Source organism: Cobetia sp. SIMBA_158 (assembly GCF_046566945.1).
GTDB classification, from domain to species: Bacteria; Pseudomonadota; Gammaproteobacteria; order Pseudomonadales; family Halomonadaceae; genus Cobetia; species Cobetia amphilecti.
Genome location: NZ_JAWJYL010000016.1, coordinates 1 through 56927, shown reverse-complemented (window position 1 = coordinate 56927; position 56927 = coordinate 1). Strand labels below are relative to the sequence as shown.

At 64.5% G+C, this 56927-nt stretch carries 49 protein-coding genes, 1 tRNA gene and 1 pseudogene (1 of these 51 running past the window's edge); 24 read left to right on the top strand and 27 right to left on the bottom strand.

Annotated features, from left to right (window positions below):
* The 3 genes from rpoD to rpsU all read right to left on the bottom strand — a co-directional run.
* Positions 1 to 479, bottom strand: partial view of an RNA polymerase sigma factor RpoD gene (gene rpoD, locus R2R70_RS17350; RefSeq protein ID WP_043334650.1) — the start only. Its footprint begins 1360 nt before the window's first position; the window shows 479 of its 1839 coding nt (coding positions 1-479); it begins with the start codon at positions 477 to 479; its stop codon lies beyond the left edge, outside the window.
* A gap of 326 nt (positions 480 to 805) precedes the next feature.
* Positions 806 to 2902 (bottom strand): DNA primase, encoded by a 2097-nt coding sequence (gene dnaG, locus R2R70_RS17345; protein ID WP_410978598.1) that lies wholly within the window; start codon positions 2900 to 2902, stop codon positions 806 to 808.
* Between the two features lie 228 nt (positions 2903 to 3130).
* Complete coding sequence (gene rpsU / locus R2R70_RS17340; RefSeq protein ID WP_024951433.1) at positions 3131 to 3346, bottom strand: 30S ribosomal protein S21; 216 nt, start codon at positions 3344 to 3346, stop codon at positions 3131 to 3133.
* Positions 3347 to 3771: 425 nt separating this feature from the next.
* Between rpsU and tsaD the strand changes: the two genes are divergently transcribed.
* The gene (gene tsaD / locus R2R70_RS17335; protein ID WP_043334645.1) at positions 3772 to 4812 is read left to right on the top strand and encodes a tRNA (adenosine(37)-N6)-threonylcarbamoyltransferase complex transferase subunit TsaD; all 1041 of its coding nucleotides are present in this window, start codon (positions 3772 to 3774) and stop codon (positions 4810 to 4812) included.
* A gap of 192 nt (positions 4813 to 5004) precedes the next feature.
* On the opposite strand, the gene folK is transcribed toward tsaD, so the two are convergent.
* Together folK and folB are read right to left on the bottom strand one after the other, a co-directional pair.
* Complete coding sequence (gene folK / locus R2R70_RS17330; protein WP_043334642.1) at positions 5005 to 5544, bottom strand: 2-amino-4-hydroxy-6-hydroxymethyldihydropteridine diphosphokinase; 540 nt, start codon at positions 5542 to 5544, stop codon at positions 5005 to 5007.
* Entirely contained in the window at positions 5541 to 5918 is a 378-nt protein-coding gene (folB, locus tag R2R70_RS17325) for a dihydroneopterin aldolase (RefSeq protein ID WP_043334640.1), read from the bottom strand. The genes folK and folB overlap by 4 nt, the downstream gene beginning before the upstream one ends.
* Before the next feature lie 161 nt (positions 5919 to 6079).
* On the opposite strand from folB, the gene R2R70_RS17320 reads away from it, so the two are divergent.
* Positions 6080 to 6700 carry a glycerol-3-phosphate acyltransferase gene (locus tag R2R70_RS17320; RefSeq protein ID WP_153636562.1) on the top strand — a complete coding sequence of 207 codons (621 nt, stop codon included), beginning with the start codon at positions 6080 to 6082 and terminating at the stop codon, positions 6698 to 6700.
* A gap of 214 nt (positions 6701 to 6914) precedes the next feature.
* Here the strand turns inward: R2R70_RS17320 and R2R70_RS17315 are convergent, their stop codons facing one another.
* The 8 genes and pseudogenes from R2R70_RS17315 to R2R70_RS17280 all read right to left on the bottom strand — a co-directional run bounded on the left by R2R70_RS17315 (position 6915) and on the right by R2R70_RS17280 (position 15910).
* Positions 6915 to 8159: a polynucleotide adenylyltransferase gene (locus tag R2R70_RS17315; RefSeq protein WP_410978597.1), complete on the bottom strand. Its 1245-nt coding sequence runs from the start codon at positions 8157 to 8159 to the stop codon at positions 6915 to 6917.
* Between the two features lie 91 nt (positions 8160 to 8250).
* Positions 8251 to 8577, bottom strand: coding sequence for a thiosulfate sulfurtransferase GlpE (glpE, locus tag R2R70_RS17310; RefSeq protein ID WP_054557228.1), 327 nt, complete (start codon positions 8575 to 8577; stop codon positions 8251 to 8253).
* A gap of 78 nt (positions 8578 to 8655) precedes the next feature.
* Positions 8656 to 9495, bottom strand: a complete 840-nt coding sequence (locus R2R70_RS17305; protein WP_410978596.1) for a symmetrical bis(5'-nucleosyl)-tetraphosphatase — start codon at positions 9493 to 9495, stop codon at positions 8656 to 8658.
* Positions 9496 to 9566: 71 nt separating this feature from the next.
* Entirely contained in the window at positions 9567 to 9947 is a 381-nt protein-coding gene (gene apaG, locus R2R70_RS17300) for a Co2+/Mg2+ efflux protein ApaG (RefSeq protein ID WP_043334633.1), read from the bottom strand.
* 185 nt (positions 9948 to 10132) lie between these two features.
* Positions 10133 to 10921: pseudogene (gene rsmA / locus R2R70_RS17295) on the bottom strand (16S rRNA (adenine(1518)-N(6)/adenine(1519)-N(6))-dimethyltransferase RsmA); the annotation flags it as partial.
* A gap of 194 nt (positions 10922 to 11115) precedes the next feature.
* Positions 11116 to 12132 (bottom strand): 4-hydroxythreonine-4-phosphate dehydrogenase PdxA, encoded by a 1017-nt coding sequence (gene pdxA, locus R2R70_RS17290; RefSeq protein WP_410978595.1) that lies wholly within the window; start codon positions 12130 to 12132, stop codon positions 11116 to 11118.
* 27 nt (positions 12133 to 12159) lie between these two features.
* Positions 12160 to 13443 (bottom strand): peptidylprolyl isomerase, encoded by a 1284-nt coding sequence (locus R2R70_RS17285; protein WP_043334629.1) that lies wholly within the window; start codon positions 13441 to 13443, stop codon positions 12160 to 12162.
* An 82-nt stretch (positions 13444 to 13525) separates the two neighbouring features.
* Positions 13526 to 15910, bottom strand: a complete 2385-nt coding sequence (locus tag R2R70_RS17280) for an LPS-assembly protein LptD (protein ID WP_107336741.1) — start codon at positions 15908 to 15910, stop codon at positions 13526 to 13528.
* A 381-nt stretch (positions 15911 to 16291) separates the two neighbouring features.
* Here R2R70_RS17280 and R2R70_RS17275 point away from each other — a divergent pair, with 381 nt between their 5' ends.
* The 4 genes from R2R70_RS17275 (at position 16292) to speD (ending at position 20105) form a co-directional block, all read left to right on the top strand.
* Complete coding sequence (locus R2R70_RS17275; protein WP_410978594.1) at positions 16292 to 17542, top strand: aminoglycoside phosphotransferase family protein; 1251 nt, start codon at positions 16292 to 16294, stop codon at positions 17540 to 17542.
* Positions 17542 to 18393, top strand: coding sequence for an NDP-sugar synthase (locus tag R2R70_RS17270; RefSeq protein ID WP_410978593.1), 852 nt, complete (start codon positions 17542 to 17544; stop codon positions 18391 to 18393). The genes R2R70_RS17275 and R2R70_RS17270 overlap by 1 nt, the downstream gene beginning before the upstream one ends.
* Positions 18394 to 18571: 178 nt before the next feature.
* Positions 18572 to 18997 carry an OsmC family protein gene (locus R2R70_RS17265; RefSeq protein ID WP_054557233.1) on the top strand — a complete coding sequence of 142 codons (426 nt, stop codon included), beginning with the start codon at positions 18572 to 18574 and terminating at the stop codon, positions 18995 to 18997.
* A gap of 313 nt (positions 18998 to 19310) precedes the next feature.
* Positions 19311 to 20105, top strand: a complete 795-nt coding sequence (gene speD, locus R2R70_RS17260) for an adenosylmethionine decarboxylase (RefSeq protein ID WP_043334620.1) — start codon at positions 19311 to 19313, stop codon at positions 20103 to 20105.
* 125 nt (positions 20106 to 20230) lie between these two features.
* On the opposite strand, the gene R2R70_RS17255 is transcribed toward speD, so the two are convergent.
* The 4 genes from R2R70_RS17255 to R2R70_RS17240 form a co-directional block, all read right to left on the bottom strand.
* Entirely contained in the window at positions 20231 to 21115 is an 885-nt protein-coding gene (locus R2R70_RS17255; RefSeq protein ID WP_082388934.1) for an ion transporter, read from the bottom strand.
* A 141-nt stretch (positions 21116 to 21256) separates the two neighbouring features.
* Positions 21257 to 22024, bottom strand: a complete 768-nt coding sequence (locus R2R70_RS17250; RefSeq protein ID WP_410978592.1) for a hypothetical protein — start codon at positions 22022 to 22024, stop codon at positions 21257 to 21259.
* 79 nt (positions 22025 to 22103) lie between these two features.
* Complete coding sequence (gene glnE, locus R2R70_RS17245) at positions 22104 to 25193, bottom strand: bifunctional [glutamate--ammonia ligase]-adenylyl-L-tyrosine phosphorylase/[glutamate--ammonia-ligase] adenylyltransferase (RefSeq protein WP_410978591.1); 3090 nt, start codon at positions 25191 to 25193, stop codon at positions 22104 to 22106.
* A 101-nt stretch (positions 25194 to 25294) separates the two neighbouring features.
* Positions 25295 to 25666, bottom strand: a complete 372-nt coding sequence (locus R2R70_RS17240) for a diacylglycerol kinase (RefSeq protein ID WP_043334615.1) — start codon at positions 25664 to 25666, stop codon at positions 25295 to 25297.
* 287 nt (positions 25667 to 25953) lie between these two features.
* Here R2R70_RS17240 and nhaB point away from each other — a divergent pair, with 287 nt between their 5' ends.
* Together nhaB and R2R70_RS17230 are read left to right on the top strand one after the other, a co-directional pair.
* On the top strand, positions 25954 to 27486 hold the full coding sequence (nhaB, locus tag R2R70_RS17235) for a sodium/proton antiporter NhaB (protein ID WP_043334613.1): 1533 nt from the start codon (positions 25954 to 25956) through the stop codon (positions 27484 to 27486).
* 198 nt (positions 27487 to 27684) lie between these two features.
* Positions 27685 to 28662 carry an MDR family oxidoreductase gene (locus tag R2R70_RS17230; protein WP_248380573.1) on the top strand — a complete coding sequence of 326 codons (978 nt, stop codon included), beginning with the start codon at positions 27685 to 27687 and terminating at the stop codon, positions 28660 to 28662.
* A gap of 304 nt (positions 28663 to 28966) precedes the next feature.
* Here R2R70_RS17230 and dacB read toward each other — a convergent pair whose 3' ends face one another.
* The 3 genes from dacB to R2R70_RS17215 form a co-directional block, all read right to left on the bottom strand.
* Entirely contained in the window at positions 28967 to 30517 is a 1551-nt protein-coding gene (dacB, locus tag R2R70_RS17225; RefSeq protein WP_410978590.1) for a D-alanyl-D-alanine carboxypeptidase/D-alanyl-D-alanine-endopeptidase, read from the bottom strand.
* Positions 30518 to 30584: 67 nt separating this feature from the next.
* The gene (locus tag R2R70_RS17220) at positions 30585 to 30914 is read right to left on the bottom strand and encodes a DMT family transporter (protein ID WP_043334608.1); all 330 of its coding nucleotides are present in this window, start codon (positions 30912 to 30914) and stop codon (positions 30585 to 30587) included.
* 4 nt (positions 30915 to 30918) lie between these two features.
* Entirely contained in the window at positions 30919 to 31368 is a 450-nt protein-coding gene (locus R2R70_RS17215; RefSeq protein ID WP_054557236.1) for a PACE efflux transporter, read from the bottom strand.
* A 141-nt stretch (positions 31369 to 31509) separates the two neighbouring features.
* Between R2R70_RS17215 and R2R70_RS17210 the strand changes: the two genes are divergently transcribed.
* On the top strand, positions 31510 to 32436 hold the full coding sequence (locus R2R70_RS17210) for a LysR family transcriptional regulator (RefSeq protein WP_107335951.1): 927 nt from the start codon (positions 31510 to 31512) through the stop codon (positions 32434 to 32436).
* 6 nt (positions 32437 to 32442) lie between these two features.
* Here the strand turns inward: R2R70_RS17210 and trmB are convergent, their stop codons facing one another.
* Positions 32443 to 33132 (bottom strand): tRNA (guanine(46)-N(7))-methyltransferase TrmB, encoded by a 690-nt coding sequence (gene trmB / locus R2R70_RS17205; RefSeq protein WP_054557238.1) that lies wholly within the window; start codon positions 33130 to 33132, stop codon positions 32443 to 32445.
* 478 nt (positions 33133 to 33610) lie between these two features.
* On the opposite strand from trmB, the gene R2R70_RS17200 reads away from it, so the two are divergent.
* The 4 genes from R2R70_RS17200 to R2R70_RS17185 all read left to right on the top strand — a co-directional run bounded on the left by R2R70_RS17200 (position 33611) and on the right by R2R70_RS17185 (position 39947).
* Positions 33611 to 35485, top strand: a complete 1875-nt coding sequence (locus tag R2R70_RS17200; RefSeq protein ID WP_410978605.1) for a beta-ketoacyl synthase — start codon at positions 33611 to 33613, stop codon at positions 35483 to 35485.
* A 227-nt stretch (positions 35486 to 35712) separates the two neighbouring features.
* Positions 35713 to 36222 carry a pantetheine-phosphate adenylyltransferase gene (gene coaD, locus R2R70_RS17195; RefSeq protein WP_043334599.1) on the top strand — a complete coding sequence of 170 codons (510 nt, stop codon included), beginning with the start codon at positions 35713 to 35715 and terminating at the stop codon, positions 36220 to 36222.
* 10 nt (positions 36223 to 36232) lie between these two features.
* Entirely contained in the window at positions 36233 to 36490 is a 258-nt protein-coding gene (locus R2R70_RS17190) for a YfhL family 4Fe-4S dicluster ferredoxin (protein WP_043334597.1), read from the top strand.
* A 526-nt stretch (positions 36491 to 37016) separates the two neighbouring features.
* A complete protein-coding gene (locus tag R2R70_RS17185) occupies positions 37017 to 39947 on the top strand; it encodes an MASE3 domain-containing protein (protein ID WP_410978589.1) in 2931 nt (976 codons plus the stop codon).
* A gap of 107 nt (positions 39948 to 40054) precedes the next feature.
* Here the strand turns inward: R2R70_RS17185 and R2R70_RS17180 are convergent, their stop codons facing one another.
* On the bottom strand, positions 40055 to 40336 hold the full coding sequence (locus R2R70_RS17180; RefSeq protein WP_234368090.1) for a hypothetical protein: 282 nt from the start codon (positions 40334 to 40336) through the stop codon (positions 40055 to 40057).
* A gap of 273 nt (positions 40337 to 40609) precedes the next feature.
* On the opposite strand from R2R70_RS17180, the gene R2R70_RS17175 reads away from it, so the two are divergent.
* From R2R70_RS17175 to R2R70_RS17160, 4 genes are all read left to right on the top strand, one after another.
* Complete coding sequence (locus R2R70_RS17175; RefSeq protein ID WP_410978588.1) at positions 40610 to 41944, top strand: MATE family efflux transporter; 1335 nt, start codon at positions 40610 to 40612, stop codon at positions 41942 to 41944.
* Between the two features lie 168 nt (positions 41945 to 42112).
* A complete protein-coding gene (locus R2R70_RS17170; RefSeq protein WP_054556491.1) occupies positions 42113 to 43423 on the top strand; it encodes a short-chain fatty acid transporter in 1311 nt (436 codons plus the stop codon).
* A gap of 272 nt (positions 43424 to 43695) precedes the next feature.
* A complete protein-coding gene (locus R2R70_RS17165; protein WP_043332919.1) occupies positions 43696 to 44220 on the top strand; it encodes an acyl-CoA thioesterase in 525 nt (174 codons plus the stop codon).
* 114 nt (positions 44221 to 44334) lie between these two features.
* Entirely contained in the window at positions 44335 to 45666 is a 1332-nt protein-coding gene (locus tag R2R70_RS17160) for a bifunctional transcriptional activator/DNA repair enzyme AdaA (RefSeq protein WP_410978587.1), read from the top strand.
* Positions 45667 to 45679: 13 nt separating this feature from the next.
* Here R2R70_RS17160 and R2R70_RS17155 read toward each other — a convergent pair whose 3' ends face one another.
* Positions 45680 to 47128, bottom strand: coding sequence for a PLP-dependent aminotransferase family protein (locus R2R70_RS17155; RefSeq protein WP_303571071.1), 1449 nt, complete (start codon positions 47126 to 47128; stop codon positions 45680 to 45682).
* Positions 47129 to 47285: 157 nt separating this feature from the next.
* Between R2R70_RS17155 and R2R70_RS17150 the strand changes: the two genes are divergently transcribed.
* The 6 genes from R2R70_RS17150 to R2R70_RS17125 all read left to right on the top strand — a co-directional run bounded on the left by R2R70_RS17150 (position 47286) and on the right by R2R70_RS17125 (position 51396).
* Entirely contained in the window at positions 47286 to 47888 is a 603-nt protein-coding gene (locus tag R2R70_RS17150; RefSeq protein WP_043332923.1) for a LysE family translocator, read from the top strand.
* A 133-nt stretch (positions 47889 to 48021) separates the two neighbouring features.
* Positions 48022 to 48627: a glutathione S-transferase family protein gene (locus tag R2R70_RS17145; protein ID WP_410978586.1), complete on the top strand. Its 606-nt coding sequence runs from the start codon at positions 48022 to 48024 to the stop codon at positions 48625 to 48627.
* Between the two features lie 44 nt (positions 48628 to 48671).
* Positions 48672 to 49115, top strand: coding sequence for a GNAT family N-acetyltransferase (locus R2R70_RS17140; RefSeq protein WP_404325422.1), 444 nt, complete (start codon positions 48672 to 48674; stop codon positions 49113 to 49115).
* Between the two features lie 126 nt (positions 49116 to 49241).
* Positions 49242 to 49646, top strand: a complete 405-nt coding sequence (locus tag R2R70_RS17135; RefSeq protein ID WP_043332928.1) for a DoxX family protein — start codon at positions 49242 to 49244, stop codon at positions 49644 to 49646.
* Complete coding sequence (locus R2R70_RS17130) at positions 49646 to 50230, top strand: DNA-3-methyladenine glycosylase I (protein WP_410978585.1); 585 nt, start codon at positions 49646 to 49648, stop codon at positions 50228 to 50230. The genes R2R70_RS17135 and R2R70_RS17130 overlap by 1 nt, the downstream gene beginning before the upstream one ends.
* A gap of 50 nt (positions 50231 to 50280) precedes the next feature.
* Entirely contained in the window at positions 50281 to 51396 is a 1116-nt protein-coding gene (locus tag R2R70_RS17125) for a metal-dependent hydrolase (RefSeq protein WP_410978584.1), read from the top strand.
* An 85-nt stretch (positions 51397 to 51481) separates the two neighbouring features.
* Here the strand turns inward: R2R70_RS17125 and R2R70_RS17120 are convergent, their stop codons facing one another.
* The 3 genes from R2R70_RS17120 to R2R70_RS17110 all read right to left on the bottom strand — a co-directional run bounded on the left by R2R70_RS17120 (position 51482) and on the right by R2R70_RS17110 (position 55179).
* Complete coding sequence (locus tag R2R70_RS17120) at positions 51482 to 52801, bottom strand: sodium ion-translocating decarboxylase subunit beta (protein ID WP_410978583.1); 1320 nt, start codon at positions 52799 to 52801, stop codon at positions 51482 to 51484.
* 70 nt (positions 52802 to 52871) lie between these two features.
* Positions 52872 to 54707, bottom strand: a complete 1836-nt coding sequence (gene oadA, locus R2R70_RS17115) for a sodium-extruding oxaloacetate decarboxylase subunit alpha (protein ID WP_410978582.1) — start codon at positions 54705 to 54707, stop codon at positions 52872 to 52874.
* A 205-nt stretch (positions 54708 to 54912) separates the two neighbouring features.
* Positions 54913 to 55179 carry an OadG family protein gene (locus R2R70_RS17110; RefSeq protein WP_153636585.1) on the bottom strand — a complete coding sequence of 89 codons (267 nt, stop codon included), beginning with the start codon at positions 55177 to 55179 and terminating at the stop codon, positions 54913 to 54915.
* 256 nt (positions 55180 to 55435) lie between these two features.
* On the opposite strand from R2R70_RS17110, the gene R2R70_RS17105 reads away from it, so the two are divergent.
* Entirely contained in the window at positions 55436 to 56494 is a 1059-nt protein-coding gene (locus R2R70_RS17105; RefSeq protein ID WP_131433209.1) for a tRNA dihydrouridine synthase, read from the top strand.
* A 356-nt stretch (positions 56495 to 56850) separates the two neighbouring features.
* Here R2R70_RS17105 and R2R70_RS17100 read toward each other — a convergent pair.
* A tRNA-Arg gene (locus R2R70_RS17100) sits at positions 56851 to 56927 on the bottom strand.

Here is a 56927-nt window from a genome sequence, read left to right as displayed (position 1 = left end):
CGTCCGCCGTCTTCGCCCAGAGTGCCGTCGTAGGCTTCCAGGATGGAGTCGACTGCCCCCGGCAAGAATGCCAGCGACGACATCACCTCACGCGTGCCCTCCTCGATCCGCTTGGCGATCTTGATTTCGCCTTCGCGGGTCAGGAGTTCCACGGTGCCCATCTCACGCATGTACATGCGGACGGGGTCGGTGGTGCGTCCCACATCGCTTTCCACCGCGGCGAGGGCGGCAACGGCCTCTTCGGCGGCAGACTCGTCAGTGGAGGAATCAGACATCATCAAGGTATCGGCATCGGGCGCTTCTTCCGCGACCTTGATGCCCATATCGTTGATCATGCTGATGATGTCTTCCACCTGTTCGGGATCAGCGATATCCTCGGGCAGGTGATCGTTGACCTCGGCATAGGTCAGGTAACCCTGTTCCTTGCCGCGCGCGATCAACTCCTTGAGACGCGACTGCTGCTGCGCATTACCAGCCATAGAACCCCTATCTCGACGAAGAAGAATGAAGCACCTGGACGCGACGCGGCTCAGCGAGTGAGCATGGCGCCGGTATAGGGACGAAGAGAGCATCAAGCGCACCAGTATAGCGTGCCATCAGGAGATGCTGCCAGCGGCGTATTTGCCGGACCATCCAGGTGTGTTAGCGTTATCGGTTACGTTGCGGCAGTCCGCATCGGGAGCTACCTCATTAAATAGTGGGCATGAGTGCGTCTTTCAAGGCCATGGGGCGTATTTTCCTGCGCCATCGCCTCAGCTCTCACGGCATTTCCACCATTGTCGGCCTTCCTGGCACCGAGACTGCGTCAGCGCCGTGTTGCCAGCTCCATCAGCAGGGCCATCAGCCGCTGCTTCTCTTCTGCCGACAACTTCTCGCCACGCTTTTCCTTGGCCAGCAAGGCCTGATATTCCGCTTCCGGAGTGGTGCGCGCCTGCTGATGCTGGCAATGCTCCACCAGCCCCTTCAGCTCTTCGCTGCGCACGTCACGCGGAATCAGCAATTCACGGGCTGCCAGCTGCTCAAGCCTCGGTCCCTGTGCGGTACCGAGGAAGTGCGCCAACAGCACCTGTGGCGAACGATACTGCCCCGCCTTCAAGAGACGCACCACATCGTTCAACAGCTGCGCATCCTCGCTGTCGGCCGGCTCGCCCGCTCCTTCGATCCACTCATTGGAGTCAGGCAGCTCAGCGACCAGCTGCGGCTCGTGCACCAGAAGATGCAACAGGCGCGTCAGCATGCTGACCGAGGTGCGTTTCTGAGACCTGGCCGGCGTCGCACGCGCGGCTTGAGCGCCCTGGCCCGCAGGCATCTCGCCATGCGACTGCCAGTCATCCGGCTGCCAGCCATCGGGCTCGCTGTCGCCAAAACCGGCATCTGCCATCGCCTCCAGCGACGACCACTCGTCCTGCGCGTCACTCAGCGTCGCACCGTCCTGAGGACTGGCAGCGGGCGCTGAGCGCGGTGCCGAGTGTGTCGCGCCGGGCTGACGTTGTTGCGGTTGCGAACGCTGCTGTTGCTGAGGGTGCTGACGTAGCTGCTGGTGCTGACGCAGCCGTGCCTGCTGGGCTTCACGCGCCGCGGCGCGCTCCACCAGCATGGCGTCCAGCCGCTCACGCTCCAGACCACTGCGTCGCTCCAGCTCCTTGAGCAGCAGCGAGCGCAGCACCCCTTCGGGCACGCGCGAGATCCACTCCAGCGCCTGGGTCACGAACCGCTCGAGCTGCTCCATGCGCTTGAGGTCGCGTCCTTCCGCGGCCTGCTCGAACAGGAACTCGGAGAGCCCGGAGGCGCAGGTGACACGCTTCTCGAATGCCTCCTGGCCCTCACTGCGCACCAGGGAATCCGGGTCCTCGCCTTCCGGCAGGAACAGGAAGCGCGCCTGACGGCCATCGATCATGACCTCGAGCACGGTCTCCAGCGCGCGGCGCGCCGCCTGCCGACCGGCCTTGTCGCCGTCGAAGCAGAACACCACCTCATCGACCAGGCGATAGAGGCGCTTGAGGTGCTCCTCACTGGTCGCGGTGCCCAGGGTCGCGCAGGCATTGCGAATGCCATACTGCGCCAGCGCCACCACGTCCATGTAGCCTTCGACGATCAGCATGCGTTCCAGCTTGCGATTCGCCTCACGGGCTTCAAACAGACCGTAGAGCTCGCGTCCCTTGTGGAAGACGGGAGTCTCGGGAGAATTCAGGTATTTGGGCTTGGCGTCGCCCATCACGCGACCGCCGAAGGCGATGGTGCGGCCTTTCCAGTCACGGATCGGGAACATCACGCGATCGCGGAAGCGGTCATAGCGGCGACCGCTTTCCTCGTGATGGATCAGCAGGCCGTATTCGATCTGCACATCCTCGCTGACACCCAGCTTGCTCAGGTGATGCTTGAGGTGCTCCCAGCCTTCCGGCGCGAAGCCGATGCCGAAATCACGCATGACCTCACGCGACAGACCACGGCCTTCCAGATACTCACGTGCCGGCTGCGCGGCCGGTTCCGTCAGGCGCTGACGATAGAAGTCCGCGGCCGCCTCGAGCAGATTGGCGCCCTCTTCGCGGGCCTGCTCGCGACGCTGGCGCTCACGGCGCTCGTGCGGGCTCTGGTTGCCGCCTTCGCGCGGCACTTCAAGCGCCAGCCGCGAGGCCAGCTGCTCCACGGCCTCGGGGAACGGCAGGCGATCGAACTCCATCAGGAACTTGAGGGCACTGCCGCTCGCCCCGCACCCGAAGCAGTGATAGAACTGCTTGTCCGGGATGACGTTGAACGAGGGAGAGTTTTCCTGATGGAACGGACAGAGGCCGACATAGCTCTTGCCGGCCTTCTTCAGCTGGACGCGCTCACCCACCACCTCGACCACGTCGGTGCGGGCCAGCAGATCGTCAATGAAGCCTTGGGGGATGAGACCAGCCATGATTCGCCAGAAGTCGTGGAAAAACGGACTGACCGCAAGATAGTGTCGGCTCAGCAAAGTGAGCGGCTACCTTCGGGTCAGGCCATTCCTCGAGTTAGCGACATGCGCCAGGCAACGGCACACGGCTCGAGAACAAACGGACCACTAGAGACAAAAACAAGCGGCCACCGTGAGGCAGCCGCTTGGTGTCCTTCCAGAGAGCGGAATATCACTCCCCAAAAGTACGGATCAGTAGAGACGCTCGAAACGCTTGCGCTCACGCTGAACCTTCTTGGCGTGGCGCTTTACAGCGGCCGCCTGCTGACGCTTGCGAACAGCTGTCGGCTTCTCGTAGTGCTCACGACGACGCACTTCGGAAAGAACACCGGCTTTTTCGCAGGAGCGCTTGAAACGGCGCAGGGCGACGTCGAACGGCTCGTTGTCACGTACTTTAACTGAAGGCATTAAACACTCACCTACCTTGAGATCATGAGTTCGGTTTGAACGCACATCCGGTGCAGCCACTCCTCAGGAGCCACCAGCCAGCGACGGTAAACCGCCACCTGCAGGTCGATCCAGCATCAATCAGTCGCCTGCGACACCACCGGTGAGGGTAGCCGTCGCTGGCTGGAATCATGATTCGGGGAGCTTTTGCGGGGTGGTCGGATGCACGACCCAGTCTTGCAGAGTGCCATATTCTAGACACCCGCCCCCGGCTTTGCAAACGCGGAAACCGGAAATCCTCTCTGCCTCAACGCCAGCTGGCGCGACACCCGTGCTCACAGCCAGTAGAATATCGCGCATTCACGGCACACACGCCTCTCGGGCTCGCTCAGGCAGCCTCACTGGCCGTGCCGCCCTCTACTTCTGATATTTCCTGAGAGTCAGCCATGCGTGTGCTCGGCATCGAGACTTCCTGCGACGAGACCGGCGTCGCCATCTACGACACGGACCAGGGCCTGCTTGCAGATGCCCTCTACAGCCAGATCGCCATGCACGCCGAGTTCGGCGGCGTGGTGCCGGAACTGGCGTCGCGTGATCACACTCGCAAGCTGCTGCCGCTGATCCAGCAGGTAATGGATGAGGCGCAGCTGAAGGCCGCTGACATCGATGCCATCACCTATACCGCAGGCCCGGGCCTGGTCGGCGCGCTGATGGTCGGCGCGTCCACCGCACACGGGCTTGCCAAGGCATGGGGAGTGCCGGTGCTCGGCGTCCACCACATGGAAGGCCACCTGCTGGCGCCGATGCTGGAAGACGATGCACCGGAATTCCCCTTCGTGGCGCTGCTGGTCTCCGGCGGACACACCCAGCTGGTCGCGGTGCGCGGACTGGGCGAATACGAGCTGCTCGGCGAGTCCGTGGATGACGCCGCCGGCGAAGCCTTCGACAAGGCCGCCAAGATGCTGGAACTGCCCTACCCCGGTGGCCCGCAGGTCGCGAAGCTGGCCGAACAGGGCGATCCCAGGCGCTATCGCTTCCCGCGCCCGATGACAGACCGCCCGGGCCTCGACTTCAGCTTTTCCGGCCTCAAGACCCACACCATGGTCACGCTCAAGAAGGCCAAGGCCGCGGATGACCTGGACGAGCAGCACTGCGCCGATATCGCGCGCGCCTTCGAGGAAGCCGTGGTCGACACCCTGGTCATCAAGTGTCGTCGCGCACTGGACCAGACCGGCCTCAAGCGTCTGGTCGTCGCCGGTGGCGTGAGTGCCAACACCCGTCTGCGTGAGCGCCTGAGCCATGAGCTGACCAAGCGCAACGCCCGCGCCTACTACCCGCGCGGCCGCTTCTGCACCGACAACGGCGCGATGATCGCCTACGTGGGCGCGCAGCGCCTGAATGCCGGCGAGCAGGACACCGGCCCGATGAAGGCCGTGCCGCGCTGGCCGCTGGACAGCCTGGCGGCCCCGAGCACAGCGCAGGACTGAGCCCTGCCAGACGCCAGCGCCCTGCCAGACGCCAGCGCCCTGCCAGACGCCGGTACCCTACCAGACAACAACGCCCTGCCGATGAGAATCGGCAGGGCGTTGTTGTTGAGGGGCCAGTCATGCTCACCGCCGGACACTGACACCAGCGACGTGCTGCCTGATGGTGTCAGACCGAGACATCAGAGAGCAGCGTCAGACCGTGGCATCGGCGCGCGAGATCATGCGACAGCGCCAGCTGAAGTCCACCGGCCATAGCGGCTGCTGTTCGGCGCGCCCGGCGGCCACGAACGCCTTCCAAAGCGAGGCGTAATCCTCGCCGGTGACGGGGTGGCGCTCTTCGCCGAACGACTCGGCCAGCGGCAGCAGCACGAAGGCATTGCGATCGACCTCATCGCGCGGCAGCATCACGCCATCGACCTCTCCGGTCAGAGTACCGACAGTCAGCAGATCCAGATCCAGGGTACGCGGACTGAACTTGGCGCTGTTCTTGAGGCGACCATTGGCCAGCTCAAGCTGCTTGCACCAGGCCTGCAACTCGCCGACGCTCCAGTCACTCTCGAAACCTGCGACCAGATTGAGGAAGTTGCGCCCGTCGACGAAGCCCACCGGCTCGCTCTCGTAGACGGAGGACAGCGTCAGGTTGCCGAAGGTCGCCTCCAGCGCATCCAGGCAGACCCGCACATGATGCTCGCGCTCGATATTGCTACCGATGGAGATCAGTACCAGACTCATGCCGGCGCATCCGAGACGGTCTCGAGGCTGCCGCGCACGATGCGCACGCCAACGGCGGCGGCTTCCGGCACGGCGCCCGGCTTGCGCACCGTCATGGTCAGCCAGGGAATGCCGAACTCTTCACGCAGCAGCGCTGCCAGGCGCTCGGCGAAGGTTTCCACCAGCTCGAAGTGGCTCTCTTCGGCGAAGGTCTGGATGCGCGCGCTGATGGCGGCGTAGTCCAGGGTGTGCGTCAGGTCATCGTCGGCAGCTGCGGCACGAATATCCGTGGCCATTTCCAGATCCATCACCAGACGCTGGCGAATGGTACGCTCCCAGTCATAGACCCCAATCACGGTTTCCACGGCCAGAGCCTCGATCAGCACACGATCCACGGCGTTACCTCTATGCTTGTCGAATGAACGAATAAAAACGACGCCCAAGGCCCCGCCATCATGCGACTGATTCTACTGCACCCGGCCCCTGCTTGGCCAAGCTGCCTGCCCCTCTCTCCCTGCCTGTGTGCGACACCTCGGGCACGCAGCGAGTCGACATCATGCTGACGGGCCTGATCGAGTGGGCCGCGCAACTGGCCGCCTGGCAACAGTTGAGCCTGCTGATGGCCGTGGCCTATGCCAGCGGTTCGGTGCTGGGCGCGGTGTGGATCTGTCAGCGACTGGGACTGCCCGACCCACGCCTGGCGGGGTCCTTCAATCCGGGCTTCTCCAATGTGCTGCGATTGCATGGCGCACTGCCCGCCGCCCTGGTGCTGGTCTTCGATGCCGCCAAGGGCATGCCGGCACTCTGGCTGGGGCTGGCGCTCTCGCTGCCGCCCTGGGCGCTGGGATTGATCGGGCTGGCCGTGCTGATCGGCCACAGCCTGCCGCTGTGGCACCGTGGCCATCGCGGTGGCAAGGCCGTGGCCGCTGCCTTTGGCGTATTGCTGATGCTGGCGCCAGGCGTCGCCTTGAGCTGCGCCGCGCTGTGGGTCGGGCTGGCCTGGCGACTGCGCACGGCGGCCATCGCCTCGCTGGTAGCCGGACTGGCGGCGCCCCTGTTCAGCCTGTGGCTGGCGCCGCAGATGAGCGGCGTGATTCTGGTCTTCGCCAGCCTGATCGTGATTCGTCATGCGCTGAATCTGCGCCGCCTGAGCGATGGCAGCGAGCCGCGCCTGTAAGCATGCTTTGCTCACACGCAGCGCACTGCTCATGAAAAATACGCTCTGCTCACACGCTGCGTTTCGCTTATAAAAACACGCTCTCCCTCACAAAACCCTTCCTGCAACCAAGACGCAAAAGCCCCGGCGCAGGGCCGGGGCTTTCGGGTTCATATACTCGGATCATTTGCTCAGAGCAGGTGCTCAGGCCAGGTACTCAGCAGCGGTCAGGTGCTCAGTGACTGTGTCCGCAGCCGCAATGAGGCGCGTGCACTTCCGGCATGGCCTGCCATTCGCTCAGCGCCTGCTCGATGGCCTGCTGGCGCTGTTTACTGAGCGCACGCCCGATCTCCGCCCCCTTCAGGCCCTGTTCGACCAGAGACTGCGGCGACACCGCCGTCGCGGCTTGCCAGACGGCATTGCCCAGCCGCGCCAGGCCCTTGTCCTCGACGGCCAGCAGGGCCACCAGCACCGACTGGCGCTCGCCACGCCGCCAGGCATCGACACCATCCAGCCAGGCCTTGAGATCGGCTGCGCTCACGCCACCTTCCCGCCGCGAGGCCTCGTTCAATTCCCGGCACAGACGTGCCTGCTGGGCGGCGTCACGCACGGCGCTGGGCAGGCGCAAGTCCTGCGCCAGGGCATCGATCTCGTCGCGTGACAGGTGCTCCACCAGGCGCGCCATGCGCCAGCAGACCATCTCCGCCTCATCGACCAGCTGACGCGGCAGGCGGTCCAGACGCGCCAGCGCCGCTGCGAGCTGCTCGGCATCGCGGGTCAGCGGCGGCATCAGCACCGCCAGCGCCCCCAGCTCATCGAGCAGCTGGAAATAGGCTTCGGGACTGGCCTCGCCCAGCGCCTTCTCGGTCTCCTTCCAGACCCGCTCAGCCACCAGATGCGAGACTTCACCGCTCTCGACCATGGCGACCATCATCTGCCGGGTCTCCTCCGCGACCGTGAAGCCGAGCCCCTGATAGCGCGCCAGAAAGCGTGCCACGCGCAATACGCGCAGCGGGTCTTCGCTGAAGGCGCTCGAGACATGACGCAACACGCGCGCCTCGAGATCCGCCAAGCCACCGTAGGGGTCGATCACCTCGCCCTGCCCCGGCGTGCTGTCGAGCGGCTCGGCCATGGCATTGATGGTCAAGTCGCGACGAATGAGGTCCTCTTCCAGCGTCACATCGGGACTGGCATGCACGCTGAAGCCGACATACCCGTGGCCGGACTTGCGCTCGGTACGCGCCAGCGCGTACTCCTCCTGGGTCTGCGGATGCAGAAAGACCGGGAAGTCCCGCCCGACCGGCCGGAAGCCACGCGCCTGCATGTCTTCCACCGTCGCGCCCACCACCACGAAGTCGCACTCGTGCCACGGCCAACCCAGGCGCGCATCACGCACCGCGCCGCCCACGCGATAGACCTCAAGCCCGCTCAACAGGCGGTCACGCGAATCGGTCAGCGAAGAAGGCGTCGTCTGAGTCATGCGAATGTCCTTGCCCTGCGGCACGAGATACAAAGCTGAATGAGGAAAGCGAGGAAGTACGGCCAGTGATGGCAGTCACGTGCAGACGGCGTCAGCTACCGCTCTCGACGTCATCGCCATGCGTCAATTGGTACTGGGTAAAGCCACCATCGAGGGAATAGACCTTCTCGAAGCCCTGCCCCGCCAGCCAGGCGGCGGCCTGCTGACTGGAATGGCCGTGATAGCAGACCACCACCAGCGGCTTGTCGCGCGGGGTGTCTTCCAGAATGGCACCGGCACTGGCGTTGTCCAGATGACGGCTGCCCGGGATACGCCCCTGCGTGAAGCTGAGCGGATCGCGGATATCGAGTACCACGAGCGACGGGTCGCGTTGACGCCAGTCACTGAGGGTTGCGAGATCAAGATGTTCGAAACTCATGCGGACTCCGCTTGTTGAGTAAGGGAAAGGCATTCGCCAGCGACGGCAGACCTGCTGTCACTGGCGACGGGAGGGCGCTCAGCGCGAGGTCAGCGCCGGCTCGAAGACGCGCTCTTCCGTCTCGAGATTGAGCGCCGTCAGGCCACCGCCCCACACGCAGCCGGTGTCCAGCGCCTCGACATCCTGACGCGCCGCCGGTGTCTCGCCTTCCAGAGCAGCCCAGTGACCGAACAGCAGGCGCGGTGAGTCATCCCAAGCCCCTTCGGGACGCGGGTACTGGAACCAGGGACGGCTCCCCTCCGGCGCGCTGTCCAGTCCTTCCTTGGCCGCGAAATCCAGTCGGCCATCACTGTGCAGAAAGCGCATGCGCGTGAAGACATTGACGATGCAGCGCAGGCGCGGCGTGCCTTGGAGATCCTCCTGCCAGCGGTCCGGCGTATTGCTGTACATCTCGCCGAGAAAGCCTCGATAGTCGTCGCCTGCCAGCACGGCGTGCGCTTCGCGGGCATAACCGGCCGCCTGGTCCAGCGTCCAGCTCGGCAACACGCCGGCATGGCTCATCACCGTGCGGCGATTGCCGACCAGCGCATCCACCATCAGCGGCTGGCGACGCAGCCAGTCCAGCAGCTCCTCACGGTCCGGCGCCTCGAGAATCGGCGTCAGCGTATCGGAGCGCTTGTGACGGCTGAAGCCTTCGGCCACCGCCAGCAGGTGGAGGTCATGGTTGCCCAGCACCACCCGCGCATCATCGCCCAGCGACTTGACCAGACGCAGGCACTCCAGCGAGCCCGGCCCGCGATTGACCAGGTCTCCCGCCAGCCACAGCACATCGCGCCCCGGCGTGAAATCGAGGCGCTGCAACAGAAGTTCGAACTCTTGATGGCAGCCCTGCAAATCGCCAATCGCCCACTGCGTCATGCCCACTCCCTGACCGCCGTGGCGGCCTGACTTGCTGTCTTGAATACGAAACGCTGCGTCACGCGGCCACCCTAGTGAACCTGATGCGGACCGGCGAGACGGAACGGTGCGATGGCGACCTCGAAGGTGCGCGCGTGGGTCGCGTCACAGAAGGTATAGGCCCCCTGCATCACGCCGACCGGCATGTCGAGCACGGCGCGCGAGGTATAGCGAAAGCTCTCGCCGGGCGCGATCAGCGGCTGCTTGCCGACCACGCCCTTGCCACGCACTTCCTGCTCATCGCCGCTGCCCTGGGTGATCTTCCAGTAGCGCGCCAGCAGCTGCACGGTCTCATCCGTCCCGTTGTGCACGGTGATGGTGTAGCGGAACACGTGTCGGTTCTCGCTCGGACGACTCTCGTCGGCGCAGTACTCGGGTACGGCGTCGATACGGATGTCCGCCACGCTACTCATGCGTCGTGGTCGCTGGCGTTGCGGGCGTCGCCCTTGGCATCGCTCTCGGCATCGAGGCGCTCGCCACTGTCACTATTCCCATCACTACCACTGGCACTGTCGGCTGCCGGCGCACCGTGGCCGACATTGCTGCGCGGACGCTTCTTCGGAGCCTTGTCGGCCTTGTCCACCGTCATGCCCTGCTCACTGAGGTGGTTGCTGATCATCACCAGCTCAGCGACGGTCAGTGTCTGCGGACGACGCGAGGGATCGATGCCCAGCGCGGTCAGCTGGTCGGCATCGATGCGGCCCTTGAAGTTGTTGCGCAGCGTCTTGCGGCGCTGGGAGAAGGCTTCGCGCACGATGACGGCGAGCAGCTTCTCGTCCTTGGCCGGGTGCGGCAATTCACGGTGCGGCACCAGACGCACGATGGCGGAATCCACCTTCGGCGCCGGGAAGAAGGCGCTCGGCGGCACCAGGAACAGATTTTCCACCGCGCAGTAATACTGGGTCATCACCGACAGGCGGCCCCAGTCGGTGCCACCCGGCTCGGCGGCCAGACGCTCGACGACTTCCTTCTGCAGCATGAAGTGCATGTCGGAGATCGCACCGCGTGCTTCCAGCAGGTGGAAGATCAGCGGGGTGGAGATGTTGTACGGCAGGTTGCCGACCACGCGCAGTGCCGGGCCGTCACCGACCAGCTCCGGGAAATCGAAGCGCAGGGCATCGCCTTCGTGGATCACGAAGTCCGGGTAGTTGAAGAACTGCACGCGCAGGCCCGGGATGAGGTCACGGTCCAGCTCGATGACTTCCAGCTTGCCTGCCGCTTCCAGCAGCGGGCCGGTCAAGGCACCCTGCCCCGGACCGATCTCGACCAGGCGCTCGCCTTCCGCGGGACGAATGGCATTCACGATGCGAGAGATGACGCCAAGGTCCTGCAGAAAGTTCTGACCGAAACGCTTGCGAGCGCGATGCGCGGGGAAATGTTGGGACATGGGACTGACCTTCCTCCTGGGAATCCATCGGGATTCCCGACAACAAGACGCCGCCATGGCCTGCAGGGACACAGGCAGACCGGGGCGGCGAGACCATCCTCGATGGTCGAATGACTGGGGTAGCGAGACGCCACGCTGTGGCGCACGCCTGACGTGCCGCCATGCGGTCACGCCCGAGTGATGCGGGGATTATCTCAGGCTCGCGCGGCGGCTGCCATATCGATGGCGACACGCACGGCCTGCAACAGGCTGCCGACGTCGGCACGCCCGCTGCCGGCAAGGTCCAGCGCCGTGCCGTGATCCACGGAGGTACGCACGATCGGCAGGCCCAGCGTGATGTTGGCGGCTTCACCGAAGCCGGCATACTTGAGCACCGGCAGGCCCTGGTCGTGGTACATCGCCAGTACCGCATCCACGCCCTCCAGATGCCGCGGCGTGAACAGGGTATCAGCCGGCAGCGGGCCATCCAGCTGCATGCCGGTCGCGCGCAGGGCGTCGAGCGTCGGGGAGATCACCTCGATCTCCTCATGCCCCAGATGCCCGCCCTCGCCGGCATGCGGATTGAGCCCGCACACCGCAATGCGCGGCGCGGCACAGCCGAAGTAGCGCGTCAGGTCCTTGGCGAGGATCTTCATCACCCGCGTCAGGCCCTCGGGCGTGATGGCATCGGCCACCTCGCGCAGCGGCAGATGCGTGGTGGCCAGCGCCACCCGCAGCCCGGGGCACGCCAGCATCATGACCACTTCCTCGACCCCGCAGACATCGCGCAGGTATTCGGTGTGGCCGGTGAAGCCCGCATGCCCGGCCTCGATCACGGCGGCCTTGGACAGCGGCGCCGTCACCATCGCACTGGCATGACCCGCCTGGCAGGCGGCGATGGCGACATCCAGCATCGCCAGCACATGATCGCCATTGCGCGCATCGATCACGCCCGGCTCGCTGGGCACTGCCAGCGGCACCGGCCATACAGCCAGCTCACCATTGCGGGCCGGCGGCAGCGGGTCACCCGGCGCCAGCTCATGCACCACCAGCGGCAGTCCCAGCAGGCGGGCTCGACTGACCAGCAAGGCGGGGTCTGCCACCGCGACCAGCTGCGCGGGGAACGCTTCCGCCTGACCGGCCAGCATGACCAGCAGTTCCGGGCCGATACCCGCCGGCTCACCGGCGGTCAGGGCGATGATGTCGGGCGCAGTCTCTTCGCGACGATTCATGACGGTGTCTCGCTGCTCCACTCGGACTTACTGCTCATCGAGACGGTTGTCGACATAGGCCTCGGCACGCACCTGCTGCTGCCAGGCTTCGAGCTCATCATTGAGCTTGCGCTGGAACAGGGTCTTGCGCACCTTGTCACGCTGGCTGGAGTTGGTCACATCCTGCTGGCGACGCTCCTCGACTTCGATGATGTGGTAGCCGAAGCGGCTCTTGACCGGCTGGCTGATCTCGCCCACGTCCAGACCATTCATGGCCGTCTCGAAGGAGGAGACCGTCTGGCCTGGGCTGACCCAACCCAGCTCACCACCCTTGAGAGAACTGCCCTTGTCGTCGCTGAATTCCTGAGCCAGCGCGGCGAAGTCCTCGCCTCCCAGCAGACGGCGGCGAATGGACTCGGCACGCTCAAGCGCCTGCTGATCACTGAGGTTCGGGTTGGGCTGGATCAGGATGTGGCGTGCGCGCGTCTGGGAAATCAACGCCTTGCCCGCGCCACGCTTCTCGATCAGCTTGACGAGGTGATAGCCGCTGGCGCTGCGCAGCGGCTCGGAGACCTGACCGGCCTGCATGTTCGGAATGACATCGGCGAACACCGTCGGCAGCTCACCGCCGGAACGCCAGCCGAGATCACCGCCGCTCAGTGCCTGACTGCCGGCGGATTCGGCGGCAGCCAGCTGGGCGAAATCGGTGCCCTGCTCGATCTGCTGGCGCAGGCTGTCGGCCTTGGCGCGCGCGGCCTTGACCTGGTCCGGCGTCGGCTCCTGGGGCAGTGCCACCAGCAGGTGGGCCAGATGGTACTGGACGTCGCTGCCGACATTCTGCTGATTGAGATAGCGATCGATCTCACGATCGGAGATCCGCACCCGGCTAGCCACGCTGCGCTGCTGGATCTGCTGCACCAGCAGCTCACGACGCACCTGATCGCGCACCTGGGCCAGTGACATGCCATCCTGCTCGAGCTTGTCGGCGAAGGCTTCCAGGCTCATGCCGTTGTCCTTGGCGATGCCGCGCAGGGTGGCGTTGAGCTGGGTGTCATCGATGCTGAGGTTGGCCTGTTCCGCCAGCTGCAGCTGAATCTGCTCATTGACCATACGATCAAGAACCTGACGCTCCAGCACGTCGCGCGGCGGCAGGTTGATGCCACGGCTCTGCAACTGCTGACTCGCCTGGGTGACGCGCTGCTCCATGTCGCTTTGCATGATGGCGTCCTTGTTGACCACGGCAACCACGCGGTCGAGCAACTCGGCGGCACCGGCCGGCAGACTCGCCAGCACAAATGCCAGCCCCAGCGGGGCAATCAGGGTCTTGCGCATCACATGTTCTCTCGGCGTAAAAATGTTGATGGCGCCGCCCTGCGGCGGCGCCCTGGCGTCATTCACGGCCTGGCGCGGCGACTCAGAAGCCCGCGTTGCGATAGCCCGGTACGGCCTGTTCCAGGTAGCTGTCAGCACTCTGGCCAACGCCTCCCAAGCCCTTGAATTCAAAGGTCAGGAAGATGCCATTCTTCTCTTCGTCATCCGAGATGGTGTTGGCGGTGTCGTTGTCATCCTGCCATTCACGCCAGGTGACCTGCACGCCGTAGCAGCAATCGTTGTACTGCACGCCCAACACCTTCTCCAGTGAACGGGAATTGGTGCTGTCATACATGTAGCGGCCCAGCAGCGACCAGCTCTCGCTCATCGGCGTCGCGAAGGAGAAATCCCACTCGTTGCGGGTATAGCCCAGCACGTCATCCTCGTCCTCATCGTCGTAAGGCACGAAGCCTTCGATCTCACGATTGAAGCCAAAGTTCAGTACCGTGCCCTGTTCCGCACGATAACGCAGCGAAGTCTGGGCACTTTCGGTCACGCCACGATCGAAATCCTGGAACACGGCCTGGGAGGCGGTCCACTGGTCGTTGAGCACCACATCGGCCTGGAAGACCACCGGCGAGCGGTCACGCGTCGCACGATAGTAGTCGGAGTAGCTGTCGAAGTCGGAGCGTGAGGTCTTGTCCGGATCACCGTCCATGTCGATGTTGCGGTCCGACAGGTAGCTCGACTGGCCGACGCCCAGCTTGAGGCGCTCACGGCCGCTTTCATCGCTGATGAAGCGTGACGACACGCCGTAGGAGACCTTGTTGGTATCGCCGACACGGTCACCCCCGCTGAAGCGGTACGGCGACCACAGCTGATTCCAGCTGAAGGCGTCTTCCGAGGTGTCGAAGTCGGGCAGATCGGACTGGTCGACCTCCGGCACGTAGGCGTAATAGAGGCGCGGTTCCAGCGTCTGGGTATAGCCGTCGCCGAACCATTCGGTCTCGCGATCGAAGATCAGGCCGCTGTCCAGCGACAGCACCGGGATGGTGGCGGACGGACTGGTGCTGCGGTCCGTCTCGCGGTCACCGTAGTCCAGGCTGTACGACAGGCTGACCAGCTGGGCGCGCGGCTCGATGAAACTCCAGCTCTGATCGCTGCGCCAGCCCAGCGCCGGCGCCAGACGCAGGCGCGAACCATTGGCGGCCTGGTCTTCGTCGATGTCGGTATCCGTCTCATCGACATCACGCCAGAAGTAGGTCGCGTTGGAATTCCACTCTTCGTAGAAGCCGTTGGACTGACTCCAGCGACCATCCGCGGTCAGGCTCGGCAGACGGTAGAACGGCTTGTCATCGTTATCCAGCGGGTAGTCCATGCGCTGGTAGCCCTGCGCCTTGAACTGCAGGTCCCAGACATCGCCGTGGTAATCGAGCTGTGCCAGACGCTCGAGGCTATCGGTTTCCGTTTCCCCGAAATTGCGCCCGAAGTCGTCGAAATAATTGCCATCGGAGGCAGCGCCGTACTTCAACTGATAGTCGGTACGGGCGTCATAGCGGCCAGCATGCTGGTAGTTGATGTACCAGCGGTCCTCGCCGATCAGATCTTCCTCGTCATCGTCGGGGTCGCTGCCGCCATCGTCATCGGCGAGCCAGGCGCCCTCGATGCTGCCTTCATCGCCACGCGGCAATAGATAGCGGAATTCGCCTTCCAGCATCTCGCCACGCTCGGAGATGTAACGCGGCGTGAGGGTGGCGTCGTAATTGGGCGCCAGATTCAGGTAGATCGGCTGGGCGTAATCGAAGCCGCTGGAGCTGGTGTAGCTGAACTGCGGCCACAGCAGGCCCGTGTGGCGACGGTCATCGACCGGGAAGCGCACATAGGGCCAGTAGAAGACCGGCACGCCGCCCATTTCCATGCGCGCATGCTTGGCCGTTCCCCAGCCGGAGTCCTGATCGATGGTGATGTCGCTGCCGACCAGACGCCACAGGCTGTTGCCCGGCTCGCAGGAGGTGAAGCTGGCATCCTTCAGGCGGTAGCGACCATCCTCGAGACGCGCCAGCTGCACCGCGTCGCCGCGCACATGCTGCTCGTGAAAGACGTAGTGACCGTTGTCGACGCTGGCCGCATCGCTGTTGAGCGAGACCCGCGCGTCGTCGCCGCGCAGCAGGACCCCGGGCTGGCGATAGGTGACAGGCCCCTTGGCGGTGGCGGTGTCACGCGCCTCGTTGACGCTGACCTCGGGCGATTCCAGCTGGGAATCGCCGCGGCGCAGCACCACCTCCCCCATCAGGGTGGCGACGCCATCGTTGCCGTAGTTGGCCTTGTCGGCCGAGGTCGTGACCTGCTCCGGCGTGTCGCCCGCTTCGATACGGTAGGCCGGCGTGACATAGCGCCCGGAGCACAGCTTGCCCTGCGGCACCTCATCATAGGGCTGCCAGTCGAGCTGACTGGCTGACAGGGGCTCGGGCGGAGCGGCCTGTGCCATCAGAGGGGCGCCGGCGACCAGAGGCGCCAGGGTCCACAACAGACGGAAAACCAGTGGCTTGAGCTGCCAGACCGGGCGGTCATCGCCCAATCGGGCTATCGGTGCCTGCCGGGAATGAGCAGACAGAGAGGGAGTCGCGAAGCGACGCTGACGTCGCCCGGGAGCGGTCGTCGGCTTGCCCGGATGGGATGAATGGCTGCGCTGGGCCATGGCTGCTCTGTGTCCTTGGCTGGGGGAATCGGTATTATACAGGCCCAGCAACCGGCCTTCCTGCTTGCCGGTTCCGCCTGCCTTCTCGTCACCACACGACAGCATGCGGGGCCGCGGCACAGGCGTCAACTGACAGCCGGCCCCGCACACGCCGACAGGAGCCCAAGCCCCATGACATCCGACGCCCGCCGCCAGGCGCTGCACGCCTGGGCCGCCGCCCGCCACGACCTCACGCCAGAGGCCGTGCGCATGAGCGCCGTGGCTGACGACGCCAGCTTCCGCCGCTATTTCCGCCTGCACCTAGAGGAACTCGACCCGGCCACGCCGGCGCGCATCCTGATGGACGCCCCGCCCGAGAAGGAGGACAGCCACGGTTTCGTCGCCATCGCCCGCCAATGGCGCGACGCCGGCCTGCCGCTGCCCGAGGTCTTCGCCTTCGACGAGTCACTCGGCTTTCTGGAGCTGGAAGACCTCGGCGACACCCCGCTGATGACCGCCCTGACCAGCACCGAGCACGCCGACCACTACTATGGCGAAGCCATCGGGCTGCTCGAGCAGCTGCATCAGCTGCCGTCCGGCAACTTGCCTGCCTATGACGACGCCCGCCTGTCCGCCGAACTGGAGCTGTTTCCGGAGTGGTGTCTCGGCCAGCTGCTCGACATGCCGCATGACCGCCGCTACGCCGCCTGGGGCAAGCTGACGGGGCAATTGCTCGCGGCCGCCAGCGCGCAACCGGTGGTGAGCGTGCACCGCGACTTCCATGCCCAGAACCTGTTCCTGCATCAGTCGGCATCCCAGCACCAGCCCCGGCTGTGGATCATCGACTTCCAGGACGCCGTCAGCGGCCCCGAGAACTACGACCTGATCTCGCTGCTGCGCGACCGTCACTGGCGCTGGCCGGAACCCGCCATGGCACGCTGGATCGAGCAGGCGCGTCTGGCCGCCTTGCCACGCTACGCCGCGGCCGGCCTGCCGGCACCGAGCCCGCTGGAATACCGCCAGAGCGTCGAGCGCATGGGCGTGCAGCGCAATCTCAAGATTCTCGGCATCTTCGCGCGCCTGACGCTGCGGGACGCCAAGCCCCGTTACCTGACGCTGATGCCGCGCTTCCTCGGCCACCTGCGCGAAGGTCTGGCCTTCTGCCCGGAACTGATCTCCTTCACCCACTGGCTGGATGAGGTGCTGACGCCGGCGCTGTCACTGCGGCTGGCCGAGGAATGCGAAGCGCGTGATCTGCGTCTCGCCAACGGCGAGCGCCCCGAGATCAACCTCGATGATTACGATGAGCTGGCGGCACTCGCCGATCGCGCCGCCCGCCTGCAGCGCAATGCGGCCGCCGCTGACACCGAGAAGAGCGCTGCGACAAGTGGGGAAAGCAAGGAAAGCGCAGCAAATGCCGACAACGAGTCAGGGAGCCACTGATGCGCGCGATGATTCTGGCGGCCGGTTTCGGCACGCGCATGCGCCCGCTGACCGACCACACCCCCAAGCCGTTGCTGGAAGTCGCCGGGCTGCCGTTGCTGGAGCACCATCTGCTGCGTCTGGAAGCGATCGATGTGGACAAGGTCGTCATCAATGTCGGCCACCTGGCCGACAGGATTCTGAGCCACTTCGCCGCGAAGCCGAATGCCCAGGGCCAGCTCGAGGCTTGCTGGCAGGGGAGCAAGCGCCGCCTGACGCTGATCTTCTCGCGCGAGGAGACGCCGCTGGAAACCGGCGGCGGCATCGCTCGCGCCCTGTCACTCTCCGATGCGCTGACGCAGGACGCAGGCGATGACACGCCCTTCCTGCTCATCAATGGCGATGTCTGGTGTGACGTCGACCTCACGTTGCTGACCATCCAGGCGCTGGCGAGCCATTCACTGGCCCCGCTCGCCGACCAGCCGCAGGCGCTGGCAGGGCTGGTGCTGGTGGACAACCCGCCACATCATCCCCGCGGGGACTTCCTGCTCACCCCGACGGGGATAGTGAAGGACGAAGCCGGCGCCGAGAGTGACGAACAGGACGAGAAGGAAGAGAAAGACGAGCAGGCCGGCAGCCGGCTGACCTTCTCCGGTGTGTCGTGGCTGTCACCACGCCTGATCCGCCGCGCCATCGCCGAGACGCCGGCCTACCAGGGCCCCGACAGCGTCTTCAAGCTGGCGCCGCTACTACGTGACGCCATGCAGCATGGCGAAGTGCGCGGCCTGCATCATCGCGGCACCTGGATCGATGTCGGCACCCCACAGCGCCTGGCCGAGCTGGATGAGCTGCTGAGCCACGCCAGGGCCTGAGCCAGCGCGATATAAGCTCAGCGCTGGACGTTCCTCCGGGCACACCGATGACAATGCTACCCTGTGCGCCATCGTGCTCACCGCGCCCTTATTCCTATAGCCCCTGGCCTTTATAGCCACTAGCGCCGGGCCGGTGGCGCATCAACGACTTATCAGAAGGAGAAGTTCCGACATGGCAATGAACGCCAGCATCAAATGGACCGATGGTCGCCAGTTCCTCGCCGAATCCGGCAGCGGCCACAGCGTGGTCATGGACGGCAATCCGGACAACGGCGGTCGCAACACCGGTCCACGTCCGATGGAAATGCTGTTGATGGGTCTGGGCGGCTGCACCAGCTTCGATGTCATCCAGATTCTGGAAAAGGCCCGCCAGCAGGTCACCGACTGTCACGCCGAACTGAGCGCCGAGCGCGCCGATAGCGTGCCGAGCGTGTTCACGAAGATTCACGTCAAGTTCGTGGTCACCGGTCGCAATCTCAAGGAATCCCAGGTCAAGCGTGCCGTCGAGCTGTCCGCCGAGAAGTACTGCAGCGCCTCCCTGATGCTGAGCGCCGGGGGTGTCGAGATCACTCACTCCTACGAAGTCATCGACATCGCGGCCTGATCACACCTCGCCCTCCCGCCGTTCAAGGCCCCACCGACGGCGGGAGGGAGCGCACCACTGACGACGTCTCGCCAGGATCGGCGGGAATTGTCGCTGGCGTGTCAGCCCTGCCTGTGCATAATACGCCCCTCAAACCGGTCGTCTCACCGGTCGTCTCGTGGCAAAGATGGTACGCAATGCTCCCTGCGAGTCATGCTGCCAGCGCTCGGGACGGGCCTTTCGAGATGCCCTCTTCGGCCCGATGCCTGCCTCTGCCCCATTGCAATGGCGCATCGGATGTCATACCACCCTCCCATTTCAAGGAGGCCTGGACGTGAGCGATCAACTCCGCCTTCACGGGTTCAACAACCTCACCAGTTCGTTGAGCTTCAATATCTACGACATCTGCTACGCGCAGACCGAAGAGCAGCGCACGGCGTATATCGATTACATCGATGAGCTCTACAATGCCGAGCGTCTTACCCAGATCCTCAAGGATGTCACCAACATCATCGGTGCCCACGTGCTGAACATCGCACGCCAGGACTATGAGCCGCATGGCGCCAGCGTGACCATCCTGATCGCCGAGCACGAGCTGGAAGAGCAGGACGTGTCCCAGACCGCGCCGGGCCCGGGCCCGCTGCCGGAAACGGTCGTCGGCCATCTGGACAAGTCTCACGTCACGGTGCACACCTATCCCGAGTCCCACCCGGACAACGGCATCAGCACCTTCCGTCTCGATATCGATGTCTCGACCTGTGGCATGATCAGCCCGCTGAAGGCGCTGAACTATCTGATCCACAGCTTCGATTCCGATATCGTGACCATGGACTACCGCGTGCGTGGCTTCACGCGCGACGTGGATGGCAAGAAGCTGTTCATCGATCACGACATCACCTCCATCCAGGATTACCTGGCGGAAGACACCAAGCGTGCCTACCAGATGGTCGATGTGAACGTGTATCAAGAGAACATGTTCCACACCAAGATGCTGCTCAAGGACTTCGAACTGGACAACTACCTCTTCGGCACCTCGCGTCGCGAGCTGACCTTCGAGGAAGCCACCAACATCGAAGGCCGTCTGCGTCGTGAAATGCTCGAGATCTTCTACTCGCGCAACTTCGACTGATCATCGCCTGCGGCATGCACGGCAGTCGCAGCGCCTGTGTCTGCTTGCCTGAGGCCTGATGACAGCCCGAAAAAAGCCCCTGACACCTCACGGTGTCAGGGGCTTTTTGTTGCCTGCCTGCCGGTTCAACGTTCGCCGGCGGGGCCCTCCCTGTCTGGCGGAGCGGCATCCCCCAGGCGCTGTTCCATCTCCTCATTCACCTGGCGATGCAGCGCCTCGCGGTGGCGCTCGCGCTCAGCCAGCGACTCACCCCGCTCCTGCGCGACCTGATCCAGCCGTTCACGCAGCTCGCGCACTTCCGTCGTCAGCTCGCTGATCTGATGATAGAGCGCCCGCGTCATGTCGCGCTGGGCACGCGCCGCCCGGGCCTCCTGCTCGCTGTCATCCTCGATGAAGATCGAGCTGATATAGGCGGCGAAACTCCCGAACAGCCCCACGCCCCCGACCATCAGCAGCACCGCCACCACGCGACCGAGCGTCGTGATGGGATAGTAGTCGCCATAGCCGACGGTGGTCACCGTCACCACCGCCCACCACAGCGCCTCCTCGGCGGTATTGATGGGGCTGTCGGGATTGGGTGTCTCCACCATCAGCATGGTCAGGGCACCGAACACCACCAGCAGCACCGTGGCGGTGGCCGCCGAGGCGAAGACCCCCTCGGCCCGGTTGCGGAACAGCAGCTTCCAGATCATTTCCATCGACTTGATGGCGCGCAGCACCCGCAGCACCTGCACCACGCGAAACAGCCTCGCGCCCTGGAAGAGCCCCGCCGGGATACAGGCCAGCAGGTCGATCCAGCCCCACTTCATGTACTCACGCTTGCTCTTGGCACTGGCGAAGCGCTTGCAGAAATCGATGAAGAAGAACAGGCAGACCACGTAGTCCATGTATTCCAGCAGCCGCTGGACCTGGGGTGACAACACAAAGACAAGGTCCACCACCATGGCGCCGATCACATAGATCGACAGCACCAGGATGAACAACTGAAAGGGCGTGACGCGTTCCTGCATCCGAAGACTCTCCGTGAATGGGGCTCTGGAAAGCCTACCCCATCCTCGTCGCCCTGACAGTGTGCAGCCACCGCTGGCGTGCGCCCGAGCACTCATCTGTCCGATGGTTCATGCATCCCTGGGCTCAGGCGCCCGCGCTCATCAAGCCTTGTTGCGCGACTCCTCGTCACTCGGGGGCTGGAAGGTGGACTGCTCGCTGATGTCCTCCCCACTGATGCGATTCAAAAGCTTGCGCAACTTGTGACGCTGCCTGCGTGATGACAGGCGATTGGAATCCCAGCGCTCCGGTACCAGCGCACATTCTCCATTGGCATCGTGCAGGCGGAAGGCACGCTCGACGCCGATCGGGTGGTCCTCACTGCCGTAGATGCCGATGATGCTCAGCGTCAGGCGCTGGAATTCCAGCTGCTCATTGCTGGGCCAGTGGCCGTCGAGCGAGATGCCATTGCGGCGCGCCATGCGCTCGATGACTTCAGAGAAAGTCCCGATATGCAGGAAGTCGCCCGAGCCCAGCGGCCCCTGACGCGTGGTATCGGAGATACGCCATTCACTGCTGCTGGAAGCCTCCTGCGCGGGCTGTTCGCTCTCACCGTCCTGCTGATTGTTACCCTGCTCGTCACCTTCCTGATAGCTGCGTTCGAACTCGGTGACATCCATCAGCAGGCTGCCATGACTGGTATCCAGCCTGGCGATGATGTGCTCGATGAAGATCGATTCGGCACTCATGTTGCTGACGATGCACAGACTGTCGATACCCTTGGACTTGCCGCGATTGATCAGCACTCGCGGGCGACGCTGGCGACGGAAGTTGTGATACAGCAGCTGCGCATAGACCAGCCAGATGAAGAACGAGCCGATACTGGCTATCGCCGAGATGGTTTTCGAGTGATTCGCAATCCACTCCATCATGCTGACCTCCCCTGTCAACGTTGTCTGGTGCACCCTTTCTTGGGGACAGCGACAGGGGATTGCGAGCATTGATTTGGCGTTAAACCTCCTCGCGGCTGACCTGATCTTCGCCCAGCAGTGCCTGCCAGAGGGTGATGACCCGCTCACGGTGGGCGGCAATCACCGGGTGCTGCTCCAGTCGCATCAGGCTGCCGTGCTTCTCCAGCGCCAGGCGATGACTGACATCGCGATAGGCCAGATAGGCCTCGCGCAGCTCACCGGCCTGCTCGCCCGGCAGCCGTCCGCAGGACTCGAGGGTTTCCAGCAGCCGCATGTTGTCGCTCCACTCGAGCAGAGCAGGCACCTGATGACTCAGCGCCAGCACGCAGTACTGGGCGAGAAACTCGATGTCGACGATGCCGCCGGCGTCCTGCTTGAGATGGAACTGGCCGGCCTCGCGGTCCTTGGCGCTGCTGCCCAGGTGATCACGCATCTTGTGGCGCATGGCGATCACCTCCTGGCGCAGCGTCTTCTCGTCCCGCTGCTGACCGAGCACCTCACGGCGCACTTCCTCGAAGGCCAGCGCCAGCGCCGGGTCTCCCGCCACGGCCCGCGCGCGCACCAGCGCCTGATGCTCCCAGGTCCAGGCTTGCGTGAGCTGATAGTCCCGGAAGGCCGCCAGACTCGAGACCAGCAGCCCCGAATTGCCCGACGGGCGCAGGCGCATGTCGACCTCGTAGAGCGCACCGGCCGGCGTCACCGCCGTCAGCAGATGGATGATGCGCTGCCCCAAACGCGTGAAGAACAGCGGGTTGTCCAGCGGCCGCGGGCCATCCGTCTGGCCCTTGCTGGCAGCATCATGCAGGAAGACGAGATCCAGGTCCGAGCCATAGCCCAGCTCGATGCCACCCAGCTTGCCGTAGCCGACGATCACGAAGCTGCCACTCAGGCTGTCGCCGGTGATCGGCTGGCCATCGCGCCCGATGGGGAAGCCATGCTTGCGGGTCAGGGTCTTCCACGCCATCGCCAGCACCTGTTCCAGCACCACCTCGGCGATGAAGGTCAGATAGTCACTGACCTTCATCAGCGGACGGGCACCGGCGATATCGGAGGCCGCCACGTGCAGCACCTGGGCATGGCGGAACACCCGCAAGGCCTCGAGCAGCGCCTCTTCATCATCTTCGGGAATGCGCGACAGCGCAGTGCGCAGCTCATCGGCGAGGCGCGTCTTGTCGGCGGGTGAGTAGAGGTTATGCGGGTGCAGCAGCTCGTCGAGCAGCACCGGATAGCGCGCCAGCTGCTCGGCGATCCACGGGCTGGCCGCACACAGGCGCATCAACTGCGCCAGCGCATCCGGATTCTCGCGCAGCAGCGCCAGATAGGCCGTCCGCCGCAATACCGCCTCGATCAGCGGCAAGACGCGCTCCAGCACTCGGCTGGCATCGTGCTCGCCGGGCTTCCCGGGGTCGCCCGCCGCCGAGCCCAGCGCCTGCAGCAATGGCGGCATCAGTGCATCGAGACGATCAAAGCCGATGCGCTGCATGCCCTGCACCGCACGTGACCGCCGCAGGCTGTCGAGGCGCCGGAAACTCTCGGCGGCACTTTCGAAGCCACTCTCGGCGAGCAGAGCCTCGCCCTCCTCGGCCGTCAGCTCGCCACGCCACAGTGCTCGCCACTCATCCAGCGCCTGCTGGCCTTCGCCCTGCTCGGCCTCGTCGTCTTCCGGCGCGGCGATCACGTTGTCAAAGTGATGGCGGATGCGCGTACGCACCTCTTCCAAGCGCGCGGTGAGCGCCTCCCAGTCGGGCAGCTTCATGGCCAGCGCGAGGCGCTCGCGGCCCAGCGGGTCCAGCGGCAATGTCTGGGTCTGGCGGTCGGCCTGGGCCTGCAGAGCGTGTTCAAGATCGCGTAGGAAGACGTAGTCCGGCACCAGCTCATCCACGACCGCCTGCGGCAGCAAGCCCAGGGCTGGCAGGCGCGCAAAGGCCTGCTTGAGCGAGGTGACCTGCAATTCCGACTCACGCCCGCCCCGAATCAGCTGGAAGGCCTGGGCGACGAACTCCACCTCGCGAATGCCGCCGGAGCCGAGCTTGATGTTGTCGGACAGCCCGCGCCGCTTGACCTCGCGGTTGATCATCGCCTTCATCTCGCGCAGCGACTCGATGGCACCGAAATCCAGATACTTGCGATAGACGAAGGGCCGCAGGTGCGCGATCAGGCGCTCGCCGGCAGCGACGCTGCCCGCCACCGGGCGCGCCTTGAGCATCGCGTAACGCTCCCATTCGCGGCCCTGATCCTGATAGTAGCTGGCCAGCATCGAGAAACTGCCGACCAGTGGCCCGCCGTCCCCCAGCGGACGCAGCCGCATGTCGACACGGAACACGAAGCCATCGGCGGTCATCGCGTCCAGCGCGGCAATCAGCTTCTGGCCGAGACGCGTGAAATATTCCTGATGATCCAATGACTTGCGACCGCCCGATGTCTCGCCCTTGTCGGGGAAGGCGAAGATCAGATCGATATCGGAGGAGAGGTTGAGCTCGCCGGCGCCCAGCTTGCCCATGCCGAGCACCACCAGCCGCTGCGGCTCGCCGAAGCGGTCCGGCGCGGGGCGGCCGTAACGCGGCTCAAGCGAGGCTTCCAGCCAGCCAAGCGCGCCCTCGAGAGTGACTTCAGCGAGGTGCGAGACCGCCGCCGCGGTCTGCCACATGTCGGCGCCGTTGAGGTCGCGCCACACGATGCCCAGCATGCGCAGCTGGCGGAAGCGCCGCAGCACCTGCTGCATCGCCTTCTCATCATCGGCACTGGTGAGGCCGGCGGCGAGGCGCTCAGTGAGCTGGGCGACCGGCAAGGCGCGCTCCAGCTCGCCACTCTCGAGCAGCTCGGACAGCAGTTCAGGGCGACGGCATAGCGTCTCCAGCGCGAAGTCGGACAGCGTGATCAGACGTCCCAGCTGGCTGCGCTGACGCTCATCGAGGGCCAGAAAGCTCGCAAGCGGTGAGCTGTCATCACCACGCATCTCGCTGAGGTTCTCAGCCTGGGTCAGGCTCTCTTCGAGGCGCTCCTGGGCGGCGCACAAGGCGCTCTCGAGCGTGGCACGGCTGTCAGCCGACTGCTCGGCCAGCAGCGATGACGGCGCAAGGAAATCAGCGGACAACAGTGGGCGGGACTGCGCGGGGGATGGCTGGGGCATGGTCGTCTCCTTCGATCCAGCCCTCAGCATAACGGAGGCCGCAGGCACATGACACGGCCTGCCCGCCGACCCTTTCATTGATGTGGTCGGGGCTTGGGCGCTCAGCCGAACAGCTTGTCGTAGAGCAAGGTGCCCCAGGTCAGGCCAGCGAAGATCAGGCTGATCATCACCGCCGCCGAGCCCATGTCCTTGGCGCGCCCGGACAGTTCATGGAATTCCGGGCCGATGCGGTCAATCGCGGATTCCACCGCCGAGTTGAGCAGTTCGACCATCAGCACGATCAGCGTGGAGCCGACCAGCAGCAGCCACTCGACATGCGAGTCGCCGATCCACCAGGCAAACGGCAGCAGCAAGGCGCACAGCACGATCTCCTGGCGGAAGGCCTCTTCGTTGCTCCAGGCGGCCTTGAGGCCCTTGAGCGAGTAACGCGCGGAATGCTTGAGGTGGGTCAAGCCGGTATGCCGTGATTTCATCTTCGGGTCTCTTACAGAAGCAGCACGGAGGCTGCAAAGGCCGATCTTTCAATCGGACGACGTCTGCCAGCAACACGCCTCGGGAGAGCTCGCAGCACACCGGCCAGTGACAGCGCAGCGCTGCCTGCACGATTTTCACGACCAAAGGCTACCCGAGACCTCATCGACGGGCGTGCTCTAATACCGCCAGGCGCTCGATGACGGCGGCGATGATAGCAAAGCACGCGCTGAAGCGGCATTGCCGATCCCGTCCTCCAACAACAACAAATCAACGCCGGGAACTGCCCATGCCTTCGCTATCACACGACACACGCCAGACGCTCAGCCGCGGACTGGCGCGCAACTTCCTCGGCCAGTCGCCACGCTGGTACAAGCAGCTGATGTGCCTGTTTCTGATCACCAATCCGCTGCTGCTGTGGTTCAGCGGTCCGCAAGGTGGCGTGATCGTCGGCTGGCTGCTGCTGGGGGAGTTCATCTTCACGCTGGCGATGGCGCTCAAGTGCTATCCCCTCCAGCCAGGCGGTCTGCTGGCGCTGGAGGCCGTCGTCATCGGCATGGCCTCGCCGGAGGCCATCATGCAGGAGATGGAGCGCAACCTGCCGGTGATCCTGCTGCTGATGTTCATGGTGGCCGGCATCTACTTCATGAAGCCGCTGCTGCTGTATGCCTTCACCAAGATCATCCTCGGCGTGCGCTCCAAGACCTGGCTGTCGCTGATGTTCTGTCTCTCCAGCGCCCTGCTGTCCGCCTTTCTCGATGCCTTGACGGTGACGGCGGTGATCATCGGCATCGCGGTGGGCTTCTACTCCGTCTACCACAAGGTGGCCTCGGGCAAGCATTTCGATACCCAGCATGACCATGCCAACGATGTCAGCGTCGAGGCCGTGCACAGCGAAGACCTCGAGGATTTCCGCGGCTTTCTGCGCTCGCTGCTGATGCATGGCGCGGTGGGGACCGCCTTGGGAGGCGTCAGCACCATGATCGGCGAGCCGCAGAATCTGGTGATCGCCAAGGCCGCCGAATGGGACTTCATCGACTTCTTCCTCGCCATGGCGCCGGTCACCGTGCCGACCTTCTTCGCCGGCCTCGCCCTGTGCGTGCTGCTGGAGCGTGGCCGCTGGTTCGGCTACGGCCAGCGCCTGCCCGCCAGCGTACGACGCATTCTCGAGGATTATGACCATCATCAGGATTCACGGCGCACGCCGCGGGAGCGCGCCGCGCTGATCGTGCAGGCCGTGGTGGCCGTACTGCTGGTCCTGGCGCTGGCACTGCACATGGCTGAGGTTGGGCTGATCGGGTTGGCGGTGATCATCCTGCTGACCGCCGGCAACGGCATCACTGATGAGCATCAGATCGGCCGCGCCTTCCAGGAATCGCTGCCCTTCACCTCGCTGCTGGTGGTGTTCTTCACCATCGTCGCGGTCATCCACGAGCAGCATCTGTTCCAGCCGTTCATCCAGTGGGTACTGAGTCTGCCCATCGAGGAACAGGCCGGCGCGCTGTTTCTGGCCAACGGGCTGCTCTCGGCCATCTCGGACAATGTCTTCGTGGCCACGGTGTACATCACCCAGGTCAAGAACGAGTTCGTGGCCGGCAATATCAGCCGCGAACACTTCCATGCGCTGGCGGTCGCGGTGAACACCGGCACCAACCTGCCCAGCGTTGCGACCCCCAACGGCCAGGCGGCGTTCCTCTTTCTGCTCACCTCCGCCATCGCGCCACTGGTCAGGCTCTCCTACGGGCGCATGGTGTGGATGGCGCTGCCCTACACGGTGCTGATGACGCTGGTCGGGCTGGCCACCGTGCGCAGCTTCATCTAGTCAGCGCCTCCTGTTACCGGGGCCAGCCGCACCTCCGGCTGGCCCCGGTTGCGTCAGTCTCATCCCAATGTCGATATCGCGAGGCTTCCCCACAGCGTCGCTTGCAGGCACTGTGAGATGACGCGTCTCGATCAGACGCCGTGACACCCTTCAAGCAGGAAGACCGCCAACACCCACGCCATCCACAAGGAGACAGCCATGTCCCGCGCACTGATGCTGCACGAAGAGACACCTCGCGCCCGAGTCGTCGACCTTTCCGATGATCAGCTACCTGACCTGCCTGTCACGGTGGCCATCGAGCGTTCCGGACTCAACTACAAGGACGCGCTGGCCATCACCGGCCGTGGCAAGATCGTTCGCGAGCTGCCCTTCGTGCCGGGCATCGATTTCGCGGGTCGCGTCGAGGCCTCCGACTCGCCGGACTATCAGCCGGGCGATGAGGTCCTCCTGACCGGCTGGGGCGTGGGCGAGCGCCATTGGGGCGGCCTGGCCGAGCGCATGCGCGTCAAGCCCGAGTGGCTGGTCAAGCGTCCTGCCAATCTGAGCGCCGAGCAGGCCATGGCCTTCGGCACCGCCGGCCTGACCGCCATGCTGTGCGTGATGCGTCTAGAGGAAGCCGGCCTGACGCCCGAGCAGGGCCCGGTGATCGTCACCGGCGCCACCGGCGGGGTCGGAAGCTGGGCCGTGCAGATGCTGGCCGGGCAAGGCTTCGAGGTTCACGCGGTCAGCGGCAAGGCCGAGCAACGCGAATGGCTCGAGTCACTGGGCGCGAGCGAAGTCCATCTGCGCAGTGATTTCGAGGACAAGGGCCGTCCGCTGGAAAAGAGCCGCTGGGCAGGCGCCGTGGATACCGCCGGTGGCCAGGTGCTGGCCAATCTGCTGGCGCAGATGAATTACGATGGCAAGGTGGCGGCCGTGGGCCTCGCGGCGGGCGCCGACCTGCCCACCAGCGTGATGCCGTTCATCCTGCGCGGTGTCTCGTTGCTGGGCGTCGATAGCGTCATGATCAATGCCGAACGCCGTCAAAAGGTCTGGCAGCGTCTGGCCGACCTGCCGGACGAGATGCACACCCAGATGCAGCTCGAGACGGTCGGCTTGGATGGCCTCGCCGAACGCGCCGAGGCGATGATCGACGGACGCGTCAGCGGTCGTGTGCTGCTCGACCCGACGCGCTGAAGACACTCGACGCACGACCCGCGACGGAAAATTTGCCCTCGCAGCGCCAAAAACGCTTCAAGTCCTTGATTGTTGCGGTGCAATAGCGATTTTGGCGTTAGCCAACGCCGTCACACAACGCTATGCTCTTGTTATCTCGTTGCGCCCTGTCGAGCGTCCCGAGTGCCCTCCCCTCAGCCATGCCGGGCGTGTGGAGGACCACCCCGCCTTCGGGCGGGGTTTTTTGTGTCTGTCATTCAGGCCATGAACACGAAAGCCCCGCCGATTGGCGGGGCTTTCGTGTCATGCGCTCGCGATCAGCAGCTCAGTTGCGCTCGATCATCGCGGTCAGGTCCTCAGCGACCGGGTCCAGCACCTGCGGCCAGGACAGATAAGGCACCGCCGCCCGGCCATTGACCATCACCGCGAAGGCGCCCCAGCGGCCACTTTGCGTGCGGAAGTATCCCGAGATGGCGCGCACCGGCACCGGGTTGTTGAGCGTGCCCGTCTTGACCATCACGTGATTGCGGAAGGTCTCGCTGCCACGGCGGATGAAGCGCATCGGGCCATTGACCGGTGCCTGCAGGCCCGCCACGAAGGTGGGGAACAGCGCCGGGCGGTGATACATGCTGTCGAGCAACGCCACCAGCCCACTGACGCTGGTGCGGTTCTGTGAGGTCAGGCCGCTGCCGGAATACATCGTCAGCGGGCCGTGCCCGGGAATCGCGCTGGCGAAGGTCTCGAGCTTGGCGCCGCCCTGGCGCAAGGTGGCCTGACTGCCGCCGACCAGCGCCAGCGTCAGCTGGTCCGCCATGAAGTTGTTGGAGTAGTTGAGCATGCGCGTCAGCAACTCCTGCATCGGCTTGCCTTCGACGCTACCGAGCTGCGCGGCGCTGGAGGGCGGCGCCGTCGAGGTGATGTCCACCCCGCCGGTCACCGTGATCCCGGCGCGCGCCAGGATGTCGCGCATCAGCTCACCGGTGTACAGCGCAGGATTGGAGACGGCGCGGTAGATGCTGCGCGGCTGGCTGTCGGCGGCGATGGTGCCGGTGATGACCAGCGTATCGCGACCGTTGCTGGTGGTGCGCCGGGCATTGATGGCGCTCTTGCCCCCCGCGCCGACCGTGGTGACCTGGTTGTCGAAGATCTCGGTGGGCTGGGTGGTGTCGCAGCTGGCCAGTCGCGCCGGCGCCTGACTGCCCACACCCGGCATCACCTTCACGCACCAGCTGGCATAGTTGCTGGCCGCGGACGACAGCAGCGCATCATAGGCATTGCTGGAACGCCGCGAGGCATTGCAGCGATCGGTACTGATGCAGGGCACCGGCCCGAAACGCCACTGGCTGATCAACAGGCGCCCTTCGACGCGGCGGATGCCCCGAAAACGCAGCTCCTCGGTCAGACGCCACAGCTCTTCACTGGTCAGCGCCGGGTCGCCGCTGCCCTCGAGCACCAGATCACCGGTCAAGACGCCGCCGCTGATCGTGCCCGTGCTGCGCAGACGCGTGGAGAAACGGTACTGCGGGCCGAAACGGTCCAGCGCCGCACCGGCGATATAGAGCTTGGACAGCGAAGCCGGCGTCAGTTGCTGGTCGGGATTGACCGAGGCCAGCGTCTCGCCGGTATCGAGCATGCGCGCCTGGGCACTGACGATGAAGCCCTTGTCAGTCAGTCGCGTCAGGTTGTCAAAGCCCGCCGCCTGCGCCGGGCCCGCCACGACAAGCGTCGCACCGGCCGCCATGGCCAGTCGGCGCAGCGAGCGCGTGAAACGCAGCGACTTGCCCGCTGCTGCGGGGCGCGCTGCCTTCAGCAAGGGCAACAGGGGAGACAGTCGGGAGGGTCGCGCAGAGGTCGGTGCAGTGCGAAATAGGGGCATGAGGCATCCAGTGACGTCGTCGGTGAGCATCCATGTCACAGCCGGGAGGCGCCGTGATGCCCCTAGCTTAATGAGGACTGGCGCTGGAAAACAGATGCAGGACAGCGACACCGCCCACGATCATCGCCAACCCCAGGATGGCCGGCAGGTCCGGCATCTCGCGATAGACCACCGCACCGAACACGGTGACCAGCACGATGCCGAGCCCGGACCACACCGCATAGGTCACGCCCAGCGGCAGGTCACGCAGTACCAGCGTCAGGAAATAGAAGGCGATGCCGTAGCCCACCACCACGATCACGCTGGGGCCGAGTCGCGAAAAGGACTCGGAGGCCTTGAGCGCGCTGGTCGCGATGACCTCCGCCAGTATGGCCACTGCCAGGAAGACATAACTCATCGAATCACCTCGTATTGTGGGGGGCCAGCTGCTGCTCACGCGCGGCCTTGCGCGCCAGCAGACGACTCATCACGGCATCGAACAGCGGATTGAAGATCATGGCCCAGACCAGGAAGAAGGCAACGAAGCCCAGATCCAGCAGCAATGCCTGCCACAGTCCCAGGTCGAGCCAGGCGGCCACGATGAAGACGGTCACCAATACCAGGCCGAGCTCGAAGCCGAGTGCCTGAGCGATGCGCTGGGTCGCGCTGCGCTGGCGGGTCGGCACCCAGCGATCGAACATCCAGTTCCAGACCGTACTCCATATCACCGCCAGTGTGGACATCACCACCGCCAGGCTGCCCATGCTCGCCAGGTCATGCCCCGTGACCAGTGCCGACAGCGGCGCCACGAGCAGGATGCCGCCCAATTCCAGCAATCCTGCCTGGGCCAGACGTTCTTTCTTGGAACGCATGTCATACCTCCTCTCGATCACCGCGTGTGATGCCGGATGGGCTGAACGACGCGGATGGAGGAGGCATTCTAGAGAGATACAAGATGGTTTAAAGTTGGCATCCATCTATTATTCAGATAGATCAAGGCACGAGGCGAGGCAATGAACTGGACACTGGAGCAACTGCAGACACTGCGCTGCGTGGCGGAGACGGGCTCGTTCTCGGCGGCGGCGCGGCGTCTGGGTCGCGCGCAGTCCGCGGTCAGCACCGCCATCGCCAATCTGGAGCTGGACCTGGGCTGCGAGCTGTTCGATCGCGGCCCTCGCACGCCGGTGCTGACGCCCGCGGGCGAGGCCATGCTGCATGAAGCCAACAGCGTGCTGATGCAATGCCAGCGCCTGGAAGCACGCGCCCGCACCCTCAGCCAGGGGCTGGAAGCCAGCCTGACGTTAGCGATCGATGAGGCGCTGGTAGAAATGCCGCCGGTGATGGCGGTGCTGGAAAAGATGGCGGTGCAATACCCGACGCTGACGCTGAATCTGCTCAATGGCGCGCAGGATGAGGTGGCCCGCTGGGTGGAGCAGCACCAGGCCAATCTCGGCATCCTGTTCTATCAGCCACTGGGTGTCATGGCGCTGGAGCGCGAGGCGCTGGGGCGACTGGAGCAGGTGCTGATCGTGGCACGCGATCACCCGCTGGCGCAGCTCGAGAGCCCGACCCACAGCGATCTGGCCGATCACCGCCAGCTGATGATCGGCCAACGCCAGCAGCTGGAACCCGGCCACGAGGGGCCGCGTTCACAGCGCTTCTGGCAGCTCAACAGCTTCTATGCCATGGCTGAGCTGACGACGCGCGGGCTGGGCTGGGCACAGGTTCCGCGCCATATCGCCCACTACCCGCCCTTCCAGCAGCGCCTGAAGATTCTGGACCTGAGCGCGCTGGGCGCCACCGCCGACATCGATATCGAACTGATCTCGCGCCGCGACAGCCCTCGCGGCCCCGCGGCCAGCTGGCTGCGCCAGTCACTGCGCGACACCTTCCACAACAGCCACGCCGCTATCGCCAACCAGAACCTGCCACCGGCGTGATTCGTGTCAGACCTGCAGCGGGTAGCGCTCGGGCGTGTGTTCAAGCTGGCATTCGAGTCGCCACAGCGCCTGGCCAGACTCGTGATACTTGCGCTCGAAGTGCGTCAGATAATCGCCCTGCGGCTCGAAGGCGTGCGCCGTCACCTCGACACCGGTGGCATGCCCGATGGCCTGGGCGAATTCCCGGGCGTAGATCTCCCAGTTGGTGCGCAGCTCAAGCTGACCGCCCAGCGCCATGATGATCGGAAACACCGGGTGGCCCTGCCAGCGCATCTTGAGATGGCGCGCCTTGGGATAAGGATTGGGGTACAGCAGGGTGTGATGCGCAGGTGCCCAGCCCGCGGCGAGCGCCAGGCGCCAGAAGTCGACGAGGTCTGCGCGCACCAGCAAGGCGTTGTCCGGCAGCTCGCCATGCTTGCGGCTGAGGCGGTCTTCGCTGCGATCCACGCCGATGACGGCATGGTCCGGATGCGCCAATGCCAGCTGACGGGTCGATCGCCCGACGCCGCAGCCACTGTCCAGCCACAGGGGCTTCGCCTGAGCCGACAACCACTGTTGCGCTTGCAGGAACGCTTCGCGGGTATGCTCCGCCACGGGTTTGCGCAGCGGATGCGCCATCGCACGGCGCACGCGACGCTCGATATCCTCGTGGGGGCCGGTCTGGGGAGAATCGATCTGGCGGGAGTTGGCGTACATCAGCAGTTCCGATAGCAACGGGCAGGAAAATCACGCGCGGAGTCTAGCAGATGCGCCTGCATCGGGCTGCGCCATATGGCGTACAGCCCATCCGGGGACGGCGGCGCAGGAAGGCCTGGACACAAAAAAAGGCGCCTGCCTCGCGGCACGCGCCTACACCAACTCAAACAGCCACGACAGAATGGCAGCTTGCGATTCGAAAATCAAACAAACGTTTAATCACGATCATCCCGTGCCATGACGAATGCAAAAACAGGCCAGTGGGACTCGCGCTGAGCGCAGAGATATCGCACAGTGTTCGCAGCAAGCGCTCGCTGGCGCGCCCGCGTAGAGGCGGGGGTGCATGACGCCTGTATTGAGGGGGTGTTATCATCCGCCCATCATTTGGACGAATATCCGCAGAGGTATCGCCCAGACCAACGACTCACAGTATTTTTACGAGGAAAGCGGCTTGTCACACTTACCGGTGATCGTCGGCATGGGCGGCGTCAATGCCGCCGGCAGAACTTCGGGCCATCAGGCGTTCCGACGCACGGTGCTCGACTCCCTGCCGGAGACAGACCGTCAAGAGACCCTGCTGGGTCTCGCGTCGCTCATGAACCTCGCCCGCTGCGATGATCAGGGCCAATGGTTCGATGCCGAAGGCCAGCCCGCCGAGGCTCAGGCGCTTGCGGAGCGTCTGGCAGACCAGGTGCTGTCCCATACCCTGATTCGTCGCATTGAAGACGAGCGCTTCAACGCGACCGGCATTCCTGCCAATCGTCAGTCAAAGCTGACGCTGGGCCAGGACTTGACCTTCACGCTGCGCAGCCGCCAGCTGCCGGAACAGCCGCCCGCTGACTGGCAGATCCGCGAGCTGGACAACCGTCATGTCGAAGTCACGGTACCGGCCGGCGAATTCGATGTCCTGCTGCCCGATCATCGTCAGGCGCTGGTGCGCGCCGCGGGCCAGCTGCCCAGCGGCTTCGCGCCGGAGCAGCTCTATCGCAGCGTGCATCACCCGCGCGGCCTATCGATGACCATCTTCGGTGCCAGCGATTGCCTCGGCGACAGCGGCCTGGACTGGGATGCGCTGCGTGATAGCCTCGATCCGGACGATATTGCCGTCTACGCCGGCAACTCCATCGGCCAGATGGACGCCGAAGGCTGGGGCGGACTGATGAAGTCCTTCGTGGCCGGTGAGCGCGCCACCTCCAAGCAGATGCCGTTGGGCTATGCCCAGATGCCCGCCGACTTCCTCAATGCCTATGTGCTGGGCAATGTCGGCGGCGCCGGTGCGGCGATGGGCGCCTGCGCAAGCTTCCTCTACAACCTGAAGCTGGGCCTGAACGACATCCGCAGCGGCCGTCGCCGCGTGGTGATGGTCGGCACCGCCGATGCGCCGATCACGCCGGAAGTCATCGAGGGCTTCCGCAGCATGGGCGCCCTGGCCGATGACGAGAGCCTCAAGGCCCTCGACGCGCTGGAAGTGCTCACCGACAGCGATTATCAGAAGGCCTGTCGCCCGTTCGCACGCAACTGTGGCTTCACCATCGCGGAAGCGACCCAGTTCGTGATCCTGATGGCGGATGATCTGGCGCTGGACACCGGCGCTCGCATCATCGGCAGCGTGCCGGACGTGTTCGTCAATGCCGACGGTTGGAAGCGCTCCATCTCGGCACCCGGCGTCGGCAACTACATCACCCTGAGCAAGGCGGTGGCACTGGCGCGCGATATCGTCGGCGATGAAGGCGTGCGCCAGCGCAGCTTCGTGCACGCCCATGCCACCTCCACGCCGAAGAACCGCACCACCGAATCCCACGTGCTCAATGAAGTGGCTCGCGCCAACGACATCCAGGCCTGGCCTGTGGTGGCGGTAAAATCCTTCGTCGGCCACAGCCAGGGCAGTGCCGCGGGCGATCAAGCGGTATCGGCGCTCGGCAGCATGGCGACCGGCATCCTGCCGGGTATCCCGACGCTGGATGCCATCGCCGATGACGTGCATCACAGCCACCTCGACATCCGCCGCGAGGCGCGCGAGTTCACCGCAGACGTCGCCTTCATCAATGCCAAGGGCTTCGGTGGCAACAACGCCAGTGGCGTGGTGCTGTCGGCAGACGTCACGCTGAAGTTGCTGGCGGCGCGGCATGGTGAGGAGGCACTGGCTGCCTGGCGTGAGCGCAGCTGTCTCTGCGAGCAGCGTCGCGCCGACTATCTGGACAAGGCACAGCGCGGCGAATTCACGCCGACCTATCGCTTCGGTGAAGGCGTGCTCGAAGGTCCGGAGCTGGAGATCACGGATCGCGAGATCCGCATCCCCGGCTATGCGAAGCCCGTCTCGCTCAAGGTCGACAACCCCTTCGGTTCGCTGTAAGCCAGGCTCGCTGCAAGACCGGCTGGCTACCCCTCCCGGGTTGCGCACTCGCTGACGAATCCCCTCCCGCGACTGGCAAGCCGCGCGAGGGGTTCTACACTCGGCGTACCGGGGGAGCCGGCGGCGCGACAGCCACTGCGCCCCGGCCTTCTGCGGCTCCTCATCCTTCGTCGTCCACTGCAGCCGGTCACCAGGCTGACCCGCTGCCGACAGAGCTCGAGTTCGTCATGCCCAAGAACATTGCCGTCTATCCCGGCACCTTCGACCCGATCACCAATGGCCATACCGACCTGATCGAGCGCGGCGCCCGCCTGTTCGACAAGGTGGTGGTCGCGGTGGCTTACAGCCCCAGCAAACGCCCCGCGCTGCCGCTGGAGATGCGCATCGATCTGGCGCGCCGGATTCTGGCGCATCTCGACAATGTCGAGGTCATCGGTTTCAGCTGCCTGCTGACAGAGCTGCTTGAGCAGCAGAATGCGCGTATCATTCTGCGCGGCCTGCGTGCGGTCTCCGACTTCGAGTACGAACTGCAACTGGCCAACATGAACCGGGCCCAGGCACCGCACGTCGATAGCCTGTTCCTGACCCCGGAATTACAGAACTCCTACATTTCATCGACCATCGTGCGCGAGATATCGCGTCATGGCGGTGATGTGTCGCGTCTGGTGCATCCGCTGGTGGCCGAGACCCTCGCCCGGCATTTCTCCGCTACCGACGACGACACCGCCACAAGCTGAGGACAGCATCATGGCCCTGATCATCACTGATGAGTGCATCAACTGCGACGTCTGCGAGCCGGAATGTCCCAATGGGGCCATCTCGCCAGGGGAAGAGATCTACGTCATCGACCCGGACCTGTGCACCGAATGCGTCGGACACTTCGATGAGCCGCAATGTCAGCAGGTCTGCCCTGTCGACTGCATCCCGCTCGACCCGGCCAACAAGGAAAGCCAGGAAGAGCTGATGGACAAGTACCACATCATCACGGCCGCACTCGGCAACTGATTGCCGCCTGCTCCGGCAGCCGTCATGACGATGACATGGCCTGTACTGCGCCACATCCGTCGTGACGGCTGCTGCTTGCTTCTTGCCTGACACCTCCTGCCTTCTCCGCAAGCCCTCTCCATAAGCCCTTTCCTCAGGCTCGGCCCTGACAGGCGTTTCAGCGCCTGACTCGCCAACGCGGCGCCTCTTGCCGCGAGACACCAACGGGTAACGTAACCGACTGGCACTAACACCGACGGGCAACGACGCCGACTGGCAACACACTTCGTTCGCGATCAAGACCTCCCGCTCTACCCGCCAGTGCCTGCTCCCGCCGTCCACCCTGCTGGCCCCGCTGCTGGCCTCACGGCTGACATGGCCAGACAGCATCGTGGCTACCAGCCTGCTCTCGGCCCCTGCCTAAACGGCTACGCAATTAATACCAAACGCTACGTCAGGTTATTTTCTGTTAGGGCAATGTAAACAATCTATTCTATCCTGTAGTGATAAAGTCACTGTCGTACCCTTTCACGCGCACGGATTGCCCATGTCCTCTCGCTCTCTCTCTACCGTTCTCAAGCGCCCCTTCCTGGGGACACGCACACAGCTGCCCAATGCCGGTACGGCGATGCTGCTTGTCATGCTGGCGATCATGGTGGTCTTGATCGTGGTGCCGCGTCCGCAGCTGTTCAGCTCGGTCGGACAGTACCTCGTCCCGCATTCATTGCTGGAAATGGGCGCGATACTGGTCGCTCTGATGTCTGCCGTCTCCATCTTCCAGGGGCACCGTCGGACACTGCCGACCAGCTTTCTGGTCATGGGGTGCGCCTTCATGCTCTCCGCCTTCTTCGACATGGTGCATATCTTCAGCTATGACGGCATGCCCGACTTCGTCAGCGAAGCCTCCATCAGCAAGGCCATCCATTTCTGGCTGGCAGGGCGGACCGCCTTCATCATCGCGCTGCTGGCCCCCTGTCTGCTGACGGCCCGCCCCGTGCCGCGCCGCTATCTGCCCCTGGCCTTTGGCTTGACGCTCGCCATCGGGCTGGCGGTGAGCTGGATAGGCCTCTTTCATCTCGACTTCCTGCCAGAGACCTTCATCGTCGGCAGCGGCCTGACCGCCTGGAAGATCGGCTACGAGTGGGCCCTGGCGCTGAGCGCTGTGCTGGCCGCGGTACTTCTGCTCGGCGCGCGCCGACTGCCTGAAGGCACCAATGCCGGCTGGCTGGCGGTCGCGGCGCTGGCCACGGGGATTTCCGAGCTGTGCTTCACGCTCTATGCCACTGCCTTCGATGTCTTCAATCTGCTCGGCCATCTGTACAAGGTGGTGGCCTACGCGATGATCTATCACGCCATCTATTCATCGCGCATGGTCTACCCCTATCAGCAGCTGCAGAAGATGAGTGACGCCCTGGGCGAGGCCGAACAACGCTGGCAGTTCGCGCTGGAAGGCTCAGGCGCCGGCGTCTGGGACTGGAAGCAGGATACCGATCACGTCTTCTACTCTCCGCAGTGGAAGGCGACGCTCGGCTTCCAGGAACACGAGATCGGCAGCAGCTTCGATGAGTGGAAATCACGCATTCACCCGGATGACATGCCGCGCACCCTCGACGACCTGAAACAGCACTTTGAAGGCCACAGCGCAGAATATCGCAACGAGCACCGCATGCTGACGCGCAACGGTGAATGGAAGTGGATTCTCGATCAGGGACGCGTGGTGGAACGTGCCGAGGATGGCAGGCCCCTGCGCATGATCGGCACTCACAGCGATATCGACTGGATCAAGGAGCAGCAGCAACGCCTGATCAGCAGCCGTGCCCGTCTGCGCTCCATCTATCACTCCGCCCCGGTGGGCATCATCGTCGCCGACCGGGATGGCACCATCGCGGATGCCAACTCGGCCATGCATGCCCTGCTGGGCAAGAGTGATGCCGAGCTTTTCCAGCAATCGCTGTGGGGGCTGTTCTCACTGGATGAGATCAGTCGCATGAAACGTGCCTGGGGCCAGCTTCAGCGCGAAGGCGGCAGCTTCCAGGACGAATACCACATGCAGACCGACACGGGTCAGATGTTCTGGGCGGAAGTCACCCTCACGCCGCTCGAGGGCGAGGAGCGCACCCTGGTATTGATCAACAATATCGAGGACCGCCGTCGCGCCATCGAGTTGCTCGAGGAGAACGCGACCCTGTATCAGGAAGTCTTCAGCACCGGCAACGCCATCAAGCTGCTGATCGACCCGGAGCTTGCCGAGATCATCGATGCCAACCCGGTCGCCGCCGACTTCTATGGCTACAGCATCGGCGAGATGTGCGGCATGCCACTGGGCCGTATCAACGTGCTGGCCAGCCAGTCGCTCTCCAAGCGCATCCGTGCGGTCGTCAACCGTACCGACAACCACTTCGAGGCCAGCCATCAGCTTGCCAACGGTGAATTGCGTGATGTCGAGATCTTTACCGGCCCGGTGGACCTGAACGGCCGCACCCTGCTGTTCTCCATCGTTCACGACATCACCGATCGCAAGCGTGCCCAGCGCGACCTGCAGGCCGCCAACCTCAAGCTGTCGCGACTCTCCGAGAGCCGCAGCCAGATCCATCACCTCGCGGAATGCCTGCTGACCTGCTCTCAGCTCGATGAGATCATCACCCAGCTCAATGTTCGTCTGCCCAGCCTGTTCGCCGGCTGCGAAGGCAACGTGACCCTGCATGACCCAAATGACGTTCATCAAACAATGCATATCAACTGGGGATCACCACCTACAGACGCTCGTCATCTCAAACAGTCACTCACGGTCGGGGATGGCCAGGTGGGGGAATTCATGCTGCTGATCCCGCCGGAAGAGGACAGCCTCGAGCGCCTGCAACCCCTGGCGGAAGATGTCAGCCACCTGGTGATGCTGGCACTGGCAGACCTGCAGCTGAAGCGGGGTCTGGCACACGAGGCACGCAAGGACACGCTGACGCGCCTCTTCAATCGTCGCCACCTCGATGAGGTGCTGCCCCAGAAACTGGCCGAGGCCAGCATCGGCAATCCGCTGTCCCTGGTGGTGCTGGATCTCGACCACTTCAAGCAGGTCAACGATACCTACGGCCACGAGATGGGCGATCAGGTCCTCACGCGCCTGGCCAACCTGATACGTGAGTCGCTGCGCAGCTCCGATGAAGCCTGTCGCTACGGCGGCGAAGAGTTCGTGATCCTGATTCCCGGTGCCAGCGCAGCGGTGTCACGCGCACGCGTCGAGGCCATTCTCGAAGCCTTCCACGAAGAAGTCTTCGAGCATGAGACGCTGGGGCCGCTGACCGGCTTGAGCTTCTCCGCCGGGGTCGCCAACGCGCCGCATGACAGCCAGGCCACCGACGCGCTGTTCAACATGGCCGACAATGCGCTCTACCAGGCGAAACGCGCCGGACGCAAACGCGTGCTGTGCTTCAACTCACTGCCGCCCGCAGCCGATAGCCACGCCAGGCAACCCGCGCACTGACCGCCGCTCTCACCACCCTTCAGACACGACAACGCCGACCCTCGAGGTCGGCGTTGTCGTGTCCAGCCATGAGCGGCGCGTGCTCACCAGCCGCGATCAGGACATCCTCAATCCCAATCGACCCGCGTGGTCTTGCAACCCAGGCAGCGAGCGAAGGTCGCCTGCGCCGGGGTCGCGACCAGTACGCGCGCCGTCTCATCGATATTCTGCCCCATGGCCGCGAAGGGAGCCGACACGACAAAGATGGCAGCACCGACGACGGTCGTGGCCAGCAACAGTGGACGTCCGATAAGAGCATCGGCCACCATCATGCCTGCGCTGGGTGTGTCGTCACCCTGCTCGCTGGGCAGCTCGATGGCCTGCACCGGCGTCGCCAGCACCAGCGTCATGCCAGCTGCTGCAAGCCCAGTGCGCAATCGCGTGCTTCGCTGAAGAATCGTGCGTTTCATAGTCAGTTCCCTTGCGTCCGGACGCTCCATGCGTCCCTGTTATGGGTCTTCGCGCCAGTGGACCTCTCGGCTGGCGCATGGCAGGCCTTGCCATCAAGTCACCAGAACTAGATTAGCGCTCCAGCGCCATTACGCCCAGCCCTGCCAGGCCTTATCCTGATCAACGCGACCGCTCCCGGCTGACGTTACCTTCACCCCTCATTCGGACCCAACATGCCCGCCCCTTCCCTGAAAACCGCCACACTGCCTTCCGCCGATCGCCATATGTGGCGCCTGGCCTGGCCCATCATCCTTTCCAACATTTCCGTGCCGTTACTGGGGCTGGTGGATACCGCCGTGGTCGGGCATCTCGAGGATGCGGTGTATCTGGGCGCGGTCACGCTGGGCGCGGTCCTCTTCAGCTTTCTGTACTGGGGCTTCGGATTTCTGCGCATGGGCACGACCGGCATGACGGCACAGGCCCATGGCCGTGAAGACCACGATGGCCTGCGCACCTTGCTGGGCCAAGGCATCGGGCTGGCACTCGCCATCGGGCTGGTGTTGATCATCGCCGGCTCGCCGCTGATCACCCTGGGACTATCGCTGATGGAGGCCAGCGAGGCCACGCGTGCCCTGGCCCATGACTACGCCAGCATACGTCTGTGGTCGGCACCGGCCGTGCTGATCAACTACGTGATTCTGGGCTGGTTCCTGGGGCTGGGGAATTCGCGCGTCACGCTCGGCATCCTCGTGCTGACCAATGGCGTCAACATCCTGCTCGATCTGGCCTTCGTGCCCGGGCTGGGCATGACCAGCGATGGCGTGGCGCTGGCCAGCGTGATCGCCGACTACTGTGCGCTAGCCACGGGCCTGTGGCTGGTCGCCCGCCAGCTCAGACGCATGCCGGGGCGCAGTGACCGCGCAGCGCTGCTGTCTCTCCCCGCCTGGGGCGCGCTGATCCGCGTCAATCAGCATCTGTTCGTGCGCACCCTGTGCCTGCTGGGCGCGACGGCCTATTTCACCTCGCAGGGTGCCAGCTTCGGGGATGATGTTCTGGCGGCCAATGCGGTGTTGCTGCAGTTCGTGATGATGACGTCCTATGCACTGGATGGCTTCGCCCAGGCGGCGGAATCAGAGGTCGGGCGAGCCGTCGGCCAGAACGACTGGCAACGCTTCGCGCGCAGCGTGGGAGCGGCAACCCGCTTCTCCTTGATCACCGCGACAGCGGCCAGCGGCCTGCTCTGGCTCTGCGGGCCGGCGTTGATCCACCTGCTGACCGACATTCCCGAAGTCCGTGCCCTGGCCACCGTCTATCTGCCCTGGATGGTCGCCATGCCCCTGGTCGCGGTGTGGAGCTACCTGCTGGACGGCATCTTCATCGGTGCCACGGCGACGCGTGAAATGCGCAATACGCTGGTGGTATCCCTGCTGGCCTTCATCGGTCTGTGGCCGCTGCTCGAAGGCTTCGGCAATCATGGACTGTGGCTGGCCTTCCTGCTGTTCACCAGCGTGCGCTCTGCCGTGCTCGGCGGCTACTACCTGCATCATCGCCGTCACCATTGGCGCTGATGCCATGCCAGTTGAAGCCTCCAGCAGGTTGATGCAGCGCTGAAAGGCTTGCCGCTGGCATTGGCGTGCCACTCGACCATCGCGCGATATTCTCCTGATAGCGAATGGACTAATGTGAGCGTGCCAACCCGTTTCCCATACCGATAAAAAGCCAACAGGGACTCTCACATGCTGCAATCGCTATCACGGCCAGCCGTCAAGCTGGTTGAGCGCTATCTGCCTGACCCCTATATCTTCGTCTTGTTGCTGACCGTCGTTGCAGCGGCAGCCGCCATGCTCATCGAACAGCGCTCCCCCACCGAGGTGATGCGCTATTGGGGCGATGGCTTCTGGAATCTGCTGACCTTCTCGATGCAGATGCTGCTGGTGTTGATCTCGGGCTTCATGCTCGCCAACACCCCGCCGGTGAAGAAAGGCCTGGCCAGCATCGCCTCGCTGGCCAGAACGCCCGGCAGCGCCATCATGCTGGTCACCTTCGTGTCGCTGATCGCCAGCTGGATCAACTGGGGCTTCGGGCTGGTCATCGGGGCGCTGTTCGCCAAGCAGCTGGCCAGGATGATCAAGGTCGATTACCGCCTGCTGATCGCCAGTGCCTACTCCGGTTTCGTGATCTGGCATGCGGGCATCTCGGGCTCGATTCCGCTGACCATCGCCACCGCGGGCCACTTCACCGAGGACAGCATCGGCATCGTGCCCACCTCGGACACCATCTTCGCTTTCTTCAATATCGCCATCGTCGCGGCGCTCTTGATCATCATGCCGCTGGTCAATCGCGCCATGATGCCCTTCGAGAAGGAAAGCGTGTACGTGGACCCGGCCCTGCTCGAGGAGAAGCACACCGAGATCAGCGACCAGCCTCGTCCCGCCGAGCGTCTCGAGAACTCGCCGATTCTCGCCTGGGTCGTCGGGCTGTTCGGCCTCGCCTGGCTGGTGGATCACTTCGTGATTCGTGGCGGCGGACTGAACCTGAACGTGATCAACTTCAGCTTCCTGTTCCTGGCCATCGTGCTGCATGGCACGCCGCGCAAGCTGCTGGACAGCCTGAATGAAGCCATCAAGGGCGGCGCAGGCATCGTCATCCAGTTCCCCTTCTACGCCGGCATCATGGCGATCATGGTGCAGTCGGGACTGGCCGCCACGCTCTCCGAAGGTTTCGTGTCGATTGCCACCGCCGACAGCCTGCCGTTCTGGTCCTTCATCAGTGCCGGTATCGTCAATCTGTTCGTGCCCTCCGGTGGCGGCCAGTGGGCCGTGCAGGCACCGGTCATGATTCCCGCCGCCCAGGCATTGGGTGCCGACCTGTCACGCGTCGCCATGGCCGTCGCCTGGGGCGATGCCTGGACCAACATGCTGCAGCCCTTCTGGGCACTGCCGGTGCTCGCCATCGCCGGCCTCAAGGCCAAGGACATCATGGGCTTCTGCCTGGTGCAGCTGCTGGTGACTGGCATCATCATCTCGCTGGGTCTGACGCTGCTCTGATACCCGCCTGACGGCGGCGTCAGCTAGCCTTTTCAGCCAGCGATTCAGATAGCCTTACCGACAACCCCGCAAGCTCCTTGCCCCCACAGGCGACTGTGGGGGCAAGGTCGTTTATAGATAGCTGATATGCCGCTCACGGGGTGCCAAGACGTCACGAATCCCGCAGACTAGCCATTATCCCTCTCTGCGCGGCATGCCAGAGCCATTGCTTCACCTGAGAGCCCCTGACAGCTCCCACTCACCTGACAGGCCCGTGCCTGAAGGACGCCCCAATGAGCGAGAACCAGCCAGAACAGACCGCCCTCAACGAAGCTCTGCCCGGCCAGCATCAGTTGATCATGACCGAGCTGATGACCCCCGACATGGCCAACTTCAGTGGCAAGGTGCACGGTGGCGCCATCCTCAAGAAGCTGGATGAAGTCGCCTACGCCTGTGCCAGTCGCTACAGCGGCAGCTACGTCGTCACCCTCTCGGTCGACCAGGTGCGCTTCAAGCAGCCGATCCACGTCGGCGAGCTGGTGACCTTCCTGGCCTCGGTCAATCATGTCGGCCGCTCCTCGATGGAGATCGGCATCAAGGTGGTCGCCGAATCCATCCAGGGTCGCCTGATTCGCCATACCAACAGCTGCTATCTGACCATGGTCGCGGTCGATTCCAACGGCCAGCCGGTGCCGGTGCCGCCACTCAACCTGGAAACCCAGGAACAGAAGCTGCGCTTCCACAAGGCCGCCATCCGCAAGAAGCTGCGCAAGCAGGCCGAAGAAGAAGAGAAGCGCCAGGAATCCATCGAGTTCTGAGCGACTCCCGGCAAATGCTGCGAGCGCAATCCTAACAGTCAGCACAAGATACGGAGTGCACCGCCCCGAGCGGATGGCGATACTGATCGTGAACCTTGCACAGCGAGATGAACGATGACATCAGTGTCCGGCGAAAAGACAGCGGCAGGCATGACGGCACCACCTGCCGCTGGCGACGCTCAAGGGTGCAATGAGGCCATCTGGCAGCGTCTGCTGGCGCGCCAGCCGATCGCCGGGGAGACCCTGCGCTACGGCGTGATCACCACTGGCATCTTCTGTCGCATCGGCTGCCCATCCCCGGCGCCACGCCGGGACAACCTGCGCCTGTTTGCCGACGCCCACGCGGCACGCGCCGCGGGCATGCGCGCCTGTCGGCGCTGTCATCCTGAGCAGCCCGACAAGCCTGATCGCCCTCAGACCGACAAGCAGACTCGCCATCCCGTCAGGGCCACGTCTGGAGCACCGACGATGCCGGAATCGAACGCCTCACATTCATGCGCCTCCACTGCCGCCCGCTCGACACCTGCAGATGCTGCCTCAGCCACCGCCTCGCCCTGGCCGCTGGCGGTGTGTCGGCAGCTGGAGCAGGCCGTCGCCGCAGGCGAGCCCACCCCGACACTCGCAAGCCTGGCGGCGGAGCACGGGATAAGCGCCTCGCATCTTCAGCGCCGCTTCACGGCACTGCTGGGCCTGTCACCTTCCGAGTACTCGGCGGGTCTGCGTCAGATGCAGTTCCATGCGCTGCTGGAGGAAGGCCATGGCGTGACAGAGGCGATCATCGCCGCCGGCTATCGTTCCAGCAGTCGCGCCTATGCGCGCAGGGACGGCATCACGCCCAGCGCCCGCCGCTCCGGCGGCCAGGGAGAAGACCTGCTGGCATTGCATTGGCCGTGTCGCTTCGGGATACCGCAGCAGTCCTGCTGGCTGAGCGCAGGACTCAGCGCGCGTGGCGTGGTCGTCATTCAGCTCAGCGACAGTCGTGAGGCGGGCCAGCAGGCACTGGAAGCACGCCTGCCCAGGGCCAACTGGCAGCAGATGGAGACAGAGACAGATGGTCAGGACGGCAACGCTCACGCGGCCAGTCGCCTGCTGCATGCCTCACTGGGGGCACGGTTACTCGCCCTGTGCGAGCAACCGGAGACCAGTCATGCACTGCTGCTCGAACTGCCGCTGGATGTGCGTGGCACCGCCTTTCAATTGAGCGTCTGGCAGCAGCTCAACGCCACCGTGAGCGGTGATACCCTGACCTACCGCCAGCTGGCCGAGGCGCTCGAGCGACCGACCGCCAGCCGCGCCGTCGCCAATGCCTGTGGTGCCAACCCGCTGGCTCTGCTGACGCCTTGCCATCGTGTGGTACGCGGCGATGGCGGGCTCGGCGGCTATCGCTGGGGCGTGCCGCTCAAGCAGGCCCGATTGGCGCAGGAGTCCGGCACCCGTCGGGAGTGAGAGCGGCGATGTGCTAGAGCGTCATGGGGCGCAGCGCAGGCGGCGCCTGCAGCTGCTCGCGCACGATTTCCAGCGCGTGGGTCAGCGCCTCACGGCTCTCGGCAGCGCTCAGGCACAGCCGGATGGCCTGCGGTGGCGGCTCATTGCCGACACAGAAGGGCTCGGCGCTGGTGACGTGCACCCCCCGCTCGGCCAATGACGCGACCATCGCCTGACTGCGCTGCCCTTCGGGCAACTCGAGCCACAGATCGAACGAGGACGGCCGCGCCGCCGGCGACCACTCCGCCAGCAGCGTGCGGGCCAGTCGCTGGCGCGCGCGCATCTCCTCCATCTGCCACTCCACCAGCTGTATCGCGTTGCCGCTGGTCAGCCAGGCGCAGACCGTTTCCATCAACAGCGGCGCCACCATCCAGCTGTGGCTGCGCAGCACTGCGCCGATGCGGGTCAGCACCTCCACCGGCGCCCGCAATACGCCCAGGCGCAGGCCACCGGCCAGCAACTTGGAGGTACTGAAGACATACAGGGTGCGCTCCGGCGCCATCTGATAGAGACGGGTGCCGCACTCCTCGTCGGGCAGATATTGCACCCCATCTTCCAGAATCCAGAAGTCATGCTGGCGCGCGAGGGCGACCAGTGCCTCGCGCCGTGCATGAGACAACTGCGCCGCGCCCGGATTGTTCTGCTCGGCCATCACATAGACCATTCTGGGCGCCTGCTGACGACACAGCCGCGCCAGCGCCTCGACATCCATGCCGTCCTTGTCCAGCGGCACCCGCAACAGCTTGAGGCCACGTTCGGCGCTGGCGACGATCAAGCCGGGATAGGTCAGTGCGCCGGTGACCACGGCATCCCCGGGCGCCAGCAGCGCCGACAACGCCAGCGTGATGCCATTCTGGCCGCCCTGGGTCAGCATCAGCTCCTCGGGGGCAACCGGCATGCCAAGCTCGCCCATCCAGCTCGCCAGCAACTGCCGGTGGCTGCCGTCGCCGAATTCATTCTGATACTCGACACTGCGCAGCAAGGCCTCGGGTGACTGGCTGATCGCGGCCAGCGCCGCTGCCATTCCCTGCTGCCGCGCGGGGTGAGGCGGTGGCAGGCTCATGGTGAGATCGATCACGCCGGATGCCGGCAGCGCGCCCCCCTGTTCTGGCGCCAATCCATAGGCCTTGCTGGCACGCAGGGCATGCCCGAAGCTGCTGAAGGATCCATGCGCGCTCCGGGTGGCGCCGTTGATGTAGGTGCCGCTCCCGACACGCGCCGACACCAGGCCACTCCGCTCGGCCTCGGCGTAGCCTCGCGTCACCGTGCCGATGGTCACGCCCAGCGCATCCGCCAGCCGCCGTTGAGGCGGCAGTCGCTCGCCTTCCTTGAGTTGGCCCGCGGCGATATCGAGGCGGATTGCCTCCGCCAGCGCACGGTAACGCGGCATGGCGGGGTCCAGGGTCGGAATCCACATTGTCATGGTGACAAAAAACCTGTTGACGGTAATTGTCATCAGATTATGCTCAAAACATGCCGCCAACAAGCCACAAAACACGTGAATGTGCCGGCATCCGTAAATTGAACCCATACAATCAGACACACCACCTCGACAACGCCCACCACGCTGAAGGACACCCATGGAATCCCTCGCCTTTCTGGCCCCCGCCACGCTTTTCATGCTGTCGATGACCCTGACACCCGGCCCCAACAACGTGATGCTGACGGCCTCGGGGGCCAACTATGGTTACTGGCGCACCCTGCCGCATATCTTCGGCATCCTGATCGGCTGCCTGGTGCTGTTCATCGCCATCGCGCTGGGGCTGGGGCTGGTCTTCGAGCGTTATCCCATCGTGCAGACGCTACTGAAGGTGCTGGGCAGTGCCTACCTGCTCTACCTGGCCTGGAAGATCGCCACCGCCCCGCCCCCTGACTTCGCCAGCCAGCAGGATGCGCGCCCGATGACCTTCCTCGCGGCGTGCCTGTTCCAGTTCGCCAACCCCAAGGCCTGGGTGATGGGCATGGCGCTGATGGCAAGCTTTCTGCCCGAGGAAGGCCCGGCACTGCTCAACGCCGTATTGCTGGCAGGCTTCGCGGAACTGGTCGCGCTGCCGTGCATCTCGCTGTGGGCGGGCTTCGGGACCGCCATCGGGCGTCTGCTGAATACCGAGCGCGCCTGGAAGATCTTCAACCGCGTGATGGGCGTACTGACCGCTTCCTGCGTGGTGATGATCCTCGGCTGACCCTCAGCCTGAATCTGGAGTACGCGAATGACACCGGAGCGTCGAACACTGTTCGAATAATCACTGTTCATGCAGGCGAGGTTGGTTAGACTGTCGAGACGCCAATTCCACGCTCGCACAGGACGCTCCCTGCATGCTGACACTCTACGGTGATCGCCGCTCCGGCAACTGCTACAAGGTCGAGCTGCTGCTGCACCTGCTCGAACGCCATCATCACTACATCGAGGTCGACATTCTGGCCGGCGACACCCGCACGCCGGAATTCCTGACCCGCAACGTCAATGGCAAGATTCCGCTGCTGGAGCTGCATCGCGGCGAGACACTGTCGGAGTCGAACGCCATTCTGAATTACCTCGCCGATGGCAGTGACCATCTGCCGAGCGACCCCTTCCTGCGCGCCAAGGTGCTTCAGTGGCAGTTCTTCGAGCAGTACAGCCATGAGCCGTACATCGCCACCGCCCGCTTCATCAATCGCTACCTTGGCCTCCCCGACGAGCGCCGCGCCGAGTACGCCGCCAAGCAGGATGGCGGCAAGCGCGCCCTGCGCGTGATGGAGCACCATCTCGCCGAGCATGACTGGCTGGTCGGGGACCGATTCACGATTGCCGACATTTCCCTTTATGCTTATACGCATGTTGCCGATGAAGGCGGCTTCGCGCTGGATGACTATCCCGCCATTCAGGCGTGGCTGGCACGCGTCGCGGCGCAGCCGGGGCATTTCGATATCCCGCGGGACTGATAGGATATGGCATCCCCGACGACCGCCGTTTGCCAGGACACACGATGCCAACCTTGACCTATCGTCCGATGACACCGGAAGACCACCCTGCCTTCATCGCCATGATGGAGGCGACTCCCGGCGTGGTCATCCGCGATGCCGACCGCCATGCCCCTGTCGCCCGCTATCTGGCGCGCAACCCCGGCATGAGCCACCTGGCCTTTCTCGATGAGCGCCTGGTCGGCTGCGCCATGGCGGGCCATGACGGCAAGCGCGGCTATCTTCAGCATGTGATGACGGCGCCGGACATGCGTGGCCAGGGCATCGCCAGCACGCTGATCGACCGCTGTCTGGCAGCCTTGGCCAGCGAAGGCATCGACAAGGTGCATCTGGATACCCTGCACGACAACCATGACGCTCATCGCTTCTGGGAGCGTCTTGGCTGGTCCAACCGCAATGCCGAGATCGTGCGCTTCTCGCGCATTCTGGTGGACAACCCCAACGCCTGAGACAGCCGCCTTGTATCCCGACGACCGCTAAGCAAGCCCGACGACCGCTGAGCAAGCCCGACGACCACTGAACAAGCCCGACGACTACTGAGCAAGCCCGACGACCGCTGAGCAAGGAGCTCTACCGTGCAATTTCTCGAAAATGACGACCTCGGCAAGCTGATACTGCGCCTGATGCTGGGCCTGCTGTTGCTGTTTCATGGCCTCTCGAAATTGCTCGGCGATGGCGGCACGCTGAGCTGGATCGCCGGCGAGCTCGAGAATCTGGGCATCCCGGGCGTGGTGGCCTATGGCGTCTACATCGGCGAGATCATCGCGCCCATCATGCTGGTGCTCGGCGTGCACTCGCGCATCGCCGGACTGATCGTGGTCGCCAACATGCTGTTCGCCTTTGCCGTGGCACACATGGGCCAGCTGTTGAGCCTGTCGCCCTCCGGCGGCTGGGCGCTGGAGCTGCAAGGCTTCTTCCTCGCCAGCGCCCTGGCCATCGTCTTTCTCGGCAGCGGCCGCTTCGCGGTACAGGAGGACTGATGGCCGACGTCGTCACCGCCAGCACCTATTGCGAGAATGCTCCCCAGCACCCGATTCATGGCCCTTATCATGACCATGAATACGGCTTTCCGGTCAGCGATGACCGGGTGCTGTTCGAACGCTTCGTGCTTGAGATCAATCAGGCCGGCCTCTCCTGGCTGACGGTACTCAAGAAGCGCACGGCCTTCCGCGAGGCCTTCGAGGAATACGATATCGCGCGCATCGCCGCCTACGGGGACGAGGATCGCGCGCGCCTGCTCAACAATGCCGGCATCATTCGCAACCGGCTCAAGATCAATGCCGTGATCCACAACGCAGGCGTGGTGATGCAGCTCAAGGATTCCCACGGCAGCTTCAGTGCCTGGCTGGATGCCCATCATCCACAACCGCTGTCAGCCTGGGTCAAGCTGTTCAAGAAGACCTTCCGCTTTACCGGCCCCGAGATCGTCAACGAGCTGCTGATGAGCTGCGGCTATCTGCCCGGCTGTCATCGTGATGACTGTCCGGTGCAGGCACGCGTGCTGGATGCCGGCCCGCGCTGGGCCGAGCCGGGCGCCCTGGCGGCGATCCGTGCAGATGACTGACGCCTGCTCCCACGACTCCCGCTCTCTTCTTCCTCACAGGTAGCCCACGCATGGACTCCCTTACCCAGATCTGCCTCGGGGCCGTCGTTGGCGGCGCCGTCATGGCGCCGGCCATTCGCCGCCTGCCCAGCCCGAAACGCGGCGCGGCCATCCGCTATGCGCTGCTCGGCGGCGCGGCGCTCGGCACCCTGCCCGACCTCGACGTGATGATCGACTACGGCGACGCGGTCGCCAATTACACCCATCACCGCGGCTTCAGCCATTCCCTGCCGGTGCTGGCGCTTTTGGGCATCGTGCTCGGCTGGCTGCTGGCGCGCCTGCCACGTCTGGCGAGTCTCGGCCGTGGACGGCTGATCGCCTACTGCATGCTGTGCCTGGTCACCCACCCGCTGCTGGACAGTTTCACCACCTACGGCACCCAGCTGCTGTGGCCGTGGCCCAGCCGCCCCATCAGTCTGGCCAGCGTCTTCATCATCGACCCGCTCTACACCCTGCCGCTGCTGATCACTGGCCTGTGGGTGGCGATTCGTGGTCGCGCCGGGCATCTGTTGAGCGCGGGCCTCATGCTCTCGAGCCTCTATCTTGGCTGGGGGCTGGCCGCCAAGAGCTGGGTCGAACATCGCGTGGCGCCGCTGCTGGCCAGTCAGGGCTTCGCCGACGCTCCGCGCATGGTGCAGTCGACTCCCTTCAACAGCCTGCTGTGGCGTGTCAGCGCAACCACCCCGCAGGCGGATCACGAATGGATGGTCAGCGTGTTCGACTCCGACGCGCAGCTGGCGTCTCTCGCACGCCGTGATTTCCCGCGCCATCCGACGCTGGATGCCGAGGTCGCGAAGCTGGAGGACGGCCAGCGCCTGCGCTGGTTCGCGGCGCCCTATCTACGTGCGAGCCGCGAGCGGACACCAGAGGGTGAGACGCTGCTGGCAGTGACCGATACACGCCTGGGCTCACCCGGCTACCACCCCTTCCGCTTTGCCCTCGCACGCCAGAGCGCCGCGGGGGAATGGCAAGGGCTCGAGAACAGCCAGCGACTGCCCAGCCGGCCTGTCGATCGCGCCGCCCTGCTAAGCCTCTGGCAGGCCGTCCACGACCCGCAGACGCGCATGCAGCCGAATCAGCGCACCGTCTCTACCATGCCCTCCAACCCCTCGGCCGAGACAAGATAAAGCGCCGCTGATGAAGTCCCCGGATACGACAACGCCCGCCATGGCAGCCATGGCGGGCGTTGTCGTATCAGTGCTGTGGTGACGATCAGCCGAGGTACTTGATCATCACCCCCGCGGCAACCGCCGAGCCGATCACGCCGGCCACGTTCGGCCCCATGGCATGCATCAGCAGGAAGTTATGCGGGTTGTACTCGAGCCCGACCTTGTTGGAGACACGTGCCGCCATCGGCACCGCCGAGACACCGGCCGACCCGATCAGCGGATTGATCGGTGTCTTGGAGACCTTGTTCATCAGCTTGGCCATCAGTACCCCGCAGGCCGTGCCGATACCGAAGGCGACCACGCCGAGGGCCAGAATGCCCAGCGTCTCCACCGCCAGGAACTTGTCGGCCTGCAGTTTGGAGCCCACCGACAATCCCAGGAAGATGGTGGTGATGTTGATCAGCGCGTTCTGGGCGGTATCCGACAGACGCTCCACCACACCACACTCGCGCATCAGGTTACCGAAGCAGAACATGCCCAGCAGCGGTGCGGCGTCCGGCAGCAGCATCGCCACCATGATCAACAGCACCAGCGGGAACAGGATCTTCTCGGTCTTGGACACCGGCCGCAGCTGGGTCATGACTAGGCTGCGTTCCTTGGCGGTGGTCAGCGCGCGCATGATCGGCGGCTGGATCATCGGCACCAGTGCCATGTAGGAGTAGGACGCCACGGCGATCGCGCCCAGCAGCTCCGGCGCCAGCAGACTGGCGACATAGATGGAGGTCGGGCCGTCCGCACCACCGATGATGCCGATGGCCGCCGACTGCTGCAGGCTGAAGTCCATCAGGCCCATCGAGGTCATCGCCACCGCGCCCAGCAGGGTCGCGAAGATGCCGAACTGCGCCGCCGCACCGAGGAACAGGGTCTTGGGATTGGCCAGCAGCGGGCCGAAGTCCGTCATCGCGCCCACGCCCATGAAGATCACCAGCGGCGCGATGCCGGAGGCGATCGCCACGCTGTAGAAGCTGTAGAGCATGCCGTTGGAGAAGCCGTCATCCAGCGCCATGTTGCTGGCCTGCTGCTTGAGCGCGGCGGGAATCTCGCCATGCAGCGCCTGCTCCACCGCGTGGCGCGCCTCATCCAGCGGCAGGCTGGCGATGTTGACGTTGAGCAGATTGGCCATCGAAGCCAGCAGCTCCGGCTTGCCGAGATGGGCCGCCTGCTCGGCGGCAGACAGCGCCAGCCCGGCTTCCGGGATGTTGGCCAGAATGCCGCCGAAGCCGATCGGCACCAGCAGCAGGGGTTCGAAGTTCTTGCGGATCGCCAGATAAAGCAGGCCAAGGCCGATGACGATCATCGCCAGCTGGCCGAAGCTCATGTTGTAGAGCCCCGAGCCGTGCCAGAGGTTGAGTATCTTGTCCATGTCGTGTCGCCTTGCAGAGGAGCATCACCGACCGGCCCGCCGTGCATGACGACGGGCCGGACACACCGGCTCAGAGGGTGATCAGAACGTCGCCGACACTGACACTGTCGCCTTCCTTGACCTTCACCGCGGAGACGGTACCGGCCTGGTGGGCACGGATCTCGGTCTCCATCTTCATCGCCTCGAGGATGATGACCACATCCCCTTCGGCCACGCTGTCACCGACACTGACATTGACCTTGAAGATGTTGCCCGCCAGCGGCGCACTCACCGGCTCACCGGAGGCGGCCTGTGCGGCAGGTGCCGCCGCTGCGGCGGCCGGAGCAGGCGCCGCTGGCTCGCTGGCCTGCACCTGGGTGATGTCTCCGCCTTCGGCGACCTCGACCACATACTGCTTGCCGTTGACGTTCAGGGTGTAGGTCTGCGGACCGCTCGACGCGGTTTGAGCACTGACGGCCGGCGCTGCGGCGGACGGCGCACTTGCAGACTTGGACGCCTTGTCATCGACAGCCTGCGGCGCGGGCTCGAAGGCATCCGGGTTGCCACGGTTGCGCAGGAACTTGAGGCCGATCTGCGGGAACAGCGCGTAGGTCAGCACGTCATCGGTCTCGCGCTCGCCGCCTTCCAGGGTGATGCCCTCTTCACTGGCCTTGCCCTTGAGCTCCTCACGCAGACGCTCCATCTCCGGCGTCAGGTTGTCGGCCGGGCGGCAGGTGATCGGCTCGCCGCCTTCCAGCACGCGGGACTGAAGCTCACTGTCGAAGGGCGCCGGTGCCGCGCCATATTCGCCCTTGAGCAGCGCCTGCACTTCCTTGGAGATCGACTTGTAGCGCTCACCCATCATCACGTTCATCACCGACTGGGTGCCGACGATCTGTGAGGTCGGGGTCACCAGCGGGATATAGCCCAGGTCCTTGCGCACCCGCGGAATCTCGGCGAGCACGTCATCCAGCTTGTCACCGGCGCCCTGCTCCTTGAGCTGGCTTTCCATGTTGGTGAGCATGCCACCCGGCACCTGCGCGACCAGGATGCGCGAGTCGATACCGCGCAGGCTGCCTTCGAAGGCCGCGTACTTCTTGCGCACTTCGCGGAAATAGCCGGCGATATCCTCGAGCTTCTCGAGATCGAGCCCGGTATCGCGCTCGGTTCCCGCCAGCATCGCGACCACGGATTCCGTCGGGCTATGGCCGTAGGTCATCGACATGGAAGAGATGGAGGTGTCGACGTTGTCGATGCCCGCCTCGATGGCCTTGAGGGCCGTGGCGGTGGAAAGCCCGGTGGTGGCGTGGCACTGCATGTGGATCGGGATCGACAGGCTCGCCTTGAGGCGCGAGACCAGTTCAAAGGCGGTGTACGGCGTCAGCAGGCCTGCCATGTCCTTGATCGCCAGTGACTGGGCACCCATGGACTCGATCTTCTGCGCCAGCTCGACCCACATCTCCAGGGTGTGCACGGGGCTCACGGTGTAGGAGATGGTGCCCTGGGCATGCTTGCCCTGATCCAGCACCGCCTTGAGCGGACGCTCGAGGTTGCGCGGGTCATTCATGGCATCGAAGACACGGAAGACATCGACACCGCTGGTCGCGGCACGCTTGACGAAGGTATCCACCACATCATCGGCGTAATGACGATAGCCGAGCAGGTTCTGGGCGCGCAGCAGCATCTGCTGCTGGGTCTTGGGCATCGCTTCCTTCAGGGCACGAATGCGCGCCCAGGGGTCTTCGCCCAGATAGCGAATACAGGCGTCGAAGGTCGCGCCGCCCCAGCTCTCCAGCGACCAGAAGCCGATGTCGTCCAGCTTGGCGGCGATCGGCAGCATGTCATCGAGGCGCATGCGCGTGGCCAGCAATGACTGATGCGCGTCGCGCAGTACCACATCCGTGATGCCCAGCGGTTGCTTGTCCATGAGTGATCCCTTGTTCTTTATATTGTGGATATCGAGTTCTGCGCGCGCTGCAGGCAGCCTGTTGCGTCAGCCTGCAACACAGAATATTGCACTCGGGGGGAGGTCTACCCACCGTACTGCTCGTGATAGAATCGCCGCCTGCTACTCTCGGCAGTGGTCAGACGCTCGGCAGAGCCCAGACGCTATCGGCGAAGCCGCGCAAGCGTCAGTGCCGGTGCTGATCCTGCCGGAAGCGGTGAATCGCCGCGGCCATGACGGCCGTCAGTTCGCTGTCATCCTCTGCCGCAGGGGCCGGGGCAGCCGGCGCCCGCGCAGCACCTGGCGCAGCGGGCACTGGTGCAGGCGCGAAGCGATCCACCAGCCTGGCCATCGCCATCATGGCGACCACCAGCAGACTTAGAAACACGAACACGAACCCCATCCCGAACACCATCAGGTTCAAGCCTTCACCGAGCAGATCATTCTCTTGCATGCCAGTGTCCTCGAGTCTTTCTCGTTATCGAGCCGCACTACGGCGCAGCGCCTGCGCTGAACGCCAATGTCTTCGGTCACGCCGGACACGGCACGACGGATAGGCTCCGCCGCCGATAGCCTCTGTCGGTATGCCCATGCAGCTGCATTCAATGCTTGTTGGTCGCTCTAAAGTGCCTGATTCCACGGCAATTGCAATGACACCATCGTTGACCCCACAGGCCCTCGCGCGGGCCGGCCGCATCGGCATCGCGCCGATGGAAGGCGTGATAGATGACATCACGCGCGAATGTCTCACTGGCCTTGGCGGCTACGACTGGTGCGTGACGGAATTCGTGCGCGTGACCCACGTCAAGTTACCGCCGCGCGTCTTCAAGCGCATCTGTCCGGAGCTGCTCGACGCCTCCCCGACACAGACGGCACGAACACGACACGAGACCCCGGTCGCCCTGCAGCTGCTGGGGGCCGACCCCGAGGCACTGGGCATCAATGCCCGCGTCGCCGCGCGTCTGGGTGCCCCAAGCGTCGATATCAATTTCGGCTGCCCAGCCAAGACCGTCAACCGACATGATGGTGGCGCGGCACTGCTACGCTCGCCGGAACGCGTCTTCCGCGCGGTGGAAGGCGTGCGCAAGGCACTCGAGGGGACGGGCGTGCCGGTCACCGCCAAGATTCGTCTCGGCTTCAATGATCGGCGCCTGGCACTGGCCTGCGCTCAGGCGGCCGAGGCAGGCGGTGCGACTCAGCTGGTGGTGCATGGGCGCACCAAACAGGAAGGCTATCGCCCACCGGCGCATTGGGAATGGATCGGCAAGATCACCTCCGAGCTTTCCATTCCGGTGGTCGCCAATGGCGATATCTGGGATATGCACTGCTACTGGCGGGCGCGCTCCCTGTCCGGCTGTCGCGATGTCATGCTGGGGCGGGCCGCCCTGGCCGACCCCTTCCTGGCGGCGCGCATCAAGCATTGGCAAGCGACCGGCGAGCTGCTGCCCGAGACGGACTGGACACAGCGTGCGCAGGTGCTGCTCTCCCACGCCGAACGCTGCGCCCACCTCCCCGACAAGGTGATGGTGCCGCTACTCAAGCAGTGGATGAACATGATGCGCCAGAGCGGCAACGCGGAAGCCGAAAGCCGTTTCCAGGCCATCAAGCGCCACAAGGGGCGTGCCGAGTTCTTCACCGGCCTGGTGGCCGGCACTGCGCTGGAGCTGGCACCAAGCCTTCTCACCTCAGTGACTCGCATGCCGGAGCCGGCTCAGGCACCAGAATCGCCTCAGGCATCGGAAACGGAAGCCGCGACCACCCCGGCCTGAGCCTGAACTGGAACCTGAGCTGGAACCGAAACCTGAACATCAGCACCGGCCAACACCCGATTCGGCCGCTGCCCCGATCAGTGAACAAAAAAAGGGCGCCCCTCGCGAAAAGGGCGCCCTGGCGATCGTCCGCCCGAAGGCGTGACATCACAGTCAAGGAAAGCGGTAGAACACTCAGATCGTCAGCAATGCGGGGATCGGGGCCGTGCAGGCGGCGATCACTCGGCACTGACCTTGCCTCAGAGCCTTGTTTCAGAGCCTTGTTTAAGAGCCTTGCCTCAAAGCCTGGCTTCTTTCATTGCCTGACTTTTCTTCAGACGAAGAAAAACCCGCTTCACTGAAGCGGGTTTTTCGATTGGCGCGCCCTGGAGGATTCGAACCTCCGACCGCCTGATTCGTAGTCAGGTACTCTATCCAGCTGAGCTAAGGGCGC

Excerpts from the sequence above, each read along its gene's own strand:
- dnaG (WP_410978598.1), bottom strand. The coding sequence starts at position 2,902 with ATGGCTGGTCTCATCCCCCAAGGCTTCATTGACGATCTGCTGGCCCGC.
- rpsU (WP_024951433.1), bottom strand. The coding sequence starts at position 3,346 with ATGCCTTCAGTTAAAGTACGTGACAACGAGCCGTTCGACGTCGCCCTG.
- tsaD (WP_043334645.1), top strand. The coding sequence starts at position 3,772 with ATGCGTGTGCTCGGCATCGAGACTTCCTGCGACGAGACCGGCGTCGCC.
- folK (WP_043334642.1), bottom strand. The coding sequence starts at position 5,544 with ATGAGTCTGGTACTGATCTCCATCGGTAGCAATATCGAGCGCGAGCAT.
- R2R70_RS17320 (WP_153636562.1), top strand. The coding sequence starts at position 6,080 with ATGCTGACGGGCCTGATCGAGTGGGCCGCGCAACTGGCCGCCTGGCAA.
- R2R70_RS17315 (WP_410978597.1), bottom strand. The coding sequence starts at position 8,159 with ATGACTCAGACGACGCCTTCTTCGCTGACCGATTCGCGTGACCGCCTG.
- glpE (WP_054557228.1), bottom strand. The coding sequence starts at position 8,577 with ATGAGTTTCGAACATCTTGATCTCGCAACCCTCAGTGACTGGCGTCAA.
- R2R70_RS17305 (WP_410978596.1), bottom strand. The coding sequence starts at position 9,495 with ATGACGCAGTGGGCGATTGGCGATTTGCAGGGCTGCCATCAAGAGTTC.
- apaG (WP_043334633.1), bottom strand. The coding sequence starts at position 9,947 with ATGAGTAGCGTGGCGGACATCCGTATCGACGCCGTACCCGAGTACTGC.
- pdxA (WP_410978595.1), bottom strand. The coding sequence starts at position 12,132 with ATGAATCGTCGCGAAGAGACTGCGCCCGACATCATCGCCCTGACCGCC.
- R2R70_RS17285 (WP_043334629.1), bottom strand. The coding sequence starts at position 13,443 with ATGCGCAAGACCCTGATTGCCCCGCTGGGGCTGGCATTTGTGCTGGCG.
- R2R70_RS17280 (WP_107336741.1), bottom strand. The coding sequence starts at position 15,910 with ATGGCACAGGCCGCTCCGCCCGAGCCCCTGTCAGCCAGTCAGCTCGAC.
- R2R70_RS17275 (WP_410978594.1), top strand. The coding sequence starts at position 16,292 with ATGACATCCGACGCCCGCCGCCAGGCGCTGCACGCCTGGGCCGCCGCC.
- R2R70_RS17270 (WP_410978593.1), top strand. The coding sequence starts at position 17,542 with ATGCGCGCGATGATTCTGGCGGCCGGTTTCGGCACGCGCATGCGCCCG.
- R2R70_RS17265 (WP_054557233.1), top strand. The coding sequence starts at position 18,572 with ATGAACGCCAGCATCAAATGGACCGATGGTCGCCAGTTCCTCGCCGAA.
- R2R70_RS17255 (WP_082388934.1), bottom strand. The coding sequence starts at position 21,115 with ATGCAGGAACGCGTCACGCCCTTTCAGTTGTTCATCCTGGTGCTGTCG.
- R2R70_RS17250 (WP_410978592.1), bottom strand. The coding sequence starts at position 22,024 with ATGATGGAGTGGATTGCGAATCACTCGAAAACCATCTCGGCGATAGCC.
- glnE (WP_410978591.1), bottom strand. The coding sequence starts at position 25,193 with ATGCCCCAGCCATCCCCCGCGCAGTCCCGCCCACTGTTGTCCGCTGAT.
- R2R70_RS17240 (WP_043334615.1), bottom strand. The coding sequence starts at position 25,666 with ATGAAATCACGGCATACCGGCTTGACCCACCTCAAGCATTCCGCGCGT.
- nhaB (WP_043334613.1), top strand. The coding sequence starts at position 25,954 with ATGCCTTCGCTATCACACGACACACGCCAGACGCTCAGCCGCGGACTG.
- R2R70_RS17230 (WP_248380573.1), top strand. The coding sequence starts at position 27,685 with ATGTCCCGCGCACTGATGCTGCACGAAGAGACACCTCGCGCCCGAGTC.
- dacB (WP_410978590.1), bottom strand. The coding sequence starts at position 30,517 with ATGCCCCTATTTCGCACTGCACCGACCTCTGCGCGACCCTCCCGACTG.
- R2R70_RS17220 (WP_043334608.1), bottom strand. The coding sequence starts at position 30,914 with ATGAGTTATGTCTTCCTGGCAGTGGCCATACTGGCGGAGGTCATCGCG.
- R2R70_RS17215 (WP_054557236.1), bottom strand. The coding sequence starts at position 31,368 with ATGCGTTCCAAGAAAGAACGTCTGGCCCAGGCAGGATTGCTGGAATTG.
- R2R70_RS17210 (WP_107335951.1), top strand. The coding sequence starts at position 31,510 with ATGAACTGGACACTGGAGCAACTGCAGACACTGCGCTGCGTGGCGGAG.
- trmB (WP_054557238.1), bottom strand. The coding sequence starts at position 33,132 with ATGTACGCCAACTCCCGCCAGATCGATTCTCCCCAGACCGGCCCCCAC.
- R2R70_RS17200 (WP_410978605.1), top strand. The coding sequence starts at position 33,611 with ATGGGCGGCGTCAATGCCGCCGGCAGAACTTCGGGCCATCAGGCGTTC.
- coaD (WP_043334599.1), top strand. The coding sequence starts at position 35,713 with ATGCCCAAGAACATTGCCGTCTATCCCGGCACCTTCGACCCGATCACC.
- R2R70_RS17190 (WP_043334597.1), top strand. The coding sequence starts at position 36,233 with ATGGCCCTGATCATCACTGATGAGTGCATCAACTGCGACGTCTGCGAG.
- R2R70_RS17185 (WP_410978589.1), top strand. The coding sequence starts at position 37,017 with ATGTCCTCTCGCTCTCTCTCTACCGTTCTCAAGCGCCCCTTCCTGGGG.
- R2R70_RS17180 (WP_234368090.1), bottom strand. The coding sequence starts at position 40,336 with ATGACGCTGGTGCTGGCGACGCCGGTGCAGGCCATCGAGCTGCCCAGC.
- R2R70_RS17175 (WP_410978588.1), top strand. The coding sequence starts at position 40,610 with ATGCCCGCCCCTTCCCTGAAAACCGCCACACTGCCTTCCGCCGATCGC.
- R2R70_RS17170 (WP_054556491.1), top strand. The coding sequence starts at position 42,113 with ATGCTGCAATCGCTATCACGGCCAGCCGTCAAGCTGGTTGAGCGCTAT.
- R2R70_RS17165 (WP_043332919.1), top strand. The coding sequence starts at position 43,696 with ATGAGCGAGAACCAGCCAGAACAGACCGCCCTCAACGAAGCTCTGCCC.
- R2R70_RS17160 (WP_410978587.1), top strand. The coding sequence starts at position 44,335 with ATGACATCAGTGTCCGGCGAAAAGACAGCGGCAGGCATGACGGCACCA.
- R2R70_RS17155 (WP_303571071.1), bottom strand. The coding sequence starts at position 47,128 with ATGACAATGTGGATTCCGACCCTGGACCCCGCCATGCCGCGTTACCGT.
- R2R70_RS17150 (WP_043332923.1), top strand. The coding sequence starts at position 47,286 with ATGGAATCCCTCGCCTTTCTGGCCCCCGCCACGCTTTTCATGCTGTCG.
- R2R70_RS17145 (WP_410978586.1), top strand. The coding sequence starts at position 48,022 with ATGCTGACACTCTACGGTGATCGCCGCTCCGGCAACTGCTACAAGGTC.
- R2R70_RS17140 (WP_404325422.1), top strand. The coding sequence starts at position 48,672 with ATGCCAACCTTGACCTATCGTCCGATGACACCGGAAGACCACCCTGCC.
- R2R70_RS17130 (WP_410978585.1), top strand. The coding sequence starts at position 49,646 with ATGGCCGACGTCGTCACCGCCAGCACCTATTGCGAGAATGCTCCCCAG.
- R2R70_RS17125 (WP_410978584.1), top strand. The coding sequence starts at position 50,281 with ATGGACTCCCTTACCCAGATCTGCCTCGGGGCCGTCGTTGGCGGCGCC.
- R2R70_RS17120 (WP_410978583.1), bottom strand. The coding sequence starts at position 52,801 with ATGGACAAGATACTCAACCTCTGGCACGGCTCGGGGCTCTACAACATG.
- oadA (WP_410978582.1), bottom strand. The coding sequence starts at position 54,707 with ATGGACAAGCAACCGCTGGGCATCACGGATGTGGTACTGCGCGACGCG.
- R2R70_RS17110 (WP_153636585.1), bottom strand. The coding sequence starts at position 55,179 with ATGCAAGAGAATGATCTGCTCGGTGAAGGCTTGAACCTGATGGTGTTC.
- R2R70_RS17105 (WP_131433209.1), top strand. The coding sequence starts at position 55,436 with ATGGAAGGCGTGATAGATGACATCACGCGCGAATGTCTCACTGGCCTT.